We start from the raw sequence: 57,671 nt of genomic DNA on the forward strand, positions 1-57,671 counted from the left end.
GGTCTTCGGGCTTACCAGCCCTTTAAATAAGTGTAATTGGATACAATTCCAGTAAAAATACAATTTTTACTGGAATTTAGATGCGAAATCTCTGTTTTTTTTGAAATACTATTTAAAAAATCAGAAAGATGTTTTATAATAATAGTGGGACAACGATTAAAGCACTGGGACGCTAACAGACCAGGAGGTGCCATTGTGGAAGAAGTACTTAAATTACAAAAAAGGATAGTACCTGAATTAGTTGAACTGCTGGAAAAAAGATATAATATTTTAAGAACTATTTATTACAATGAACCTGTTGGTAGGAGAGTACTTGCCAGTAATTTAGGCATTGGTGAAAGAATAGTAAGAACAGAAATAAACTTTTTAAAAGCACAGGGTTTTATTGAAATAAATACCCCTGGAATGACTATAACTAAGGATGGAGAAGAAATTATAGATAAGTTAAAGGATTCCATACATGAATTAAGAGGCTTGTCTGAAATTGAAGATTTTATAAAAGATAGCTTTAAACTTAGAAGAGTTATAGTTGTACCAGGTGACTGCGATGATGACAGAACTATAATGAGTGAAATAGGAAGGGCTGCAGCTAATTATCTTAAAGAAGTTTTAAAAGATAATAGTATAGTTGCAATTACTGGAGGATCTACTATAAAACAAGTAGTGGATAATATGTCAAGGGTAACAAGTTTCAAAAATATACTTGTTGTACCTGCAAGAGGCGGTATGGGAGCAAATGTGGAAACTCAGGCAAATACTCTTTCAGCCAGACTTGCGAAAAAATTAGAAGGTAATTATAAGTTGTTTCATGTTCCAGATAATTTAAGCGATACTGCAATTAATGCTATAAAAAAGGAAAAGTCCATACAAGATGTATTAAAGTATATATATAATGCAGATATACTTATATATGGTGTGGGCAGAGCTTGCAAAATGGCAAGAAGAAGAGGACTTACCGAAGAAAAAATAAATAGCATAAAGACGGACGGTGGAGTTGGAGAAGCTTTTGGCTATTACTTTGATAAAAAAGGTGATGTAGTGTATTCTACTCCAAGCGTAGGAATAAAAAATGATGAAATAGGTAAAATAAATACGTTAATAGCAGTAGCTGGAGGCTCTAGTAAAGCTGAGGCAATACTTTCGACTGAGATAAATAATTACAATGGTGTACTTATTACAGATGAAGGTGCTGCAAAAAAAATTGTAGAACTTATAAACAGTCAATAAATTTTTTATTTATTATAAATATTTAATTATTTAGGAGGAGTTAAAATGGCAAAAATAGCTATTAATGGTTTTGGAAGAATAGGGAGATTAGCTTTAAGAAGAATTCTTGAAGTTCCTGGATTAGAAGTTGTTGCAATCAATGACTTAACTGATTCAAAAATGTTAGCTCATTTATTTAAATATGATTCATCACAGGGAAGATTCAATGGTAAAATTGAAGTTAAAGAAGGAGCTTTTGTAGTTAACGGAAAAGAAATCAAAGTTTTTGCTGAAGCAGATCCTGAAAAATTACCTTGGGGTAAACTTGGAATAGATGTAGTACTTGAATGTACTGGTTTCTTTACTAAAAAAGAAAAAGCTGAAGCTCATATAAGAGCCGGCGCTAAAAAAGTTGTTATTTCAGCACCTGCTGGAAATGATTTAAAGACAGTTGTTTACAATGTAAACAATGATGTTCTTGATGGTACTGAAACAGTTATATCCGGAGCATCATGTACAACTAACTGCTTAGCTCCAATGGCTAAAGTATTAAATGATAAATTTGGAATAGAAAAAGGATTTATGACTACAATCCATGCATATACTAATGATCAGAATACATTAGATGGACCACACAGAAAAGGTGATTTAAGAAGAGCTAGAGCTGCTGCTGTCAGCATAATCCCTAACTCAACTGGTGCTGCCAAAGCAATCAGCCAGGTTATTCCTGATTTAACTGGTAAATTAGACGGAAATGCTCAGAGAGTTCCAGTTCCAACAGGTTCAATAACTGAACTCGTTTCAGTTCTTAAAAAGAATGTTACAGTTGAAGAAGTTAACGCTGCTATGAAAGAAGCTGCTAATGAATCATTTGGATATACTGAAGATCCAATAGTTTCAGCTGATGTTGTTGGAATCAACTATGGTTCATTATTTGATGCAACTTTAACTAAAATTGTAGATGTTAATGGATCACAATTAGTTAAGACTGCTGCATGGTATGATAATGAAATGTCATATACTTCACAGTTAGTTAGAACTTTAGCTTATTTTGCAAAGATTGCTAAATAGTTAAAAATTACAGCTAATTATTTGATATATAATATATTAAGCTTATAACATAGTAAAGGTCTGGTTTTGTAGTTTTGGCTATGAGGCCAGACCTTTAATAATAGGAAGAATTGATATACTACTAAATAAAATATTTTAACTAAATAGAAAATTTAAAAGGAGTGTAGATAATCATGGCTTTTAATAAAAAGACAATTGAAGATATAGATGTTAAGGGTAAAAAAGTTTTGGCTAGATGCGATTTTAATGTTCCACTACAGGATGGAAAAATAACAGATGAAAACAGATTGGTAGGTGCACTTCCTACAATAAAATATTTAATAGAAAAAGGAGCTAAGGTTATACTTTGTTCACATCTTGGAAAACCAAAGGGAGAACCAAAACCTGAACTTTCACTTGCACCAGTTGCAAAGAGACTTTCAGAAATGCTTGGAAAAGAAGTAGTATTTGCAGCAGACAATAATGTAGTAGGAGAAAATGCTAAGGCTGCAGTTGCAAAGATGAAAGACGGAGATGTGGTATTACTTGAAAATACCAGATATAGAATCGAAGAAACTAAGAATAAAGAAAACTTTTCAAAGGAATTGGCATCTCTTGCAGATGTATTTGTAAATGATGCTTTTGGTACAGCTCATAGAGCACACTGCTCTACAGTTGGAGTTACTGAGTTCCTGGATACAGCCGTATGTGGATATTTAATTCAAAAGGAACTTAAATTCCTTGGAAATGCAGTAGAAAATCCAAATAGACCATTTATTGCCATACTTGGAGGAGCAAAGGTTTCAGATAAAATAAATGTTATAAATAATTTACTTGAAAAAGTAGACACACTTATAATAGGTGGAGGAATGAGTTATACCTTTGAAAAAGCCATGGGATTCAGTATAGGAACTTCATTAGTAGAAGAAGACAAGATTGACTATGCAAAAGAAATGATTGAAAAAGCAAAGGCTAAGGGAGTTAAACTTCTTCTTCCTGTAGATAATGTAGCAGCGGATAAATTTGATGCAGCAGCAGCACCTGTTGTAACAGATGATGAAAACATAAAGGATGGATATATGGGACTTGATATTGGGCCAAAGACTTCTAAATTATATGCAGATGCTATAAAAGATGCAAAGACTGTTGTATGGAACGGACCTATGGGAGTATTTGAATTTGCAAACTTTGCAAAAGGAACTATTGCAGTAGCTAAAGCTATGGCAGAATCAGGTGCAACTACTATAATCGGTGGTGGAGATAGTGCTGCAGCTGTCAATCAGTTAGGATTTGGAGATAAGATGACTCATATTTCAACTGGTGGTGGAGCTTCACTTGAATTCTTAGAAGGAAAGGAACTTCCAGGAATAGCAGCTTTGAATGATAAATAATATTTATAAATTATATAAAAGGGGTAGGTATATATGAGAAAAGCAATAATTGCAGGAAACTGGAAAATGAATAAGACTGTTGATGAGGCAGCAAAATTAATTGAAGAATTAAAACCACTTGTAAAAGATGCTAAGTGTGATGTAGTTGTATGTCCACCATTTGTATGTCTTGATACGGTACTTAAGGCAGCAAAGGGAAGTAATATAAAAGTTGGCGCACAAAATATGCATTTTGAAGAAAGTGGAGCATATACAGGAGAAGTTTCACCAGCTATGCTTGAAACTTTGGGAGTAGAATATGTAATACTTGGACACAGTGAGAGAAGACAGTATTTTAATGAAACAGATGAAGCTATAAATAAGAAGGTAAAGAAAGCATTTGAGCACAATTTGATTCCTATAATCTGTTGCGGAGAAACTTTAGAGGAAAGAGAAGCAGACGTAACTGAAGAGGTTCTTGGAAAACAAATAAAATTAGATCTTGCTGGACTTGAAAAATCACAGGTTGAGAAATTAGTAGTAGCATATGAGCCTATCTGGGCTATAGGAACAGGAAAAACTGCTACAGATGAGCAGGCAAATGCTACAATAGCGTATATCAGAAGCGTAATTGCAAAACTTTATGGAAAAGATACAGCAGAAAAAACAAGAATCCAATATGGTGGTTCTGTAAAACCTGCTACAATAAAAGCTCAAATGGCACAATCAGATATAGATGGTGGTTTGATTGGAGGAGCTAGCTTGAAAGCACAGGACTTCTCAAAGATAGTAAATTATTAATTTGCAATACAATTGGAGGTAAATATGAAAAAAACACCAGTAATGCTTATGATACTTGACGGTTTTGGTATTTCTGACAAAACAGAAGGAAATGCAGTCAAAGCAGCAAACAAACCAAATTTTGATAAATTTTATAAAAGTTATCCTCATACTAAACTTGGAGCTAGTGGATTAAGTGTTGGTTTGCCTGAAGGACAGATGGGAAATTCAGAAGTTGGACATTTAAATATAGGAGCAGGAAGAATAATATATCAGGCATTAACTAAAATAACAAAGTCCATAGAAGATGGAGATTTCTTTCAGAATGAGGCACTTAATAAAGCAGCAGATAATGCACTTAAGAATAATTCAGCTTTTCATTTATTAGGTCTTGTATCACCGGGAGGAGTTCATTCTCATACAGACCATCTAAAAGGAATTATTAAATTTGCAAAACAAAAGGGACTTAAAAAAGTATATGTTCATGCATTTACAGATGGAAGAGATGTACCGCCTTCTTCTGCAAAAGAGTATATAAAAGACTTAGAAGATTATATGAAAGAAATTGGAGTAGGAGAAATAGCATCAGTATCAGGTAGATACTATGCTATGGATAGAGATAAGAGATGGGAAAGAGTAGAACTTGCATATAATGCTATAGTACTTGGAAAAGGTGTTGAAGCAGAAAGTGCAATAGAAGCTGTAGATAATTCTTATAATAATGGTAAAACAGATGAATTTATACTCCCAACAGTAATTAAAAAAGGTGGCAGTGCTGTAGGAACTATAAAAGATGGAGATTCAGTTATATTCTTTAATTTTAGACCAGATAGAGCAAGACAGCTTACAAGGGCTATTAATGATAGAGTATTCGATGGATTTAAAAGGGAAACTTTAAATCTTGAATTTGTAACCATGACAGAATATGACGCCGAAATTAAAGGAGTAGATGTAGCTTTTAAAAACGATCACTATAAAAATACTTTAGGTGAATATGTTAGCAGCCTGGGTAAGAATCAGCTCAGAATAGCTGAAACTGAAAAATATGCCCATGTAACTTTCTTTTTCAATGGAGGAGTAGAAGTACCAAATAAAAATGAGGACAGAGCTCTTATACCATCACCAAAAGTTGCGACTTATGATTTGCAGCCTGAAATGAGTGCATACAAAGTTACAGATGAACTTTTAAAAAGGCTTGATGAAGATAAATATGACATGATTATATTGAATTTTGCTAATCCAGATATGGTTGGGCATACAGGAATCTTTGAAGCTGCTAAAAAAGCAATTGAAACTGTAGATGTATGCCTTGGCAAAATTGCGGGCAAGATATTAGAGAAAGATGGTACTTTATTCATAACAGCAGATCATGGTAATTCTGAGCAGGAAATAGATTATTCTACAGGAAAGCCTATGACAGCGCATACAACAAATCCTGTACCATTTGTTTATGTTGCAAAGGATGCTAAAGAACTCAGAGATGGAGGAGTGCTTGCAGATATCGCACCAACTATTCTTGAAGCTATGAAACTTGAAAAACCTATTGAGATGACTGGAAAGAGTCTTATTAAAAAATAGTAAAACATTTATTAACTATTTACTTTTTAATTTACACAATTTATAAGTTTACATGATTTAATAATTAATTTAAACAAAATGGTAAAAATTAGAAAGGAATGTGATATTATGAAAGACTATGTAGAAATTGTAGATGTAAGTGCAAGACAGATTTTAGATTCAAGAGCAAACCCAACAGTTGAGGTAGAAGTTGCACTGGAAGATGGAACTGTAGGAAGAGCTGGTGTACCATCAGGAGCTTCTACAGGAGCTTTTGAAGCTGTAGAGCTTAGAGATGAAGATAAGATGAAATATCAGGGAAAAGGTGTCTCAAAAGCTGTAGATAATGTAAATAATGCTATAGCTGAAGAACTAATAGGGATGAATATATTCGATCAGGTTTTAATAGATAAAACTATGATAGATATTGATGGTACGGATAATAAGGCAAAATTAGGTGCTAATGCAACTCTTGGAGTTTCACTTGCATGTGCAAGGGCAGCAGCAGCACATTTGGGAATAAGTTTATATCAGTATATAGGAGGAGTTAATGCAAAGGTTCTTCCTGTTCCAATGATGAACATATTAAATGGTGGAAAACATGCTGACAATAATGTAGATCTTCAGGAATTTATGATAATGCCGGCAGGTGCTCCAAGCTTTAGCGAAGCTATGAGAATGAGTACGGAAGTTTATCATACTTTGAAATCAATATTGAAGTCCAAGGGATATGACACGGGTGTCGGAGATGAAGGCGGATTTGCTCCAAACCTTAAGTCAAATGAAGAAGCCATACAGGTGATAGTTGAAGCTATAGAAAAGGCTGGATACAAACCTGGAAAAGATATATATATAGCACTTGATCCAGCTTCATCTGAATTCTATGAAGATGGTAAATACAATCTAAAAGGGGAAGGAAAAGTTCTAACTCCTGAGCAGATGGTAGATTTCTATGTAGATCTTGCAAATAAATATCCAATAATCTCTCTTGAAGATGGTATGGCAGAAGAAGATTGGGATGGATGGAAAGTCTTAACTCAAAAATTAGGAAATAAGATTCAGTTAGTAGGGGATGATCTTTTTGTTACAAATACTAACAGACTTAAAAAAGGCATTGAGCTTGGCGTAGCAAATTCTATTCTTATAAAATTAAATCAAATAGGAACTCTTACTGAAACTTTAAATGCCATAGAAATGGCAGAGAGAGCCGGTTATACTGCTGTAGTTTCACACAGATCAGGTGAAACAGAAGATACGACTATAGCAGATTTAGTTGTAGCTGTAAATGCAGGACAGATAAAGACAGGTGCACCGGCAAGAACTGAAAGAGTTGCTAAATACAATCAACTTCTCAGGATAGAAGAAGAACTTGGAGAAGTAGCTGAATATAGGGGAATTGATGCATTTTATAATTTAAAAAGAAAGTAATTAATTGACTAAAAAAGGTTATCTATATGTTGGATAACCTTTTTTTATGATATTTAAAAAGGTATTTTATCATAATATAAATAATAAATAAATATTTTGTAATAAATTATTTATTATGAAAATATTATATATTATTACTTTTTAAGTAATTAAATGTTATAATTATATAAAAGATGCATTATTAAATAATTTTTATGACAGACAATGAACTTTTATAATAAAATGTAGATTTAATTCATGAAAGGCAAATAATTCATGCTAAAAATATCTTTATTAACGTTATTATTAATAGGTGCACCGGAATCATTTTTATTTGTTTTTTCTGGTTATTTATTTTATCATAAAAAATTTGATAAAAAACGCATTGTTATAAGTACTGTTATTTTAACCCTTGGAATATATATTGTAAGACTGCTGCCTATACAATTTGGAATTCATACTATTTTAAGCATGGTATTGTATTCATTTTTATTAGTTAATATAAATCATATTCCACTTATAAAGGGAATGCAATATTCTTTTATATTAGTATATATCCTTTTTTCAAGTGAAATCTTAAACATTTTTATTATAGATGATATATATGGAAGTAATGCAAAAACAATATTAAGTAATGATTTGCTAAATAATTTATATTTTCTTCCATCAATAATTTTATTTTGTCTGGGAATATTTATATGCCATATGTTATTATACAAAAGAAAAGGGGAGAAGGTTTAAATGTCCTTAATAGAAAGACTTTCAAATAGGATAGGGTTTAAAATAACTTCAACTTTAAATTTAGATAATGATGAAAAAGATATAGTTTCTTATGGAGCATTTTGTGTATTACAAAAAATTGTAAGCATATTTTGGGTTCTCTTATTTGGATTTATATTTAAAGTTTTAATTGAAGCTATTATAGTACTTTTTACTATTGCTTCACTTAGAAAGTATTCTGGAGGTGTACATGCTACATCTCCTGCTAGATGTATAATAATTGGGACATCAGTTTGTATTGCTCTTAGTTTACTTATAAAGAAAATATTTATAAATTTTAACATTGAATTGATAGTTACTTTAGGAATACTTATATTTATAATATGCTTTTATTTGATTTATAAATTAGCGCCAGCTGATACTGAATCAAAACCAATTGTAGACAAAAGTATGATAATTAGGCTAAAAAGAAGTTCTGTCCTATTTATATTTATAATATTGATAATTGATTTTATATGTTTGATACTTTATTTTAATACGTATAATATATTATTCCTAAATATAATAGTATGCACTTGCGCTGGAGTCATGTGGCAGTCATTTACGCTTACAAATATGGCATATAAGTTTATATCAAGGATAGATTTAATGATAAAAAAATTATTTTTTGTGAAGTAATAGTATATTTTAATATATGAAAGGTAAATGGATATATGATAAAAATATCATTATTGGATGTATTATTAAGAGGAATTCCAGAAGCGTTTTTGTTTGTTTTTGCGAGCTATTTGTTTTGTAATAAAAAATTTGATGAAAAATATATAATTTTAAGTACTATTATTTTTGATATAGGTATTTATTGCATAAGAATACTTCCTATACAGTTTGGTGTTCATATAATTTTAAATACTATATTATATGTATTTATATCTGTTAAAATAAACAAAATATCATATATGCAAAGCATACAATATTGTATTATATTGCAAGTTATACTTTCATTAAGTGAAACAGTAAATCTTTTTATTTTAAATAGTATATCTACTTATGATTCACATACGCTATTAAATAGTTCTATACTGAAAAATATATGTTTTCTTCCATCTATAGTAATGTTTTTATTAGGAATATTAATTTGTTATAAATTTTTATATAAAAAAAACAATGTAGGCAGTAATTTTTTAAGTAAATAAAATAGACAATGTATAATTTTATTATAAACAATAGATTTATATTTTGTGCATAAAATTAATATACTAATTAATCTAGGAGGTGAGAATATGAAAAATTCAGCTAAAAAGGTTGTTGCTAAATTTGCAAAAAAATTGTTTACACGTAAGGCTTTTTCAACTCATGATTCAGCATGTTATGAATTACTTTATCAACCTAAGGAACCAGAATGCTTGAAAAAAAACTAAAACATAAGAAGTATAGGAAAGATTCCTATACTTCTAATAAATTTAGTAAAGTATAGGTGTGAAATTGTATGAAATATTTACGGAGTGAAAGACAGAAAAAAATTTATGATATTATATCCATTGTAAAATTAGTTTCATTATTATTTTGTTTTATCATAATATACAGTACACTTTACATAAAAGATAAGCATTTGCATTTAGATGATGGAATTAATAGATTACTTATCATTGAACTTTTAATTTGTTCAATGCTTTTTATATATTTATTGGGACATATTTTTTCTCAAAGAATATTTAGGTCAGCATATTTTAAGCAGGAACAAATTATTGAGGATCTGATTTTCCTGGCATTATTTTCAATAGTTAATATTTTGTATAAGGGTAATGTACCCGAATATAAATTCATGTTTTTATTTATAATTATTGTTTCAACTATTGAACTTGGTTTAAAATATGGTATAGTTACAGCCTTAATATCTTCATTTTCTATATTGACAATAGATTTGATATATTTTCCTGTTTCACAAAATGGAGTGAATTTCCAATTCCAGAATGATTTGATTGTAGCAGCTGTATATATACTTACAGCATGGCCACTAGGACACTATGTAGAAATAGAAAATTATAATTTAAAGAAAAAAGATAAAGAATTGAAAAATTTAAATAAAGAACTTACTATCAAGGAATTTCAACATAGGGATATGGAACAAATGCTTTTAAATAATGAGATTTGTTATAATTTACTTATTGAAAATTCAAGAGATGCTATTTTTGTACATAGATATGGCAGGTTTATCTTTATAAATGATAGTGCTGCAAAATTTGTTGGAATTTCTGATTACAATAAGTTAAGTGATATGTGTATATATGATTTTGTACCGGAAAAGGGAAAGAAATTTGTAAGTGATGAAATGTATAAAATATATAATGAAAAACAATCAAGATATACATTTTATCAAAAAATCTTGAATGGTAATGGTCAGATTGTAGATGTACAGAATATTTCTACATATTTTATATATGATGGAAAACCAACTATACTAAGTATTATCCATGACATAACTACTGAAAAGCAAGTTGAAAGATTGCAAAAAGATGTAAAAAAGAATATTGATTTGTTAAATAAAAGCAGGCAGTTAAATAAATTGATTACAGAATTTCTTGCTAATATTTCACATGAATTAAAGACACCTCTAAATGTCATTTTTTCTGCGATACAAGTTTTAGACTTAAATAGAAATTTCAATTCAAAAGAGTTTAAAAATAAACAAAACAAATATTTAAGGATAATGAAACAGAATTGTTACAGGCTTATGAGACTTATAAGTAATTTACTGGATATTACTAAAATAAATTCCGGGTTTCTTAAATTAAATTTACATAATAGGGATATTGTCAGTTTAGTTGAAGATATTACGTTATCCATAGTCCCATATTTTGAAAGTAGAAAGATAGAATTAACTTTTGACACAGATGTGGAAGAAAAAATAATGGCAGTTGATTCAGATAAAATGGAAAGAATAATTTTAAATCTTTTATCAAATTCCATAAAATTTACAAAACCTGGTGGAAGAATATTTGTAAATATAAATGACAAGGAAAATGTTGTATTAATAAAAGTCAGAGATACTGGAATAGGTATACCAGAGGATAAAATGAGTATAATATTTGAAAGATTTGGACAGGTAAACAAAAGCTTTAGAAGGGAAAGGGAAGGAAGTGGCATAGGACTCTATCTGGTTAAATCTTTTGTAGAATTGCACGGCGGAAAAATATATGTTAAAAGTAAATTGGGAATCGGAAGTGAATTTATAATAAAAATTCCTGTAAAAGTGTTGGATGAAAAATATAATCAAGATGATTTCCTATATGAAAATAATGATGAAAAAATTAACATGGAGTTTTCGGATATATATTGATACTAAAATTGAAATTAATATGTATATGTGATAGAATATAAACTATGTAAAACACTAGGAGGTTGATTTGGTGCATACTTTTCTTTTAATATTACAGGTTATAATATCAATACTTTTGATAGCAATTGTACTAGTACAGCCAGGAAAAACTAATGGATTGAGCGGGTTTATATCCGGTGGATCTGCTGAAAGTTTTTATTCAAGAAATAAATCCAGAACTTCAGAAGCAATGTTGTCTAAATTAACTATAATATTTGCTATAATATTTGCGTTACTATGTATAGCTCAAAATTTGATAAAATAATTATTTATATAGATACAGAGGAGTGTTTTCCTGCTGTATTTATTTTTTATAAAAATTTACTTTATGGTATACTATGATTAAATAACTGAATATTTTTACCTTATTTATATCAATATAATAAAAGGTGGTGAAATGCATGAATGTAACAGAAGCAATTTTAAATTTCATGGAAGAAAAGGCGTATAAACCTACTAATATAAAAGAGCTTGAAAAAATTTTCGGAGTGAGGAAAGAAGAAAGAAAGGATTTTAAAAAAGTACTTAGAAGTATGGAAAAGCAGGGACAGATAATAAAGACCAGAACCGATAGATATGGGGTACCTGACAAAATGGGGCTTGTAACAGGAAAATATCAAGGCCATCAAAAAGGATACGGCTTTGTCATACCTGAAGAAGGTGTAGATGTTTTTGTTCCTATTTCAGGTGTAAATGGTGCCATGAATGGTGACAAGGTTATAGTTAAAATTTTAAAACAAGAAAATAAAGGCAAAAAATGTGAAGGTGAAATAATAAGGATAATTGAAAGAGCTAACAAAACAATTATAGGAACCTTCGAAGATAGCAAAAACTTTGGATTTGTGGTTCCAGAGGAAAAAAGAATAAGCCACGATATATTTATACCTAAAGATTGTAAAAAAGGTGCAAAAACTGGAGATGTAGTAATAGCTGAGATAACAAATTGGTCAGATGGCAGAAGAAATCATGAAGGAAAAGTAGTGAGTATTCTTGGAAAGAAGACTGAAAAAGGTATAGATATTTTAACTATAATCAAAAAAAATAATCTGCCGGAGGAATTCCCTGGAAAAGTTGAAAGCTATGCAGAAAGCATTCCAGATGAGATTCCAGAAAAAGAATATAAGAATAGAGAAGATTTAAGGGATCTTACTATAGTTACAATAGACGGTGATGATGCAAAAGATTTGGATGATGCGGTATCTATTGAGAAACTTCCAAATGGCAATTTCTATCTTGGAGTTCATATAGCAGATGTATCTAACTATGTGAAAGATGGCAGCGTTCTTGATAAAGAAGCTTTAAGAAGAGGTACATCTGTTTATTTGCTTGATAGAGTCATACCAATGCTGCCTAAAAAATTATCAAATGGAATATGCAGCCTGAACCCCAAAGTTGACAGGCTTACCCTGAGCTGCTTTATGGAAATAGATAATACTGGTAAGGTTGTAGATCATAAAATAGTAGAAAGTATAATAAAAACGACCGAAAGAATGACTTATAATAATGTAAGCAAGATATTGAAGGGTGAAGACAGGGAAGTAATGGACAGATATGGATATCTGACGGATAATTTTAAATTAATGGGGAAACTGGCAGAGATACTATATAAAAAGAGAATTTCGAGGGGAGCTGTAGACTTTGATTTCCAGGAGTGCAGTATAATATTAGATGAGCTTGGAAAACCAGTTGAGATAAAACCTTATGACAGGGGAGTTTCCAACCGTATAATAGAGGAATTTATGCTGGTATGCAATGAAACTATAGCAGAGCATATGTTCTGGAGCAATATGCCTTTTGTATACAGGATACATGAGGATCCTGATGAGGAAAAACTCATGCATTTCAATGAATTTGTACACAACTTAGGATATACTATAAAGTGGGGGCAGGAAGTACATCCAAAGGCTCTTCAAGAAATTATAGAAAAAGTAAAAGGTAAGAAAGAAGAAACTGTAGTAAGCACTTTGCTTCTCCGTTCCATGAAGCAGGCCCGATATTCTCCTACGTGTACTGGACATTTTGGCCTGGCAGCTAAATATTATTGCCATTTTACTTCTCCTATAAGAAGATATCCGGATCTAATTATCCACAGGATAATTAAAGAATTTATAAATGGGCAGCTAGATGAAAATGAAGTAAAGAAATTGGATAAGAAGGTTGAATATGCCGCAAGGCAATCTTCAGAAATGGAGAGAGTTGCACAGGATGCTGAAAGAGAAGCAGATGATTTGAAAAAAGCTGAATATATGAGCAAACGAATAGGTGAGGAATACGATGGCATTGTATCTTCTGTTACTAGCTTCGGGATGTTTGTAGAACTTAAAAATACAGTAGAAGGTTTAGTACATTTAAGTTCTATGACTGATGATTATTATATATATGATGACAGGCATCTTTCACTTGTAGGAGAAAAAACCAAGAACACTTATAAATTGGGAGACGAAGTTAGAATCAGGGTGTTAAAGGTGGATATGTCAGCTCATGAAATATATTTTGAATTGATTAAGGAAGATATAAAAAAAGATGATTCTAATGAGTTAGAAAGTTAGTTCATAAGAAGGTGAATTTTATGATTAAAAAAAAGACTAATAATACTCTTGCTGAAAATAGAAAGGCAAGGCACGATTATTTTATTGAGGAATCCATGGAAGCAGGTATAGAACTTGTAGGAACTGAAGTAAAGTCAATAAGACAGGGAAAAGCTAATTTGAAGGATAGCTATGCGGATATAATAAATGGAGAGGTATTTGTAAGAAATATGCATATAAGTCCTTATGAAAATGGAAATATTTTTAATAGAGATCCTCTTAGAGCTAGAAAATTACTTCTTCATAAAACAGAAATATCAAAACTTGTAGGATATACCGCGCAAAAAGGATATACTATAATACCACTTTCACTTTATTTAAAGCATGGAAGAGTTAAGGTTAATTTGGCAGTTGCGAAAGGCAAAAAAGATTACGACAAGAGAGATGCTCTTCTTGAAAAGGCTGCAAAGAGAGATATAGATAGACAGATGAAAGAAAGATATAGATAATAATGAATTATTTATGAATATTATGAATATAATATTAAACTGTAGAAAAGTTGAGCTATATTATATATTAACTTTTCTACAGTTTTTTATGTTTAAAATATTAATCAGAATCATCATTTTTTAAGGCTAAACTGAATTCATTCAAATTGTTTATAATCTTATCAACTTCTTTTGGTTCCATATCTTTTATAGTGTTAGAAATAAAATCTGATAAGAAATGCTGTTTCATAATTGCTATATCATTATCTTTTTTAAATTCCTCTGAGATTGATAGTCTCACAATTCTGCGATTATCTTCCGGTATTTCTCGAGTTACAACACCACGTTTAGCCAGTCGATCTATTATGCCGGAGACTGTACTTTTTGTTAACATCATATGATTGCTTAATTCATTAAGAGTTATTGATGGCATTTTATATAGATGGAATATAACTGCAAGTTGTGGGGATGTAAATCCATATTTTTTTGCACATTTTTCAAATTTAGTTCTGATGATTTTTTGAATATTTTTTAATAATTGAATTATTTCAAAAGCTTGATCTGATACTAATTCATCATTTTTAATTGGCAAGTTCTTTTTTAGTGACATTTTTATCACCTTTCTTGTGTTGTTTTGAAGTACTTTTTTTACCACTGAAAAATAAGATTAAAACCGCAGCAGCAAATGCCATAGCAGCAGTGACAGCCATAGCATATCCCATAGCATCTATTGATGCTTGACCTTCAAGCATCTGTGAAATAGTGCTAAGAGCAGAAGCACTGGCAGTTCCTTTAGATTGCCCTGAATAAATATATGCATTTGTCAATGTGCTTATAGTATTTTGTGCAGTATGATTATATACACTTATCTGTTCAGATAATTTCAGATAATTATAATTTGTTTTACTTGTCATAATTGTTGATACTATTGTTACGGCTATAGAGCTTGCTATCTGTCTTATTGTACTTGAAAGGGCAGAACCTTTACCAACAAATTTCTGAGGCAGGGCGTTCATTCCAATAGTATTTATAGGCATCATCGCAAGTCCAAGTCCTACAGATCTCAAACAACTTATAAGTATTATATAATCCTTGCTTGAATTCATATTTGTGGCAGCCGCAAGCTGATATGAACTTATACCAAGTATTAAAATACCTGGTATAGCGAGTGGCTTTACTCCGACCTTGTCAAATAAAGTTCCACTTATAGGCATTAAAATACCAACTACAAGTGCAGGTGGAAGCATAATCAGTCCGGTTTCCATAGCAGTATATCCTCTCACATTTTCCAGAAATAGCGGAAGTATATATGTACCTCCCATTAAAGCTATGCATAATACAGAAACTGCAATTAAACTTATGCTAAAATCTCTTAATTTAAGAATTCTTAAATCAATTAGTGGATTTGGATGTGTGAGTTCATTTACAACAAACAATACCATACTTAAAAGACCTAGAACAAGCAGCAATGGATATTCCATCTTACTCCAGTCGATAGAAGTCCATTCTCCAAGCACATAAAGCAGAGATACTATACCAATTGTAGATGATAAAAAGCCTATAATATCAAAAGATTTAAATTTTCTGTCTCCTGAATCTTTCAATAGAAAAGTAGACATAAATACTCCAATAATTCCTATTGGAATATTTAAATAAAATATGATTCTCCAGTCAAGTGTCTCTACGATATAACCACCTACTGTTGGACCTACAGCAGGAGCCGCCATAGAAGCTATTCCCCAGATTCCAATTGCAAGTCCTATTTTATTTTTTGGAAATATACTGTATACTATAGTCATTCCAACAGGTATTATCATTCCTCCGCCTATAGCTTGAAATGTACGAAAAGCTATCATGGAGTTTATATTCCATGATAGTCCACATAATAGAGAACCTATTGTAAACGTGGTAAGTGCAAATATATAAACTTTTTTACTACCTACAACTTCTTCCAAATATCCTGTCAGTGGTATGATTGCACCTTCTGCCAGTGTATATGCTGTAATTATCCACTTGGCATCATCTGTAGAAGCACCAAAAACATTCATTATTTTTGGAAGGGCTACATTAACTATACTACCATCAAGTACAGCCATAAATGTACCAATTACAATTACAATTAATGCTAGCCAGCTGGTAAAAAATGAATTATTGTTCTTTTCTTCCATTATATCACTCCTACTACTTTATGTGAATTTTTACAACAGCATTAGTTCCCGGTAATATCTTATTGTTAAATTTATTAAGTTGAATTTTTACAGGTACTCTCTGTACTACTTTTGTAAATGTTCCACTAGTTGATGATTGGATAAGTGAAAAGGTTGAATTTGTTGCTTCTCCTACGGATTTGACTTTCCCGGTAAATTTTTGGGAACCAAATTGGTCTATGGTAATATCAACTGCCTGTCCAACTCTTATTTTGCCAAGTTTTGTCTCTTCTATGTCAGCTGTTATGTACAGTTTATTTGGATCTATAAGTGTTGCTATGGTTTGACCAGGAGACCAGATTTCACCTATAGTACCCTGTTTTTTAATAACTATACCATCTATAGGAGACCTTATTAGAGATTGGTCTATATTTGTATCAGGAAGGTTTGTTGTTTCCTGACGGGCAAGTATCTGATCTTTTATAACTTTATCTCCATCTTCTATATTAAGCTCCAGCAATTTACCACTAATTTGTGGTGTTACATTGACAAGATCAGCACTAACTCTGGCATCATCTGTTGAAACGTAATGGGTGTTTTGATATAAATAATAAAAAACTATTCCACCTAAAGCTGCTACAATTACTATCAGAATTCCTATAATTAAAGCTTTACGATTATTTTTCATATTTTAAAATGCCCTCTTTCTCTAATTTTTTAATCCTACTTCTGCAAACATTCCAGGTTTTAATGAAGAATCTTTATCTGTTAAGGTTACTTTGACCAAAATATCTCTGTTGCCAGGATTTAGTGATGAATTTATTACAGCTATCTTACCATTGAATTCTTTGTCAGGTATTTCAGATACTTTAACGCTTACCTCCTGACCTACGGTAAGTTTATTTACTATTTCAAGCGGCGCATAGGCATTTACGTATAGATTGCTCGAATTAACTATTGAAAGAATTGCAGTACCTGGAGCAGCCATATCTCCTACATTGATGTTCCTTGAATTTACTGTTCCTGAAATTGGTGCTGTAATGGTTGCATTACTTAGGGCAGTCTGGGCAGTTTTTAAAGCAGCCTGAGATTGCGTAACTTGAGCTTGATATACATCTATAGCTGATTTCGTAGGACCATTATTTAACATGGAAAGCTGTTCCTGGGCAGTTTTATATTGGGCATCTGCACTTGACAATTGCTGCTGTGCCGAGTCCAGTTCCTGCTGGGCTGCTGCACCTGAATTAACGAGAGCTTGTACACGATTATAATTTTTTTTAACAGTTTGATAACTTTGAGAGGCATTATCCACAGCAGTTTGAGCTTGTGCCACTTGCTCCGGACGTGTACTGTTTTGTGCATTTGTCAAATTTGCCTGTGCGGTATTTACAGCAGCTTCAGCTTGATCAACCTGACCTTGTAAGTCTTTTGTATCAAGTTTTATGATGACATCTCCCTGATTTACCTTTGAACCTAAATCAACTGATATCTGAGAAACTCTTGCTGAAACTTTTGAACTTACATCAGCTTGTTCATTTGTTGAAATCTTACCACCCATTAAAAATTGGTCACTGGCAGTTTCTTGAATATTTTTAACATTTTTGTTTGCAGTCTTGGATGAGCCGCAGCCACTCAAACATAGTACTACTGCCAAACATAATAAAGCAGTTTTTTTCATTGTTAATCCTCCTTGCACGAATTATTAGTATGTATAATGTTCGCATAATAACAATACTTATTATATAATGATTAATTTTAATATGCAAGAATATTATTCCATTAGATGTGTCTGGATAGCTGCTACTTTTCATATAATAAGCAAATTTGCTAACTTAATGAGAAATAATTTATGTTTTAGAATAAACAGTGCACTTTTAGTTAAAATAAATGTATGCTAAAATATAAATTATAATCGTTTAATTTGGAGGAAAATATGATTAAAAAAGAGAATTTTTTAAGTGATATAAAAAGTGATGAAAATATAAAAATATCGTTGATGGCAATGAAAATATTATTTAGAGATCCTGCCAGAATTGTATGCATATTGGCAGATAAAAGTGGAGAAATAAAGGCTAACATACCACATAAAAAGGATGGTATTGATATTAAAGAAGGAGCAGTTCTGGAGATTGAAGGAACTAAAGATAGAAATCTGGATGTAAAAAACTATGAACTTATTTCCGATTATAATCTCTCAGATTATCTTCCAACAGTAAAGAGGCCTATTGAGGAGATTATGGACGAGATTGAATTATATACAAAGAAATATATTATTTCAAGGGAAGGCAGAGCTTTGAATGATTATTTCTTTAAGGATGAAACATTTCTGGATAAGTTTAAAAGAGGCATAGGTGGAGTTTCTATGCACCATAACTATATAGGCGGACTTGCAGAACATACACTAAACGTTATGTATTTAACTATTATGCTTTGTGAAAGATATGGATGCAGAAGAACGGAAACCGCTGTACTTGCAGCAAAATTACATGATATTGGTAAAATTTATGAACTATACTATGATGGCCCTTTTAAATACACACTTAGAGGAGAAATGGAAGGACATATTGTTATTGGAGTAGAATTAATAGATAAAGCTGTAGGAGAAAATCCTGAATTTTATTCAGAAGATTTTGTTAACAGGATAAAAGGCTGTATTGTTCAACATCATGGAAAGCTTGAATATGGTTCTCCAAGAGAAATGAGAATGGAAGAATCATTTATAGTTAATTATGCCGATTCCATAGATGCTACCATGAATAAGATCTCTCAAGCAAAGGATAAAACAGAACCTGGCAGTTGGTCGGAATTTGACAGAAGAATTGGAACAAGACTATATTTGTAGTAAAATCTGTTTTTACACAAATTTTACTACATTTTAATATAGAGCACTACATTAATTTTTCTAAATCCATTATTGAATTATAAATCATTTCTCTTGTTATTTTATAAGGAACATGTTTTATATCGCCTGTTTCCATTGCCTTGTCAAGCACTTTGTCAAGGTCTTTTTCTTCTACTTCAATATCGGCTAAGCAGGTTGGAAGTCCGAGATTTTTGTTGAAACTATAAACTCTGTCACGTTCTTTAAATTGCTTGTCACATGTAAGCATAACCAGTACACCATAGGAAACTACTTCACCGTGCAAATGATTTTTTTCTATCTTTTCCAGTGTAGTGCATCCATAATATACTGAATGAGCGAGGCAGCTATTGTAATCATTTATTACAAGAACTGATACAAGTCCTGCGGTAATTATTATGTTAAGAATTACTTGTTCTAATTCCTCTGATACTCTGTGAGCTTTGGCATCTTCATAGGCTTTTTTACCATACTTTAAAAGAGGTTCTACACAATTACGACTTATATCAACACCTAAAAGATTGGTGTGGTCAAGTTCATCACCTCTTGATGAAAATGTGCATTCATATTCTTTTGACAATGCATCACCTATACCTGCCCAGATAAAATTGCTTGGTGCTTCTGCTATTATTTTTGTATTTATAAAACAATGTGTTGCCGGTTTTTTAGGAAAATATAATTCTTTAAATACATGATTGGAATCATAAATTACTGTTGTTTCTGTTATGGCAGCACAATTTGAAGCTATTGTCGGAAATACGAATATTGGCTGACCAGTCTGATCACACATGGTTTTGCTTGTGTCAACACTTCTTCCACCACCAACTGCAAATATCATATCAGCATTTGCAACTACTGGATTTTTCTTAAGCATTTCAACATTTTCGTAGGTCGAGTCCCCACCAAACCATACGAAATCCGATATTTCTATATTTGAACCTTTGACACTTTCCAATAGTGCTTCTCTGGCTTTTGCCATTGCTGTTTTGCCCCCAACTACTACAGCCTTCCTTCCATATGCTTCGCAGATTTTAGGAATTTCTTTATAAACGTCATCTCCTATACTATAGCTTGGTAAAAATACACTGTAATTACTCATTTTTTTTGCCCCCAATTTATTTGTATAATTTTTTATAAAATAAAAAGAACCTGTCTCAATTAATTTAGAGACAGGTTCTAAAACCTGCGGTACCACTCTACTTGTAAACTTAAAAAGCAACCCCTCGTAAAATATCTCCAGGAAAACCTGTTCAATATTTGACAATATAACGGTTGCTACCGGTCGTGCCTACACAATAAAGTATACCTTCAGCTAACTACTCATGAGTGATTTTCAATTCTTTTGTAAATCTTATCTCCCAGCAAATGATAAGTTCTCTTACTAAATACTATAGAATTTACTTTTCTCAATCAACATATTTATTATTGACTTTTTCATAATTATATGCCGCATTTTTTATAATGTCAAGAGCTTTAAATTAAATTTTAATATTTTCTCTTGTTCATTATATAACATAATAGTATAATAATAGCATTAATATATATTAAAATTGTAGAGCTATATAATTATTTGGGCACTTTATATATAGTGAGCTAGTAGTGCAACCGACCAACTTTTAGCTAGTTGGCTTATTTTTTTGTATTTTTTAAAGTTAAATTAAATATATATAACTTTAAGGGGGGGGAATTCTATGGTGAGTATAATAATCCCTACATTTAATGAAAAGATAAATGTTATAAAAATTGTAGATAGAATAAAAACTGCAATTGATAATATTTATGACTACGAAATCATATTTGTAGATGACAGTTCAGACAATACTATTGAATATTTAGAAAAATTAAAAAATATGTATAAAAATATTAAATATTCACACAGGACAGGTGAGAGAGGTCTGGCAACAGCTGTAGTTTCAGGAATAGATATGAGTAGAGGAGATATCATTGTAGTTATGGATTCAGATCTGCAGCATCCTCCTGAATTATTACCTGAGATGATCAAGAATATAGAAGAATATGACATAGTAATTCCTAGTAGACATTTGACTGGTGGAGATGAAGATGGATTAAACATTTTTAGAAAAATAATTTCACACACTGCATCGGCTATTGGAAAGCTATTTTTAAAAAAACTGAGGAATATAAGTGATCCTACTGGAGGATTTTTTGCATTTAAGAAGAAGATATTGGATGGAATTGTTTTAAGTCCTGTAGGATGGAAGATACTTATGGAAATTTTAGTCCGTGGAAAATACAGCAAGGTAAAAGAGATACCATATAAATTTGAAAAAAGAGATTATGGAAATTCAAAAATGTCTTTTATTGAGCAGATAAATTATTTAAAACATATATTTAGATTAGTAAAAGATAGTGTGGATGATAGAAGGATATTTGTATTTGCTATTGTGGGCTGTTTAGGCGTAATTGTAAATATGATATTTTATAATATTTTTGTATTTTGTGGATTTAATATAAGTATTTCAGGAACGTTTTCGGCCGTAATTGCTATGATTGGAAACTTTATTTTAAATAGAAATATCACATGGAAAGATAAAAAAACTGAGAAATTTTTTGCAGAGGCTTTCAAATTTTTAACTATATCATCCTGTGGTATAATTATCAACATAATTATATTAAGTTCTTTGCATTACAAATTAAAAGTCAATTATAATGTTGCAAATTTAATTGGCATTTGTGGAGCAGTACTATGGAATTATAATTTAAATAGACTATGGACATGGAAAAATAATTTAAGGAGCTTTTAAACAATTATGGCAAAGAGTTATAACAAAAGTATATTTTCAAAATTACCAATGAGGGATTCATTAATAATGTTTTTAGCAGTATTTATTGCAGAACTTATTGGTGGTATTTATTTTAGTTATTTCAAAGGTATATTATTAAATGATGCTTTTAGCAGAACTGCCAATGCATTCTATGTTCTTTATGTAAAACCTTTTAGACTTGCATCTATAGGTTTTGTATGGAATCCACTGCCAAGTATATTTCAATTGCCATTTGTGGAATTATCTAAAATTTGGAGACCTATAGTTTCATCTGGTATTTCAGCTGTAATAGTAACAGCAGCTTCATCAGCTTTTAGTGCTTTATTATTGTTTCGGGTTTTTACCAGATTCAATATATCAAAAAAATATTCAATATGTATAATTCTTTTATATGTTACAAATCCTTTTATATTTTTTTATGGAATGAATGGAATGAGTGAGGAAACTTTTTTCGCAGCTGTTATTTATATTGTAGCAAATATGACTTTATGGATGAGAGAAGGAAGTCCTGAGTATATTATAAAAATTGCATTTGGTTTAACTTTTGCTTTTTTTTGCAGATATGAGGCAATGCCATTTGCAGCAGCAGTTGGTATTGGAGTTTTAATAAATATATTCTTCAGTGAAAAAGAGAAAAAATTCATTCCATCTAATATAAAAAGAGAAAAATATCATTATGCAGAGGGTACGGCTATTGTCCTGTATGCACCTATGATTTATGGAATATTGTTGTGGATATTCTTAAATTGGACAATTACTGGAAACCCATTGTACTTTCTAAATTCAGTTTATTCTAATACATCACAGAGCCAGCTTACTACTTCAATTGAATCACCTATAAAAGCTATAGAATACGTTATTCAAAGAGCTATACCATTTTTACCGCTATTTTTTGCATTTATACTAATTAGATCAGCAAATAAAAAAATATTTAAAAGTGATTTTTTTATACTTTGTATACTTGTGGTAACTATGTTGGTTTTTCATTTTCTAATGCTTGTTAAAGGAAGTTCTTATGGCTGGTTTAGATTTTTTTCTTATTCACTGCCTATATGTATTGCATGGCTTCCATATGAACTGTCAGGAGTTAAAAAAATATTTAGACCGACAGTTTTTAAAATACTATGTGCAGCATTGATTATTTCGTCAATATTAACTGGAAGAGCACTTTCAGATCCAGTTATTGCTGTAGAAGAGCACTATGTTTTAGCTAATCAGGAAGGAAAAGAAATTTCTGAATATATAAATGAAGAACTTCCGGATGAAAAGATAATGATGGATTCATTTTTAACTTCCGCAATTATTTTAAATGTGAAAAATATTGATAATCTTGTTGTAAGCAGCAGCTTAAACTTTAATCAGTATTTGGACAACCCTGCAAAATACGGAATTAATTATATAATAGTACCGGATCCGGATGATGGCATTGGGTCATTAGATGCATTTAATAGGAGATACCATTACTTATATAAAGATGGTGCTGACTGGTGTACTTTAAAAAAAGAATTTGAAGGGTACAAAATATTCCAAATTAAAGACTAAGAGGTGATATATGGTGCCAAAGAATATTGATAAAATTGGCGATAGGCTTCTAAATAGGGGGTATATAAGTGAGGAGGAACTGAAATTTGCCGTTGAATATCAAAAAAAACACGGTGGACTCATGGGTGAGATACTGATTAAGAATAAATTTATAACATCAGAAGACCTGGAGAGCTTTATAAATACAAGTAAGTTTTCAAGACTTGGAGAGAGATTGCTTCAGGCAAAGTTTATTAATCAACAACAATTAAATAATGCTATTAGTTATCAAAAGGATAATGGTGGACGTATAGGCGATATTCTTGTATATCTTAAATATATTACAGAAAAGCAATTAGAGGATTTTTTAAAAACAGATAACAAACAAAGAATACCTATAGGTCAAATGCTTGTGGATAAAGGCAGGATAACAAAGGAACAACTTGATGAAGCGATAAAACTTCAGAGAAAAAGCGGAGGTAAATTAGGAGACGTACTTTTATTTTTAAAATATATAACACCGGAAGATTTATATAGAGATTTAGCCACCCAGAATAATATAGGAAGAATAGGCAAAAACATTGATTTTAGAAGTTCAAAAAAAATTCCCTATGAAGTTGCACTTAAGTATAATGCAATAATTATAAATGAACGAGAAAATTCGTATTTGCTTGCAGTGAGGGAGATACTATCTGAAGATGATATTAAAGAAATTGAATCCTATTTAGATAAACCTGTAGAGCAAGTTTTGGCCACAATGATTGAAATAGATAACTTTTGGGATCAAGTTTATAGCTATACTCAAACAGAGAAGAGTGTATTTGAATTATATGATGAACAACCAGAGAATTCTGCTATAGTAACTTTTTCTAAAAGTCAGCAAATAGTTATGGTAATTATTATATTGACACTTATTATAATGATGATTTCAAATTATAAAGCTGCACTTTTTTCGATAAATCTCTTTTTTCAGGCTCTTTATGCTATTATGACCGTATTAAAACTCTTAATTGTCATAAAAGGAGCAAACAGAGATGCACAACTTAGATTTACACAGGAAGAATTAGACGAAATTGATGAAAAGGAACTTCCTATATATACTATACTTGTTCCAGTTTATAAGGAAAAAGAAGTTATAAAAGGTTTGATTAAAAATATACAGAATATTGATTATCCACAATATAAATTAGATGTTTGTATACTTCTTGAAAAAGATGATACTGAAACCATTGAGGTTGTAAACAACATGGATTTGCCAAGCAATTATAGAGCTATTATTGTTCCAACTTGTAAGCCGAAAACTAAACCTAAGGCGTGTAATTATGGATTGATAAGGGCAAAGGGAGAATATGTTGTTATATATGATGCTGAGGATAGACCTGAACCAGACCAACTTAAAAAAGTCTATTTATGTTATAAAAAATTACCAGATGAATTTGTGTGTATACAAGCTAAACTTAATTATTTTAACAGTAACCAGAATATACTCACAAAATGGTTTACTCAGGAGTATAGTATGTGGTTTGAGCTCCTTTTGGTTGGCATTATGCAGTTGAAGACACCTATACCACTTGGTGGAACATCTAATCATTTTAAAATAGATTTTTTGAGGGAAGTTGGTGCATGGGATCCCTTTAATGTAACAGAAGATGCTGATTTAGGTGTTAGGCTTTTTAAAAAAGGATATAAAACTGCGGTTGTAGATTCCCGTACCTGGGAAGAAGCAAATTCACGTTTAGGAAATTGGATCAGGCAAAGATCTAGATGGATAAAGGGGTATATGCAGACATGGCTTGTACATATGAGACATCCAATCAAGCTTTATAAATCATTGGGACTTGAAGGTTTTATAGGATATCAAGCTATGGTATTGGGTACACCACTTTTACCTATTATAAATCCATTTTTCTGGTTAATGCTTATATGGTGGTATGTTACAAAGGATTTGTGGATAAGGTCACTATTTCCTGGAATATTTTATTATATTGCAGCCTTGCAACTTTTCTTTGGAAATTTTATGTTTACATACACAAATACAGTTGGTATGTACTGGGTAATAAGAGATTGTGCACTTAAGAAAAAACAACCATTTTCTTATGGATTGATTAAGTATGCACTTTTGACTCCTATATACTGGATATTGATGAGTGCTGCTGCATATAAGGCATTATTTCAGCTCATTAAAAATCCTTTTTATTGGGAGAAGACTGATCACGGATTGACATCAAAGAGAAATGACACATCTTTAAATAGGAATATTAATACTTAAGGAGGATAAAAGTGAATAAAAAGTGTTTTTTCATAATTCTTGCAAGTCTAATAATTTCTTTTATGTTTTTAAATAAAAATGTATCAGCTGCAGCAAGTAATAGTGCTGCAGCACACAGTTATGACATACAGCTTTTTAGTGAAAACCAAAATTTCAATATGCCTAAAAGTGCAGCGTCATATTTTTTAAATATCCCGAAAGATGCTGTACTAAACAATGATTGCTATGTCACCATACATTATGCTATTTCCAATACTTTAATAAGTAATCTTTCAAACATATCATTGAGTGTTAATGGAGTTCCTATTGATACGGAATGGATATGTAATATACAAAAGACATCTCCAAATTACTGGAAGGTAAGTATACCTATTGATAAATTAAAAGTAGGAGCAATAAATGAAATTAGAATTGAAAGTGATCACCGTTCTATAATAGGAGATTGTGCAGATATTGATAATCCAGGCAACTGGGTTACTATATATAATGATTCTAAAATACATATATCGGATAAGAGCTTATATTCACCAACACTTTCAGATTTCTATTCTTCTTATTTTGAGGATTTTGGGAGCAAACAATATCTAACATCTAATTTTGTATTACCTAAAGTGAAAAATAATGATTTGATTTCAGATCTCTTGAAATTAAGTTCTTCAATTGGCAGTTTGTATTCAGATAGAAACTTGATAAATTATAATGTTGGAGATAATTTGAATCAACAGTCTACTGCAAATTCTATATTAATTGCACCAATTGATAAATTGAAGGAAAATAAAAATTTAAACCAAAATCAGGGATTTTTATCAATTTCAAATAAATCACAGGAAAATCCCTATTATAATACTGTTATAAGTGGAGAAAATCAGGAGGGGATTAATAAAGCTGCAAACTTTATTTGCAATAATTCACTTTTAAAACAAATAAAAGATAATTCATTAACTGTGGATTCCAAAGTAAGCAGCAAATATAATAAATTTATCCAGAATAAAAAAGGATTATATAGATTTTCTGATTGGGGATATTCTGACGTAAACCTGGCAGGAGCCTTTCATCAGAGAACTAGTTTTTCATTTGTACAGCCTAATGGTGTACAAGCTGGAAGTGGTTCTTATATAAATTTAAAGTTCAAGCATTCCAAAATACTGCTTTCGGATAGATCACTGCTAACTATATATATAGATGGAAAAGTTATAAATAATTCAAAGTTATCAGATTCTAATGCGGAAGACGGCAGTTTGAAAGTTCAAATTCCAGATAGTGCTTTAAAGAAACCTGTAATAAAGGTAGATATTGAAGTATACAATTATATAGGAAAAATAGATTGTTCTAAAGATTATTATGATAGTGCGTGGACATATATAAATTCAAATTCCGAGGTATGTTTAGTCCCTGGAAGATTAATTATTCAGCCATCACTTGACAACTTCCCATATTTTAATACGTATAATGAAAATAAACAACCTAAAATTTTAATGTCGTTTTCAAAAAATATTAATAATGATGACTTAGATACAGCAGCAATTATTGCCAGTCGTGCGGGACAAAATTCTAAAGAAGTATTTGATTTTGATGTATTAAATGGGGATAGTGAACCGACTAGGAAACAGAAAGATGAAGATATGATTTTTATAGGTTCATTTAATAATATCAAGCTTCCAGATAAAATTAAAAATTCAATTCCTATAGTGCCTTTAGGAAATAACAAATTTAGAATTAAAGATGGAATTCAGGTGGTGCCGGAAACTTTGAAAAATAAGACAGTAGTACAGGTAGTTAGATCACCCTGGAATTTTTATAAAAGAGTATATGTAATAACTTATGACAATAGTTCTAATTTGAAAGCTTTAAAATCAGTTTTAAGTGATACAGACAACCTAAAAAAAATAGAAGGACAGGTATCTGTTATTGATAATAAAAAAGGAGTTAATAATATATCAGTAAGTGATTCAGAGGATAATAAAGTGCCGGTTACATTTAGCTCTGCTATACAGGTAATTGAAGATAAATCAGGTTTCCCATGGTGGGCACTTTTAATAGCCTTAATTTTGGCAGGAATATGTATAGCTGCTGTTATCAAATTGAGAAAGAAAAGTAATCAATTTGAGGATGCAGGTGATAAAATGAAAAAATCTCAAGGGTTTGATAAGAAAAACTAAATTCTCAAATATTTTAAAAATTAATTTTGACTTATATGATTTTAGATGATATAATAAGTTACTGCATTAGAGTTATCTAACTCAGTACTTGTCTTATCATGGGGGCGTATTGGCTTCGACGGGGGCAAGTTGGGTTTGAGAAGCGAGTCGAGGGAACCTGTGGACCCGCGTTAAAAAACTATGGGGTTTAAATATAAACGCAAACAATAACGAAAATTTAGCTTTAGCAGCATAGTCTGCTAGCCGTCAGCCTGGACTTCCCGCGATCCAGGGTCTGGCGTCGATAGCGGGGTCCCGAGTCCAGGAAAGCTTTGACCTGGAAACGGAATTTATGAAGCTACTGAAGTCAGAAGCCTGTCCTTAGGCGTCTGATGGAGGGAATGTTAAAATAAGGACTGCACTCGGAGATGCTCAAGCGTTTCTGCTTTCGGACAGGGGTTCGACTCCCCTCGCCTCCACCATACATACCAACGGTTTAGGAATATTTGACATTCATTTTGACATCCGGCTTTTTTAGATACAAAGTTTATTGAATAAAAATAAATGTTTATTTTGTTTTAGGGCTATTGGATGAATTTAAATTAATATTTGGTTTTAGAGAAAGTCACTATTCTTGGTTGGATGGGTGCTTTTTCTCTTTGCTATTAATTTCTATGTGAATACCAAGAAATTTTATCTCAATAATTAACTTAGAAATAAAAAGATATTGAATTTTTATTTGTTGTATTGTGAAATTAAATATGATATAATTTGGATAATATATTGATTGGAGTTGAAAAGATGATTAAATTTTCTTGCTAATTTATTAAAGTGCGATGTAACAGAAAGATAAGCAGATATGATCTGTTTTTTATTGTACTTATGCAAGAAAGTTGTTCTTTTTTCTCTTAATGTTATACGATTATGTTATAAAGATTAGCGTAACTATGTATATTTATGAGCTGTAAGAATAATAATTTCTTGCAGCTTTTATTTTTTATAAATAATAGGAATAAGGAGGATCAATGATATTATGAGTAATAAGGATACATGGTTAACACATGATAATCTTCATATAAAGCCGGATAATTCAGGTGACATTTATATGGAGTAATAATAAAGTTGCCTATCTTTCCGACTTTGTTATTTGTACTTTTAATTGCAAAGGAGGATAAAAATATGTCTTTAATAAATGTAACAAATCTGACCTTCGCTTATGAAGGCAGTTATGATAATATATTTGAAAATGTAAGCTTTCAAATTGATACCGATTGGAAATTGGGCTTTATCGGAAGAAATGGAAGAGGAAAAACTACATTTCTGAATCTTTTACTTGGAAGATATAAATATGCTGGAAATATTTCAGCTAATGTAATTTTTGAATATTTTCCATATGAAGTACAGGAACAAGAAGATTTTACCGTAGATATCATAAAGAAAATCAGTCCAAATTTAATGGATTGGGAAATAATGAAAGAATTATCATTGTTATCTATAGATGATAATATTTTATACAGACAATTTTATACACTATCAAAAGGAGAACAAATCAAAGTACTGTTAGTAGCTATGTTTTTGAAGGAGAATTCATTCCTGCTTATTGATGAACCTACAAATCATTTGGATATTGAAGCTAGAAAAAATCTCAGCAATTACTTGAGAAAAAAGAAAGGATTTATTTTAATTTCACATGATAGAGCTTTTTTGGACAATTGTATTGATCATATTCTATCAATAAATAAGACAAATATAGAAATACAAAAAGGTGATTTCTCTAGCTGGTGGGAAAATAAAAAAAATCAGGATGGATTTGAATTATCAGAAAATGAAAAGCTTAAAAAAGATATTATTCATTTATCGGAGTCTGTCAAACGATCAAGTAATTGGTCAAATGAAGTGGAAAAATCAAAAAAAGGAATAACAAACTCTGGTTCCAAGCTTGATAAAGGTTATGTTGGACATAAGGCTGCTAAAATGATGAAACGTTCTAAGTCGATCAAAAACAGACAGCAGGCTGCTATTGATGAAAAGTCTAAGCTTCTCAAAAATATTGAAAGCTCTGACAGCTTAAAGATTTCCCAACTTGCTTATCATAAAAATAAACTTGTAGAACTTGAGAATGTTTCAATTTTCTATGGTGATACCATAGTTTGCGAAGATGTTGGTTTTAGTATAGAGCAAGGTGACCGAATTTCACTCAAAGGTAAAAATGGCTCAGGAAAATCAAGTATTATCAAACTTATTTGTGGCGAGGATATAAAATATACAGGTACTTTTAGAAAAGGAAGTAAACTAAAAATATCCTATGTATCACAGGATACCTCGCATCTTAAGGGCAACTTAACTGACTATGCTTTAGAAAAGAATATTGATGAAAGTCTTTTTAAGGCAATTTTAAGAAAACTTGATTTTTCAAGAATTCAATTTGAAAAGGATATGTCATCTTTTAGCGGAGGCCAAAAGAAAAAAGCATTGATTGCAAGAAGTCTTTGTGAGAAAGCTCATTTGCATATTTGGGATGAACCACTCAATTTTATTGATATTATCTCACGGATGCAGATAGAACAGTTACTGCTTGAATATTCACCAACAATATTATTTGTGGAGCATGACAGCAAATTTTGCAAAAATGTTGCAACAAAGTTTTTTGAGCTTTAGCTAAATGAATAAGGGTATATTAAAAAGGGAGTGATAAGACTTCCCTTTTTTTGCCTAAAAATAAACAGTAATAAATGATGAAATTACTCAAAAATTAAAAAAATTACGACAAAAATTAAAAAAAATCCTAAAGTTATGATAACATATTATTTGTACAATAATAAACAAGTGTCTTTAGAAAAGAACTAATCTATTAATTAATAGGCATTTTTGAAAGGAGATATTTTACGTGGAAGAAAAAGAATTAACACGTGGCCTAAAAGCACGTCATATTGAATTGATTGCTTTAGGCGGCACAATTGGCGTAGGCTTGTTCATGGGATCGGCTAGCACGATCAAATGGGCAGGACCATCGGTACTATTGGCTTATGCAGTAGCCGGCATTGCCATGTACATAGTTATGAGAATCATGGGAGAAATGCTTTACCTCGAACCATTGACAGGTTCATTTGCAAATTATGCAAATAAATACATATCTCATTGGGCTGGATATATGACAGCATGGTGTTACTGGTTTATGTGGATAGCTATCGGTATGTCGGAAGTTACCGCTCTCGGTATTTATATGCATTACTGGTTTCCAGCTTTACCGGCCTGGATTCCGGCTTTAATTGGTGTGGCTATTCTAGCTGCTGCTAATTTGACTTCAGTTAAGTTCTACGGCGAGTTTGAGTTTTGGTTTTCTTTAATTAAAATTGTCACAATTGTAGTTATGATCATAATAGGATTTGGTTTGATTTTCTTTGGTATTGGTAACCACGGCGTAGCCATTGGCTTAAAAAATCTTACGGCGAATGGCGGTTTCTTTGCCGGTGGTTGGAAAGGCTGGTTATTTGCCTTGTGCCTGGTAACAGCATCTTATCAGGGTGTAGAACTCGTCGGCATCACAGCTGGAGAAGCACAGAACCCACAAAACACATTAAGAAAAGCAATAAAAAATATTATTTGGCGTGTATTGATTTTTTACATTGGTGCTATATTCGTAATCGTAACTATTTATCCATGGAATAAAATCAGTACTCTTGGCAGTCCGTTTGTCCTAACTTTTGCTAAGATTGGAATTTCTGCTGCTGCTGGTATTGTCAATTTTGTAGTGCTGACAGCTGCAATGTCTGGCTGCAACAGCGGAATTTATAGCTGCGGTCGTATGCTTTATACCTTGTCAAAAAATGGCCAAGCTCCTAAATTCCTTGGTAAAGTAACCAAAGACGGTGTACCAGCAAACGCTATTAAAACAACTTTGGTTTGCTTGCTCATCGGTGTAGGTTTAAACTATATATGTCCAAATTCTAAACTATTTGTTTATATATACAGTGCCAGCGTTCTTCCAGGTATGGTTCCCTGGATTGTTTTGTGCATAAGTCAAATAAAATTCCGAAAAGAACATGCAGCTGAAATGGCAGATCATCCTTTTAAATCAAAGTTTTTCCCATATGCTAACTATATTGTAGTGGGATATCTTTTCTTAGTTTTAATTGGTATGTGCTTTAATTCCGAAACACAGATGTCCTTGCTGGTTGGTGCTGCGTTCTGTATCATAGTTACTATCGGCTATTTTGTCTTTGGCATCAACAAACACACTGCTTCAAAAGTAGAAAAATTTAAAGATGAAGGATTAGAAAACAAATAAACAAAATGATGAAAGCACCATCACGCACCTTATCACTCATGATGGTGCTTTTGTTATGCGATTTTTAATTTAGGATACTATCATTAAAATATAATAAAACTCACTACAAATTTAACTATTGATGGATTATTTTTGTACTTGTCTCCTATATTCATTTGGTGTCATAGTAAAGTTTTTCTTAAAAATATGATAAAAATGACTTGATTCTGAATATCCAACCTTTTCAATAATTTCCTGTACAGAAAGATTTGTTTTAGATAAATAGAAACATGCTTGCTTAAGTTTAATGTTTTGCAAAATTTCTGAATATGTTTTATTAGTATGCTTTTTAACTTCTTTTGATAGATAATTTGGATGATAATGAAAGTGTATAGCAGTTTCTTGCAGATTTGTTGTAGCGAAGTTTTCTTCAATGTAATTCATGATTTCATTAAATTTAGCAGCTTTTTCGTTAGTTTTAAGAAGATTATTAGATTTTTTTGAGCTATTTCTAGAAATTTCGATAAAGAGAATAACATATAAACTTTCTAATACACTTCTAAAGCCAGGACGTTCATCTATAAATTCATTAATTATTAAAAATATTATTTTTTTTAATGAATCGGATTGAGCAGTATCAAATACTAAATAAGTATCTCTACTATTTTCATCAAATAAATAATTAATTAAAAATGATGATAAAGCATTATTTTCTCCAATTAAGTTTAGAAAATAACGAGAAAAAAAGGATTTTTTAAACATAAAATTAAATAAAATATTATCCTCGTCATTTTCTGTAATAATAGCGTGATACGCTTTCGAATTAACTAAGCATAGTTCTCCTTTAGATAAAATCATTTCTTTATTATCAATTTTTTGAATACATTTTCCAGAATAAATATATATCATTTCAAAAAAATCATGCCTATGAAATAGATTATTACCATGACTATTATGTAAGTTTACTGCAATATCTCCAGGTGGATTAAAGTCAAAAACTGATTCATCAAAAGCATTGAAGGTTTTAGAATTCAGAAAAACAGAATTAAAGCGAGCTGATACTTTATTCATGTAATCTTGTATTTTTTTATCAAGTAATGGCTTATTATTAATCATTATTAATCTCCTAGTATACTACATTAATACCTTATATTAATTATATAGGATATTTAAACAAATGAGAAGAAGAGTATGTATATAAGTGGTTAAATAAAAACAATAAAAAATTACAAAAAAACACTTACTTGAGTGAAGATAATTAATATAATTACATCGTAAAAAAAATAAAAAATTTAAATCATGATTATACAAAATAAATATTTAAAGGAGGAAATTTAAGTGAATAAAAAGATATATCAAATTATTAAAAAAGAAATTATGGATGCTGCATCTGTAATGAACAATTCAAACAAAATGATTTATATTAAGGGTAAAAGGGTAACCATACTATGCAGATGAAAACACTTAACGGGAAAATATTTACGAGACAGTTAGTAATGTTTTTCGGGGGACTTAATATAATACAGTTTGGGGTAGCAATGTTTTTATGTTTAGGTATTGGATCAGATCCTTTTACTGTTTTTTCACAGGGGATTTCGAGACTCTTAAATATCAATATCGGCAATGCAAATAGGGTGTTAACTTTTTGTTTACTTCTGCTTTTGTTTTTTATAAATAGAAAAAAGATAAATATTGGAATGATTTTATCAATTGTGTTCACAGGAATGTTTCTTAATATGTATATAAAATTTGTTAAGTTGATTATGCCCGGCAATATTACCTTAATAGGCAGCATAGTATTGTTTTTTTTAGCAAGTATTCCAGTATCAATTGGTTTTGCAATTATGAAATCAGCCAGATTAGGGGTTGCACCAAATGATTATTTGTATTTGCTAATTACAAGTTATGTTAAAAAACCTTATAGTGTAGTTAGAATAATTACAGATACTATATATATTATATTTGGAGTCTTATTTGGAGGAATTGCAGGAATTGGCACTATTATATGTATAATTACTCAAGGACCATTAATACAATTGTTTATGGCAAGGGTAGAACCTACTTTAGAAGGATTTTTAGTTGAAAAAAATAATTGACACGTAACCATAAAACCCATAAAATTCAGGTATCAGATTTTATGGGATGTTTTTTATTTATAAGCGGTTGTTCTTTTAAATTTTCCAATAGGTATAGATAATTTTAAGATAGATTTAAGGTGAGTAAAATATAGTTAATATAAATGCTTGTCGCTGAAATTGAAAAGGGGGGTATACAATGAAAGGTATGAAAAATATAATTAAAAAGTTTCAAGTTGTAGTACTTGTAGTATTAATTGGGCTGGGAACTATGTCTATTACAAATATAAATCAATTTCAGAATAACAACAGTAATCTATATATGTCTTCTGAACATTTTTCCAATCAATATTCGATTCATTCACTTAAGAACATAAGATTGCGCAATACAGCTGTAGCTGCGGCAAATCTTCCTGCCAATACTCAGACATCTTCAAACTGGAGTGGATATATAACTACGCCTGCGTCTAGTATCTATACCAGTATTTCAGGCAGCTGGACAATCCCTAGTATTTCGTCAAACAAAGGAGAGTCAATAGGTGCCCAATGGATTGGCTTGGGTGGTGTATCATCTTCAGACCTTCTCCAAATGGGAACTATGGAGGAAATAGAAAATGGACAAACTACAGTAGAAGTATTTTGGGAAAAGCTTCCTGATGCCTCTCAAAATATAATGAGCCTTCCAGTAGGTTCAACTATTAATGTAAGTATATACAAATCATCGAATTCAGACTCTACGTGGAATTTGACATTTACTGCTAATGAACCAAATGGTACAGTTCAAACAAAGACAATAACTACAACATTGGATTCTTCATATGCTCAAGGAATAGGAACATCTGCTGAATGGATCAGCGAAGATCCTTCAAATGAAAATAGTGAGCTTCTTCCTTTAGCAAATATGGGCACAATAAAATATAAATCGGCCAAAGTTAATGGTCAGGCATTAAATGCTTCTGGCAATACTGTTGAACCTGTTGCCATGGTATCTAATGGGAATATAGCAATTTATCCTTCTGAACTTGGATCGGATGGAGAATCATTTACAACAACAAGTACAAACTTAAGTACTAATTCAAATACAAATGTTAATCCATATTCACGTAACAATCCTGGTTTTAGACATAGAGTTAGTAAAGCACCAATGCCTTTGCAAATACGTGAAAGAATACATTATGGTTTTTAGTATGTAAATTTTATAATAAGAAAAGATATAGTACAAGTTTATTTTCTACTATATCTTTTCTTATTTTATATATTGAAATTTTTATTGATTATATCTATAACATCAAGCAAACTACCGGCTTTAGCAAAAATTTTTGACATAAGCTCATCGGGTATTCTTATGAGGTCAGGTACCCATATAGGTTTTATACCTGCATTTAATGATGCGTTTATCCCATTTGTAGAATCCTCTAAAACAATTGCATTATTAGTATCAACATCTAATTTTTCGCATGGAGTTAAAAATATTTCAGGGTTGGGTTTGCTTTCTTTTATATCCTCTCCGCTTATTATAAAATCAAAGCCTGTAATTCCTGTCATAGTCAAATAATAATTTATTACTTCAGCTCTACTTGAAGAAGCCACAGCCATTTTAATCTTATTTTCCTTAAGAAATTTTATAAGTTCTAAAAGTCCTGGTTTTATAGGAACTCTATCTTTTTTGATTATATCACGAAATATTTTATTCTTATAAGAAAGTGCGGCTTCTAATGGAAAATTTTCACCAAAGGTTTCTATAAATGTTTTATTTCTTGATTTGCAGCTTGCACCTGTAATTTTTTGAAATATACAATCATTAAAAGTATAACCGTATTTTTCACCGGTTTCTTTATAGGCTATTCTAGCAATTCTTTCTGTGTCGAACATCAATCCATCCATATCAAATATTACTAATTTTAAATCCATCATACTTGAGTAAACAGTCCTTTCATTTTATAATTAAAAATTTTGATTACAGGGCTACAATACCCCAAATTAATATAAAACTTAATATTATAGTTATATTACATAATGTACCTACCATTTTTTTGTCATAATTAAATTCTACCGCATAGGGGATGACAGCCATACCAATAGGCAATGTAAGTCCGATAAGCAGAGTATGGCGAAATAATGAATTAAATGGCATAAAAATAAAAAGTATAATCCCTATAGTCAATCCGATAGAATATCTTATAAATAAAATTTTCAATATATTTTTCCTATAAATTCTATCAATATTAAAGTTCAGGCATATTCCAAGAAGTAAAAGGGACAGAGGTCCATTTGCTTTAGATAGTATTCCTGAGATATTTATAAAAAAAACAGGGTAGTGAAGTCCGAATAAATTCAATATTAAAGTTATTATGTAAGACATAAGTGGAATGGAAGTAACCAATTTTTTTAATATATTTTTGGAATTTATGTATTCACCATTTGAAGAAAAATGGCTTGCCAGTAAATAGCAAATTACAAATATGGTTATGGAATTTCCCATATCAAACATACCAAAATATTTTAAACCCTCTCTGCCCCATATAGCTTCAACAACTGGATAAGCAAACAAGCCAACGTTGAAGCCAGGAACCAGCATGGATAAAGTACCTCTCATTTTTCTGTTTTCTTTTTTAAAAGCGATGATACTTACTATACACATTAATATTCCAAAAAGAAGGCTTGTCATAGCTATGAATATAAGCGAAATATCGAGCTTCATATTATTAAATGTAACTATTATTAATGCGGGAAGTGTTATATTGAATATAATTCTGGAAACCCCGTCAGCATCTTCTTCCTTAATGATATTGAGTTCTTTAAAAATATATCCTAATGCTATAATTAGTATAAATAAAATAAATTGATTATTTACATTTTCTATTTTAACACACGTCCTATCTAATTTATTTTAAGCAATTAATAAGAATTTTATATTGTCCATAAAAAGCAACTTGATTATTATTATAAATACATGACTGTTATATATCAAGAACGAAATAAGGTAAGTTTGCAAATTAAAAAATAAAGCCCCTAAAATTAGAGGCTTTATTTTTTAAACATCATTATTTTTTACAGAATGTTTTTTTGAATTAGGGTTATGATTTTTAGCTTCTTCACTAATAGTTGTATTATTTTTACTTTTTCTTTTTCGTACTTCTTTTTTATCTATCTGACTGTCTTTTGCCATTTTATCATCTCCCTTGAATAATTTGATAGATGTATGGTGTTACATTGGAGCAGCTCTTTTATTTCCAGTTTTAGCTTTCCCCTGAATTTCTGGTACGGGATTTACTGTATTTTTTTTAATTTTCATCTTTTTATTACTTTCCGTACCGTGTGGATCACCGGGATTTGGTCTCCTCATACCTGCTTTAGCCATAAATTTAAGACCCCCTTCTAGCTTTAACATTTTATTTTTCATAAATATATTAACCTTACTTATAACATTTATTCATAAATATATTTCTTCTAATTGTGTTTTTTTACAAATAAAATATATAAAATTTAGGATTTTTGTAAATGGAAAATTAAAAACTGTAATGTTAAAATAATCATATAAATACTTTTATAGGGGGAATTGTAAATGGCAAACGTATCTTTAAAACATATAGGGAAAGTGTATTCTGGTAACGTGGAGGCAGTTAAAGATTTTAATCTTGAAATAAAGGATAAAGAATTTATAGTATTTGTAGGGCCATCGGGATGCGGTAAATCTACTGTGCTTAGAATGATTGCTGGGCTTGAAGAAATAACAAAAGGTGAACTCTACATAGGGGACAAGCTTATGAATGATGTATCGCCTAAAAATAGGGATATAGCTATGGTTTTCCAAAACTATGCATTGTATCCGCATATGACTGTTTATAATAATATGGCTTTTGCACTTAAACTTAGAAAAGTACCTAAAGATGAAATAGATAAAAAAGTAAAAGAGGCAGCTGAAATTCTTGATTTAACTAAATTGTTAGATAGAAAACCAAAAGCATTATCAGGAGGGCAGAGGCAAAGAGTTGCTATGGGAAGGTCAATAGTTAGAAATCCAAGGGTATTTTTGATGGATGAGCCATTATCAAATCTGGATGCTAAATTGAGAGTGCAAATGAGAACAGAAATATCAAAATTGCATAAAAGATTACAAACAACATTTATATATGTTACACATGACCAAACAGAAGCTATGACACTTGGTACTAGAATTGTAGTTATAAAAGATGGAATTATTCAGCAGGTTGATACACCTCAAAATATATATAATAATCCTGTAAACGTATTTGTAGCTGGATTTATAGGAAGTCCTCAAATGAATTTTATTAATGTAGAACTTGAAGATGTAGATGGAAAGATTAAAGCTGTATTTGAAGAAAATGAAATACTTTTAGAAGAGAATATATCTAAAATTTTAAAAGAAAAAGGATATATTGGAAAAGAAGTAATACTTGGAATAAGACCTGAAAATATAAGTAATACGGAAGAAAGTATTAATAAGTTTAAAAATTCCGTAGTAAAATTAAATGTTGATTTAACTGAACTTATGGGTGCAGAAACTTATATATATTTATCTAAAAATAACATTAAAGTAACAGCAAGAGTAAATGGAACATCTAATGTTAAAATGGGGGATAGTATAGATGTAGCACTTGATTCAACTAAAATTTACGCATTTGATAAAGAAAGTAAACTGGCAATTTTATAATGTATTTTGGGAGAAATGAAAATGGATAGTTTCACTAATTTTTTAAAACAATTATCTAAAACTACGGGAAGTAAATTTAATCTAGTTGAAAGTAATGGCTGCGAAATATTTAAAGGATTTAACATGAAAAATTGTGAAGTTATATCCTTGAATTTATCATTAAATAATAAGAAGGTAAGACTTTATATACCTAAACAATATGAGAATAATTCAAAACTTTTAGAATATATTATTACAGATAAATATAAGAACATGGTAAGTAGCAATCAAAAGATGATAATTAATATATTAGATGGAGAGAAAGTTGATAGTAATATTATTAAAAATTCATTAACATTTATATCACAAAAGTGCAATCTTTTTATTATTAATGTGGATGGAAATAAAATTGAAGCTCTAGATGTAATAAATAAATTATATGAAGATTTTGAAATGATGAGTGTTATATACAAAGATGATATTGTAATAATAGGTTCTTTTGATGAGTTAGAGGAACACGTAAAGGGCATTAGAGAATCTATAATATGTGATTTATATTGCAAGTGCTATATTAGTATATCAAATCCTATAAGTGATTATAAAAATATAAGAAAATCATATTTTGAAGCTTTAGAAAGTATGGCTCTTGGTAAAAAATTTTGTATAAAAGGTGAAATATATTATTATAAGAATACCTTGCTTGCAAGAATAATCCATAACTTAAAAAGTGATGTAAAAGATGAATTGATGTGTAAATTTGAAGACAAGCTATCCGGATTTGATAAGGATATGATATTTACTATACAGGAGTTTTTTAGATGTGAACTTAATATAAGCAATACAGCAAAAAAACTGTATATTCATAGAAATACTTTGATATATAGGCTTAATAAGCTTAAGAAAGATACTGGATTTGATATAAGAAACTTTCATGAATCAGTAATATTTATAGTAATATTTTATCTTTGGAAGGAGAAAAATAGTAAATATTTTTAAAAAGATATTTCAAAATTTGAAAAATGTGGTATAATATAACTATACATTTTGGTAACGTTACCAGTAACGTTACCAAATATAAGCTGTCAATTAATAATTAAAGTCAAAAGTTTAAGCTAAGAATAGAGGTTTCAAATGGGAAATTTAACAATAAAAGATATATCTAGAATGGCAGGGGTTGGAGTTAGTACTGTATCCAGGGTTTTAAACAATCATCCTGATGTAAAGGAAGAAACAAGACAGAAAATTTTAGATGTAATGGGTAAAGTAAATTATATACCAAATAACAGTGCTAGAAATTTAAAAAGAAATACATCAAATAATATAGGAGTCTTAATTAAGGGAATTCACAATCCATTTTTTTCTGCAATGACAAAAATTATAGAAGAAAAAATAGCTGAAAAGGAATATTCAATGATACTTCATTACAATGATACAAATCCAAATGATTTTGAAACTGCCGTTGAATTTATAAAGGAGAAAAGATTAAAAGGACTTATATGTTTAGGAGGTTATTTTAATAACTTGAGTAAAAACCAGCTTAAAGATTTAAATACTCCAATAGTTTTTACATCTATAGATAGTATAAAAAATTTGGACAATAACTTTTTTTCAAGTGTAACTATAGAAAATGAAAGAGCAGCATTTGATGCAGTAAATTACATATGTAGTTTAGGACATAAAAATATTGGAGTCATAACCAGCGGTGAAAAAAATACTAGTGTAGGCATGCTTAGACTTGAGGGATATAAAAGAGCTCTTCTTCAAAACAACATTGAATATAATAAGGACTTTTCAGAAAAAGGCGAGTATACTTTTGAGGCTGGTTTTAATGCAGCAAATAAGCTTTTAGATAAGAATTTAAATATTACTGCTATATTTGCATCAAGTGATATTATGGCAATCGGAGCATCTAAGGCAATATTAAAAAGGGGACTTAGAATTCCAGAAGATATTTCTATAATAGGCTTTGATGATATAGAATATGCAAAATATTTTCACCCATCTATAACTACAATTAGACAACCAGTTGAAGATATGGGAGAAAAAAGCGTAGATATTTTATTTAATATTATTAAAGAGAAAAGTGGAAATAAGCATATAGTGATAAATACAGAGTTAATAAAAAGAGATTCTTGTAAAAGATTAATATAATTTATTAGCTCTGTTTTTTATAAAAAAATCATGAGGGGGAAATTGTTGTGAAAATTAAAAAACTTGCAGTAATGGCCATGTCTTCTGTGATGATTATGTCATCTCTAACATTAGCTGGCTGTGGAGGATCAGAATCAAGTAGTTTAAATTCTAAAAGTAGTGGTAAACAGGTAAGTATTGATATGTTTCAATTTAAAGTTGAAAATGCAAAGGAACTTGAAGCTGCTGCTAAGGAATATGAAAATGAAAACAAAAATGTAAAGATAAACATACAAACTGTAGGTGGTGGAAATGATTATGGCGCTGCCCTCAAGGCAAAAGTTCAATCTGGTGAAGAACCAACAATATTTAATATAGGTGGACCACAGGATGTTAAGGATTGGCAGGCAAGAGTTACAGATTTATCAGGAGAATCATGGGTAAAAGATTGTGTAGATGGTGTACTTGGGGGAGTTACAGAAGATAATAAGGTATATGGAATGCCAATGTCAATTGAAGGATATGGATTTGTATATAATAAAGAAATCTTTAAAACAGCTGGAATAGATGTAAACGCTATTAAAGATTATGCAAGTCTTGAAAGTGCAGTTAAGACACTGGATTCTAAGATAAAATCAGGAGCATTAAAATCTAAATATCCTAAATTAGAAGCAGTATTTGAAATGCCAGCCAAAGAAACTTGGGTAACAGGACTTCATGCTTCAAATGCAGCTCTATCACCTGAATTTGGAAGTGCTACAAATGCATACAAAGCTAAAAAAGTTGATTTTAAATATAAAGATGGACTTAAAAACATAATAGATCTTGAAGCTAACTATTCACCAAATGCTGCTTCAAAGGGAAAATTAAATGCAGTTGATTATGCAACTCAAGTTGGACAAGGAATCGCTATTCAGCGTGTTGCTATGATTCAACAGGGAAACTGGATAATAAATGATGTTAAAAAAGTTGATGAAAAAGTTGCTAGCAATCTTGGGATAATACCAATACCAATTAAAGGCGCAAAAGAAGATGTAATTCCAGTAGGTGTTCCTATGTACTGGGCAGTTAATGGTAAATCTTCAAAGGATCAGCAGGATGCAGCTAAGAAATTCTTAAATTGGCTATATACTTCAGATAAAGGTAAGGACATTATAGCAAATAAATTCTCTTTTATAGGACCATTAAAATCATATAGTAATATGCAGCCAAAGGATACTCTTGGACAAGATGTACAGAAATATGTTAAAGAAGGAAAGACAACACCATGGGTATTCATGGGATATCCTAGTGGTTGGGGTCAGGATGTTTTAGGAAAAGAAATTCAAAAGTATTTATCCGGACAGGAAAGCTTTGATCAAGTTATAAGTAATTCTCAAGCACAATGGCAGCAAATGAGAAAATAAGGATGTTAAGGAGAGACTATTCTCTCCTTAAATTATAATTAATTTCATCTTAAATACAGTAAAATATTGGGGAGAGGGGTAAGAACAATATGAAAAAATCTAAGGTAATGTATTTTTTCATGGTACCTGTATTATTTGCATTTTTCGTAGTTGTTATTATACCAGCAGTTCTTGGAATATATTATTCTTTTACTGACTGGAATGGTATAGATAATAGTGCAAAATTTGTAGGAATATCAAATTATGTAGCAATTTTTAAGGGTAATAGTGATTTTGTAACAGCGTTTATATTTACAGCTAAGTTTTCTATAGTATCTGTTGTTTTAATAAATTTAATAGGATTTGGACTTGCACTTTTAGTTACAAGAGGTATGAAAACAAGCTCTCTTTTAAGGAGCATATTTTTTATGCCTAATATGATAGGCGGTCTTATACTAGGATTCATATGGCAATTTATTTTTACTAAGGCTTTTGATTCTATAGGTACGGCTTTGGGATGTAACTTTTTTAAAGGATGGTTGTCAACTACAAGTACAGGATTTTGGGGACTGGTTATACTTATGTCCTGGCAGATGTCAGGTTATATGATGGTAGTTTATATAGCAGCTATTGAAGGCATTCCTGAAAATTTAATAGAGGCAGCTGAAATAGATGGAGCAAATAGTTTTCAGAAGCTTACAAAAGTAATTATTCCAATGGTAGCTCCAGCTTTTACAGTAGGTTTTTTCTTAACGCTTTCAAATTCTTTTAAATTATATGATCAAAACTTATCTCTTACAGCTGGAGGACCTTATGCATCTACTGAAATGCTGGCACTTAATATATACAATTCAGCTTTTGTATATAATAAATTTAGTATAGCCCAGGCAAAAGCAGTAGTATTCTTAATTACAGTTGCAGTTATAACTTTAACTCAACTTAGCTTTAGTAAGAAAAGGGAGGTAGAGATGTAATGAAGAAGAAGACTTTTAGTAAAATATTTTGGTATGTATTTTCTAGTATCATAGCTATTATATTTTTACTTCCTATTTATATAGCGGTTACGGATTCTTTTAAAACTCAAAAAGGATTATATCTAGATACTATTGGACTACCAACAAAAGCAGTATTTACTCTAGAAAATTATGTACAGGCATTTATAGATTTAGATTTTTTTAAATCCTTTTTAAATTCACTTATTATAACAGTTATAAGTACAGTTCTTATAATAATTTTCACATCTATGGCGGCCTGGGTTCTTGTGAGACATAAGACAAAGATGAGCAAATTTATATTTTTTTTATTTGCACTTGCAATGCTTGTACCATTTCAAGCTGTAATGCTTCCACTTGTACATATAATGGGTAAGCTGCACTTATTAAATCCTGGAGGGCTTATATTTATGTATATTGGATTTGGTTCAAGCTTATCTATAATCCTCTATCATGGCTTTATTAAAGGTATACCTGTGGAATTAGAAGAAGCTGCGACTATAGATGGATGCAATAAATTTCAGGTATTTTGGCTTATTGTATTTCCACTTTTAAAGCCAATAACAGTTACAGTAAGTATTCTAAATTCAATGTGGATATGGAATGACTTTTTGCTGCCGCAGCTTGTAATAAACAAACCTCAATGGCAAACCATACCACTTAAAATGTTTTATTTCTTCGGACAGTATGCTAAAAAATGGAATTTGGCTTTGGCAGGACTTGTTATATCTATAATTCCAATGATTGTATTTTACTTTTTAGCTCAAAAGCATATTGTTAAGGGCATAACTCAGGGATCTATAAAATAAGGTGGTGTTAAATATGAAAGCTTTCGTGCTAGATGAAAACATAACTAAGTATACTTTTGGAAAGCCGTTTGATACAGAAACTGTATTTTTAAAGGGTACTGAAATTACAAGAGAAAATATAGAATTTTTTAAAATAAATAAAGAAGAAAAATTTAATTTAACATATAATATGGACATTTCTCAAATTGTATTTGGACTTGGTGAAAATCAAAGAGGAATAAATAAAAGAGGAGGAATATATGAATCTTTTTGCAAAGATGAACCCAATCATACTCCAAATAAGAAATCGTTATATGGTGCTCACAATTTTATAGTTTTAGATGGTAACGAAAAATTTGGGGTATTTGTTGATTTCCCGGGAAAAGTTGTATTTGATGTAGGATTTTCAAATAACAATGAGTTAAAAATATCATTAGGCGAAGAAAACTTTGATATTTATATAATAAATGGTAAAAATGCTAGATCTATTGTAAGAAAGTTTTTAAGTTTGATAGGTGAGAGTTATGTTCCACCAAAATGGGCTTTTGGATATCAACAATCAAGGTGGAGCTATAAAAATGAGAATACAGTTTTAAATATTGCAGATAGTTTTATAAAAAATGATATTCCTTGTGATGCAATTTATTTAGATATTGATTATATGGATAAGTTTAAAGATTTTACGATTGACAGTGATAATTTTCCGTATTTTGAGAGCTTTATAAAGAGAATGAAAAATAAAGGCTTTAGGCTTGTACCAATAATTGATGCAGGAGTGAAAATAGAAAAAGGCTACAATGTTTATGAGGAAGGAGTTGAAAAAGGATATTTTTGCACTGATACTGAAGGCAAAAATTTTACTGCAGCAGTGTGGCCAGGGTTATGTCATTTCCCGGATTTTTTAAACAAGGAAGCAAGAAGATGGTTCGGACTTAAGTATAAGATACTTGCGAATATTGGTATTGAAGGTTTCTGGAATGACATGAATGAACCAGCCTTATTTTATACCAAAAGAGGATTAAAAGAAGCTTTAAATGAAGTAAAAGAATGTGAAGGAAAAAATTTAGATGTATATTCTTTCTTCAATTTAAGAAGTAAATTTTCAAATATATCAAGTGCTGATGAAGATTATAAATCTATATATCATAATGTGGATGGAAATAAGGTAAATCATTATAAAGTGCATAATATGTATGGATATAATATGCTAAAGAGTGCATCTGAGGGACTTAAGGAAGTATATAATAATAAAAGATTTTTACTTTTCTCAAGAGCTTCATACATTGGAATGCATAAATATGGCGGAATATGGACTGGAGATAACCATTCCTGGTGGGAGCATATACTTTTAAACATAAAAATGATGGCCTCTTTAAATATGTGTGGATTTCTATATATTGGAGCAGATACAGGTGGATTTAGCACAGATGCTAATTCGCAGCTTGTTATAAGATGGACACAATTTAGTATATTTACACCACTTTTTAGAAATCATTCTTCTATGGGGACAAGGAATCAGGAACCATTTTCATTTGATGATAAAACTACGGATGTATTGAGAAATGTAATAAAATTTAGATATGCGTTAATACCATATATATATTCAGAATATATGAAGGCGGTTATAAATAATGATATGTACTTTATACCTATTTGTTTTGAATATGATGATAAAACATCTAGAAGGATAGAAAATCAACTTTTAGTGGGTGGATCTATTATGATAGCTCCAGTATATGAGGAAAATTCTGCAGGAAGATATGTATATTGTCCTGAAGATATGCTTTTATGGAAGGTGTCAGATTTTAAAAACAGAAAATTTAATGTAGTTAAAAAAGGACATATGTATTTAGATGTTGAACTTGATGAGATACCTATTTTTATAAGAAAAGATAATATACTTGTTATAGGAAATACTGCGAGCAATGTAGATAGTTTGGATAACAGAGAGTTAAATGTAATAGCTTTTGTAGAAAATAAAGCTGAGTATATTTATTATGATGATGATGGAATAAGTTTTGATTATAAAAAAGGAAATTATTCCAAGATAACAATTAAAATTGAAAAAACAAAAAATGACTATAATATAGATGTTAAGAACAGTAAAAACAGTTTTTTGAATAAACTGAATTTTGAAATAGTAGATCAAGAAGGAACTTTGAGTAAGAAAACAATATATATTTAAAATTAATTGCACAAGGAGAATTTTAGCTATGATTAAAAGAAGCAGTGGGATATTAATGCATATTACGTCTTTACCAGGAACCTATGGAATTGGAACTTTTGGAAAAGAAGCATATAATTTTATAGATTTTTTAATAAAGGCCGGGCAAAAATATTGGCAAATTCTACCCTTGGGACCAACAGGGGAAGGCGATTCTCCTTATCAATCTTTTTCGTCTTTTGCTGGAAATCCTTATTTTATAGATTTAGATATTTTAAATTCAGATGGAATTCTGGATAAATCAGTATATGAAAATATAGATTTTGGCAGTAATGCTGAAAAAGTAGATTATAATAAGATATTTAAAAATAAGATGAGAGTTTTGAGAATTGCCTATGAAAATTCTATAGAAAAATATGATATTTTTATAAATAAATTTAGAGAAGAAAATAAATTATGGTTGGAAGACTATGCACTTTATATGGCTTTAAAAGCAAAATTTAATTTAAAGCCATGGCAAATGTGGAAAAGTGATATTAAGCTTAGAAAAAAGTCTGCTATTTCTCATTATAAAATAGAACTTAAGCATGAAATAGAATATTGGATATTTCTGCAATATGAATTTTTTAAGCAGTGGGCTGCTGTGAAAAATTATGCTAATAGAAATGGAATAAAAATTATAGGCGATATTCCTATTTATGCAGCTACAGATAGTGTGGATACCTGGGCAAATAGTGATGTATTTTTATTGGATAAAAACAAAGATCCTATTTTAGTTTCAGGCTGTCCGCCGGATGCTTTTTCAAAAACGGGACAACTATGGGGTAATCCTATATATAACTGGGATTACCTGGAGAGTACCGGGTATAGATGGTGGATAGAAAGAATTAGAAAGAATGCTACTTTATATGATGTAACTAGAATAGATCATTTTAGGGGTTTTGAATCTTTCTGGGAAATTCCTTATGGTAATGATACAGCTATAGATGGTAAATGGGTAAAAGGACCTGGAATGAAATTATTTAATGCAGTTAAAAAGGAACTAGGAAAAGTAAATATAATAGCGGAAGATCTTGGATACCTGACTAAAGATGTGATAAATTTTAGGATTGCTACAGGATACCCTGGTATGAAGGTACTGGAATTTGCTTTTGATACTAGAGAAGAGAGCAATTATCTTCCTCATAATTATGATAAGAATTGTGTAGTATATATAGGTACTCATGATAATGATCCTATTATGGGGTGGTTTGAAAATGCTAGCAAAAAAGATGTACAATTTTCTAAAAAATATTTAAAACTAAATAAAAGGGAGGGATATAATTGGGGATTTATAAGGGCGGCACTGAGTTCTGTTGCTAAACTATCTGTTATACAAATTCAAGATTATCTGGGGCTTGGTAGTGAAGCCAGAATGAATATACCTTCGACAATAGGTGGAAACTGGCAGTGGAGGCTTAAAAAAGAAGATATTAACCTTAAACTGACGAGAAAAATTAATAGAATTACAAAATTGTATGGGAGGTAACTAATGTGATAGATGTAAATGAATTTAAACAGGATGTACAGAGGTTTCTTAAGATAGATTATGCAGTAAATTTAGATATTGCAAAAACTTATCAAAAGTATAATGCAATTTCTAAAGCTGTTATGATACGCATAATTGATAATTGGAATAAAACCTGTGAAGTTTATTCCAAAAATAAACAATCTCATTATTTTTCTGCTGAATTTTTAATGGGTAGAGCACTTGGAAATAATTTAATGAATCTAGGAATTTATGAAGACATAAAAAAAGCTTTGGATGATATGAATATAGATATAAACGATGTTGAGGAAATAGAAGAAGATGCAGGAATTGGAAATGGAGGTCTCGGAAGATTAGCAGCTTGTTCTATGGATTCAGCAGCTACAAAAAATTTACCTGTTACAGGATATGGAATCAGGTATAGTTATGGACTTTTCAAACAGAGTTTTAAAGATGGATTTCAAGTTGAAAGTGCAGATAATTGGCTTAAATATGGAGATCCCTGGTCTATAAGATGTGATGAGGATATTGTAACTGTAGATTTTTCAGATTACAGTGTAAAAGCAGTGCCTTATGATACTCCAATCATTGGTTATGGTACAAAGAACATCAATAAACTAAGACTTTTTAAGGCAGAGCCTATAAATGAATTTGATTTTAATGCATTTAATAATCAAAAATATAAAAAATCAGTTGAAGAAAAAAATAATGCAGATAATATATCAAGAGTATTGTATCCAAATGATTCTACGGATACTGGGAAAATACTAAGGCTTAGACAACAGTATTTTTTTACCTGTGCAGCTTTAAAAGATATAATTAAGAAATTCAAAAAATATCATGGTAGTGATTTTAAATTGTTCTCAAAATATAATGCAATTCAACTGAATGATACTCATCCGGTTTCAGCTATACCGGAATTTATAAGAATACTTACAAATGAAGAGGGTATAGATTTTGAAGATGCATGGAATGTAACTGTAAATACATTTTCATATACAAATCATACTATAATGAGAGAAGCTCTTGAAGAATGGGACACTAAATTATATAAAAATTTATTGCCAGAAGTGTACAGTATAATTAAAAAAATAGATAGTAGATTAATTAAGAAACTTCAATCAGCACAATATGGATACGATAAAATAAATTCCATGAGAATAATATATAATGGAAAGATAAAAATGGCATATCTTGCAATCTACGGTTCTCATAATACAAATGGTGTGGCAGAGATACACACAAGTATTCTTAAAAATAGAGAACTTAAGGATTGGAATGAATTATATAGTAAAAGATTTTTAAACATAACTAATGGAATCGCACCTAGAAGGTGGATTGTACTTTGTAATAGGGAGTTATCATCATTTATAACGGAACTGTTGAAGAGTGATAGCTGGATTACAAACCTTCCATTATTAAAAAATCTTGAAAAATATGCAGATGATGAGCAGGTATTAAATAGATTTTTAAACATAAAAAGAATCAAAAAAGTTCAGTTATCACAGTACATCAAAATTCATGAGAATATCGACATAAATCCGGATTCTATATTTGATATTCAAGCTAAGAGATTACATGAATATAAGAGGCAGCTTTTAAATGCATTTGCTATTTTAGACTTATACTATAGAATAAAAGAAAATCCTGAAATAAATATTGTACCAAGAACCTTTATTTTTGGAGCAAAAGCAGCACCGGGATATGTTAGAGCTAAAGCTATAATAAAATATATTAATGAAATAGCTAAACTTATAAATAACGATTCTTCAATTAATGGAAAAATTAAAGTGGTGTTTATTCAAAATTATGGTGTATCCTATGGAGAAAAATTATTTCCAGCTGCAGATATTTCTGAACAAATTTCAACAGCAGGCAAGGAAGCATCAGGTACTGGAAATATGAAACTTATGTTAAATGGAAGCCCAACTATTGGTACCTATGATGGGGCTAATGTAGAAATAGCACAGGAAGCAGGTATGGAAAATAATTTTATATTTGGTGCCCGTTTTGAAGAGCTTGAGAAAATAAAGAAAAGTTATGATTCTAAAGAATATTATAACACTGTGCCGGGGCTTAAAAGAGTAGTAAATACATTAATAGATGGAACTTTTGATGATGATGATACTGGAATATTTGAAGATCTCTATAATTCTTTACTTGAAAGTACAAAAACAGATAAAGCAGACAATTATTTTGTGCTTAAAGATTTTGAAGATTATAGAAATACTCAGTGTAGGGTAAATAAAGCATATAAAGACAGAATGTCTTGGGCAAGAAAATGCTGGATTAATATTGCGAATTCAGGTAAATTCAGCAGTGACAGAAGCATAAAAGAATATGCAGATGAAATCTGGCATATACATCCACATAAATGGTAAAAAAGAATAACCTCCTAGGTAAATATATAATGCAATTACCCCTGGAGTAATTTAAACCACCTCAGGGGTAAGCATGTGAATTTTACCATTCTATTTTAATATTATATTCTTTAAGCCATACATTTACTTGAATTAGATAAGCTAGAAGCTGCGGCCCTCTCATGAGCTGACCGAACCATGGTGCCTTGAATGAAGAACCTCCCGTTTCTATTAAAGTATTGACAGCCTTTTTATCTATAAGTGGGAGAATAGGTGAAGTTTTATCATCCATTATAGCCCTCATCCATTTTTGAACTCTTCTAGTATACTCCGGATTATGGGTTTTAGGGTATGGACTCTTTTTTCTCTCAATGATGTCCTTAGGCAAAACTCCATAAAGTGACTTCCTCAAAAGACCTTTTTCCCTTCCCTTGTAGAATTTTAACTCTGAAGGTATATTGAAAGCATATTCTACAAGCCTGTAGTCTGCAAAAGGAACCCTCACCTCAAGACTGTTTGACATACTCATTCTATCCTTCCTGTTTAAAAGTGTAATCATAAACCATTTTATATTGAGGTAGAACAGTTCTCTCATCCTGTAATCCAATTTGGATTCTCCATCTATGTGGGGCACCTGTTTTAAACTGCTTTCATACTGGTTGTTCAAATAACCCTCCAAATCCAATACTTTTAAATCGTCTGACAGAATTTCCTTCCTTGAATTAATTGACTTGGACCAGGGAAAAGTATGCGCATTTATATCCTCGGGTCTTCTGTACCATGGGTATCCTCCAAAAATCTCATCGGCACATTCACCGGATAAGGCAACTGTATTATCCTTTCTTATTTCCTTGCAGAAAAGGTAAAGTGAGGAATCAATATCGGCCATTCCCGGAAGATCACTTGCTTTAACTGAATTGTACAGTGCATTGCATAAATCCTCGCTTGTATTTATAATCCCATGATGTTTGCTTTTTATATATTTTGACATTTTCAAAGCCCAAACCCTGTCAGGCGTAGGTTCAAAAGAATTTGCCTTAAAGTATTTTTCTTCATCCTTGTAGTCAATGGAATAAGTGTTTAAAGTCTCACCATGTTTTTTAAATTCTGAAGCTGCTACGGTTGATATAACACTTGAATCGAGTCCGCCTGAAAGAAGGGTACAGACAGGTACGTCGGCAACAAGCTGTCTTTTTATGGCATCTACCAAAAGAAATTTAACATGCTCGCAGGTTTCATCTATATTTTCAGTGTGAACCTTGCATTGAGGCTTCCAGTATTCTCTCAATTTAACTCCATATCTTGAATAAAGCAGATAATTGGCAGGTGCAATCTCATGAATGTCCTTAAAAACTCCTCCTCCTAAAGACCTTGCAGGACCGAGGGCGAAAACTTCAGTTAGACCTTCCCTTGTAACTATAGGTTCTACATAAGGGTGGGCAAGCAATGTCTTTATCTCAGAACCGAATATTATAGAATCATCCTTTATTGTATAAAACAGTGGTTTTACACCTAGAGGATCTCTTGCCATAAATAAACTTTCTTCATTTTCGTTCCATATTGCAAAAGCATATATACCATTTATATGTTTCAGACATTCTATTCCCCAGTGAATATAACTTGTTAAAAGAACCTCGGTATCAGAATAGGAATTAAAAGAATATCCGGCATCTAAAAGGGATTTCCTTAAATTTTCAGTGTTATAAAGCTCTCCATTATATACAATTATATATTTTTTGCCATTCACACTCTTGGACATTGGTTGTGAGCCGCCGGAAGGATCTACTACTATCAGTCTTCTATGGCCTAAAAGTGCATTTTTAGATAAATAATAACCTTCGTCATCAGGTCCCCTGTCTTTTAAAGTATCAGTCATTTTTAAAAGAATATCCCTGTTCATGGAAATATCCTGCTTTAAATTAATCCATCCTGTAATTCCACACATATTAAAGTTAACCTCCAAATATATAAAGCTAATTATAATTTATGATTTTAGAATATATATGTGCATGATTTGCTATCATTAGAATATAAAAAGTGTTATAATACCATGATAGAATATAGAAAATGAAAGGAAAATGAAAGTGACTTTAATTCGACAGGATGTATTTAAATTAGCTGTTCCAATTCTTGCAGAACAGCTATTTGTAGCCTCTCTTGGAATGGTTAATACCATGATGGCAGGACACATAAGCAAAGAAGCGGTGTCAGCCATTGGAATGGTAGATTCTTTTAACAATATACTTATTGCATTTTTTTCATCTCTTGCAGTAGGAGGTACAGTAGTTGTAGCACAATACATTGGTCAAAAGAACAAAAAAATGGCAAATAATGCGATGAAGCAGTCTCTATATTCAGGGGTATTCATAGCGCTTGTCATAACTCTGCTTATATTTTTATTCAAACAACAGCTCATATACGTGCTTTATGGTTCGGCAGACAAGATTGTAATAAATTATGCAAAGATTTATTTTGGCATAACTATTATTACATACCCTATGATAGCCCTTGACTTAATTGCAAATGGAGTTTTAAGGGGCAGCGGAGATTCAAAAACGCCTATGAAGATAACCATGTTTATGAATATTGTAAATGTAATTTTAAGTTACAGCCTTATATATGGTATAAACCTTAAAATTGCAGGATTTCATCTATACACGTCAGGCATGGGAGTGCGTGGAGCCGCTCTTGGAATTGCTATTGCAAGAACTATAGGGGGACTTTTGGCACTTTTAATATTAATTCGCGGCACAAGAATTTTAAAATTGACTAAATTATTCAGTTTTAGATTTAACAAAAATTTACTGAGACCTATATTTGGAGTTGGAATTCCAGCTGGTGTTGAATCTCTCATGTTCAACGGTGGAAAACTTATTACACAGGTATTTATTGTAGGGATGGGAACAATATCAATAGCATCAAATACTATAGGAAATTCAATTGCAAATATGCTGAACATACCGGGTACTGCGTTTAGTATTGCTGCTACAGCTTTGGTTGGACAGTATATGGGAAAGGGAGACAGTGATGAAGCTGAAAAATGTCTGTCATATCTTTTCAAAATGACTACGGTATGTCTTGTAGTAATCTGCGTTTTTTCAGTGCCTACAGCTAGAATATGGACAAGCCTGTATACTACTAATGTAGAAACAATTGATCTTACTACAAAGTTATTGAAAATAAATGCACTGTGCATACCTATCTGGTCTATCTCATTTGTAATCCCGGCAGGACTTAAAGGTGCAGGAGATGCAAAATACACTATGGTAACCACGATCATAGGAATGTGGGTATTTAGAATTGTAATGGGATATATACTTGGAATAAACCTTGGATTCGGACTTATAGGAGTATGGATGGGAATGTATATAGATTGGCTTGTACGTGGAATTCTGTATTATATAAGATTTAGAAAAGGAAAATGGAAAAAGCTTGTTTTAATAAAAACTAAATAATAATTTTGTTATATAATTTTAAAAAAAACAAATGATAGATATGTGTGGATTAAATTTAGCGAGGTGTTTTGATAACATGAAGAAAAAATTAAGTCTTTGCATATTTATCGTTTTTTTTATGTCTCTTGTTGGAAATTCAAGCGCATACGCCAAAAATTTGTATGGCTTCAACAGTGAAGGAAATATTATTTCAATGGATTCAAAAAGAGACGGCGAACTTCCAAAAAGATTTAGAAAAAGTACGGATAAAATAGAAAGCAATTTTAAAAAATTTGACTTAAAGGGAATGTCTGAATTAAATATTTCTGGAAGTGCACAGTTTACCGGGGACAACATCAAACTCATAAAGGAAGCTATTCCGGGAAAAAAGATAGCTGTAGTCGATTTGAGGGAGGAACCGCATGGATTTATAAATAATTTGGCTGTAAGCTGGAAGTCTGATGTGGATGATTCAGATGGAAATTTAAGTGTGAAAAAAACTATGGAAAATGAAAAAAACAAATTAAAATCAATAAAGCTTAACGAACCTGTAACTATAAAAGGTAAAAAAATAATTCCTAAAGAAGTGGAAAGTGAGAAGGATCTAGTTGAGGATTTAAATATGACCTATATAAGGATACCTGTTATGGATCATGGCATTCCAGATGATGAAATGGTGGATTATTTCATTAATACTGTAAAGAATCTACCTGAGGGAACCTGGCTACATTTTCACTGCAGGGGAGGTATTGGTAGAACTACAACTTTTATGATAATGTATGACATGATGAAAAATGGCAAACGAGTAGGAATGCAGGATATAGTGGATAGGCAGGTTGCAATAGGCGGCAAGAATATTTTAAATATAAAAAATAAAAAATCACAAAAGAGGGCGGAATTTATAAAAAAATTTTATAAATATGCATCTGAAAACAAGGATAATTTTCAGACCTCCTGGTCCAGCTGGGTAAAACAGAATAATTAATTAAAGACAATAACAAAACCAGAATTTATAAAAATAAACTCTGGTTTTGCTAAAAAGTATTGAATTTACAAAATGTAAGGTTTACAATTAATATAATATTGAATTATTTACTGAGATTATCTACTTTCTTTTCTAATTCAGCCACCTTTTTATAAAGAGTTATCTCTCTTTTTATAAGGTTCTTTTCAGAAAGAGCAGTCATCAGCTGATCTTGTGCATGAATTACAAGAAAGTTAGGAGTTTCATTTTCCATCTGTCCTTGAATAAGTAGATTTTGATAATTATGACCTTTATAAAATTCATCATCTGCTTCCTCAAGGCATTTTTTTGCTGCTTCAAAATCTCCTATTTCAGCAGCATCTAATGCATCATAAGCTTTTCCCCTTGCATTTCCTCCATGAAGTACTAAATTAAATATTATTTTTTCTAAAGTTAGTTTTTCTTTATCTATGCTGTTATCTGACATAATACATATGCCTCCTCGTAATAAGTTTAATTTGCAGAACCATTTAACTGTGCTTCTTTTTCAGCATTTTTTTCATTTTCAACTAAATCTTTTTCATAACCCTTAAAGAATGGATAGTAAATTGCAGCTGCAATTAATAAATTAACAAGTTGTAGTGCTGCACCTTGCCAGTAACCACCTGTTGCTATTATGCCTCCGAAGAAAACTGGAAGTGTAAATGGCGGCTGAAAAACAACTTTAGGTACTAAGTTGAAGAAGAAGGCTGCATAGTTAACAGTGACAGTAACTGCAGGAGCTAATATAAATGGTATAAACATTCTTGGATTAAGTACTAATGGAGCACCAAAAATTAAAGGCTCATTTATATTGAATATAGCAGGTATCAATTCTACTTTTCCAATGCTCTTAAGTTGTTTTGATGCTGAAAATAAGAACATTATAGTAAGAGGCCATGTTATACCGGAACCACCTATATGAGTGAACATATGGAAGAATGGTTCACAAACTATTCCAGGTAATGATTGTCCAGCTTTTAATGCAGCATCATTTGCAGCAAGTTGAGCGGTCCAGAAGGGATATGCAACAGAAGAAACTACATTCATTCCATGGATACCAAGTGACCATAGGAGCATCATGAGTATTATTTCAGCAAGAGCTGCAGGATAAGTGTCTGAAACAGCAACTAAAGGTTTGAATATTTCAAGTACTAATTGTGGAAGAGTAATTTGTAGGTTAGCCCATACTATCCATTCAACAGCCCAGGATAAAGTAATCATGACAAAGAAAGGAACTAGAGCACTGAAAGTTCTAACAACATAAGGCGGTACGCCTGCTGGCATTTTAATTACTAATCCTTTTTTAGTGAACAGTTTTGTAACTGTTGTACAAATAATACCTAAGAGTATTGCTATAAATAATCCCTGACCACCTAAATAGTCAAGTACTTTACCAAATTGTACTTTGGTAATATCTGTTGCAGGAAAACATACAATGAAGAAACAAACTAGTGATAAAAGGCCACATAGTGCTTCATCCATGTCCCATCTTGAAGCTAGGCTGTAGGCTGTACCAAAAGCAACAGCGGTAGCCATAATTCCAAAACTTAGATTAAATGCTATTAGAATTTGGTTTTGAATTGGAGCAATAGCTTTGCTCCATGCGGTTATTATTCCCCAACCTAATGAAACTGGAGGGTTTGCAATAATTAAGAAAATTGATCCACTTATTATAAGTGGGAGAGCGAAAATACAGAATGCATCACGAATTGACTGCAAATAGATGTTTTGAGCGGCTTTAGCGAGTATAGGCATCAAGCGTTCTTCCATCCACTTCATAAATTTGTTTTCTTTCATAATCTAACCTCCTCATAATATTTTATTATATTTTTTATTTAAAACCAGTCTTCAAAATAGATTGAAGGCCGGTTTTTAATCTATAGTTTTCCAGACTTTTTTGCGAGGTCTATTATTTGATCAAGAACTTTTCCGCCGTTCATAAGTGCAAAAGCCTGCATATTTACAATTTCTACAGGTATGTCATATTTACTGGCAGCTTCTTCTACTTCTCTTTTTAGATGCCTTACCTGTGGTTCCAGAAGTGCTACAGAATAATCCTGTGCTTTCTTTTTAAATTCACCAGTGCCACCTGCATCTACAGTTATATCCAAGTTTCTTTTTTTTGCCTCATCGTTGACTGACTTTGCAAGAGAACTGGATGTAGCTCCCCAACTGCATAATATAATTGCTTTCATTTTGATAACCTCCTATTTTTTAAATATTTTTGACCTTTTGACTTTTTAATTGATTTATCTAAATTTTTTTGATAAAGTATAAGCATTCTTTTAAAAAATGTTTGTGCTATAAATAAAGCAATAAGGTAAGCACAACCAAATAGAAAAAGTTTTATAGATGATGATATTTGACCATGTATCATTAAATTTATAGCAGGTACAATCCAAGCTAGTGATAATAAAATGAAAAATACTATGATGGGTTTTTTTGAAATATAAAGTAAGTTTTTACTGTGATCTGACATTGCCATACCTCCATTTACAAATTTGAATTTATTTTACTATCTGTAATATTTTTAAATATAATTTCTTGAATAACACTTCTTTTATAAGTTTTTTACATTCTTCTAAAGTATTACTTGTGTTTAAATTTTTTATGAAATATGGTTCGCTTATAATTGAGCTGGATATATCGCCTATTACATCTAAGCTTTCTTTGTTTTTTCTTGGT

At 30.9% G+C, this 57,671-nt stretch carries 49 protein-coding genes, 1 other RNA gene, 1 riboswitch and 1 other annotated feature (1 of these 52 running past the window's edge); of the genes, 34 read left to right on the forward strand and 16 right to left on the reverse strand.

Going from position 1 to position 57,671, the window contains the following annotated elements:
- Positions 1 to 195: 195 nt before the first annotated feature.
- The 13 genes from J2Z42_RS10805 to smpB all read left to right on the forward strand — a co-directional run bounded on the left by J2Z42_RS10805 (position 196) and on the right by smpB (position 14,503).
- A complete protein-coding gene (locus tag J2Z42_RS10805; protein ID WP_209702760.1) occupies positions 196 to 1,227 on the forward strand; it encodes a sugar-binding transcriptional regulator in 1,032 nt (343 codons plus the stop codon).
- A 45-nt stretch (positions 1,228 to 1,272) separates the two neighbouring features.
- Positions 1,273 to 2,277 carry a type I glyceraldehyde-3-phosphate dehydrogenase gene (gene gap / locus J2Z42_RS10810; protein WP_209702762.1) on the forward strand — a complete coding sequence of 335 codons (1,005 nt, stop codon included), beginning with the start codon at positions 1,273 to 1,275 and terminating at the stop codon, positions 2,275 to 2,277.
- Between the two features lie 173 nt (positions 2,278 to 2,450).
- A complete protein-coding gene (locus J2Z42_RS10815) occupies positions 2,451 to 3,647 on the forward strand; it encodes a phosphoglycerate kinase (protein WP_209702764.1) in 1,197 nt (398 codons plus the stop codon).
- Positions 3,648 to 3,680: 33 nt separating this feature from the next.
- Positions 3,681 to 4,427 carry a triose-phosphate isomerase gene (tpiA, locus tag J2Z42_RS10820; RefSeq protein ID WP_209702766.1) on the forward strand — a complete coding sequence of 249 codons (747 nt, stop codon included), beginning with the start codon at positions 3,681 to 3,683 and terminating at the stop codon, positions 4,425 to 4,427.
- A 24-nt stretch (positions 4,428 to 4,451) separates the two neighbouring features.
- On the forward strand, positions 4,452 to 5,984 hold the full coding sequence (gpmI, locus tag J2Z42_RS10825) for a 2,3-bisphosphoglycerate-independent phosphoglycerate mutase (protein ID WP_209702768.1): 1,533 nt from the start codon (positions 4,452 to 4,454) through the stop codon (positions 5,982 to 5,984).
- 108 nt (positions 5,985 to 6,092) lie between these two features.
- Positions 6,093 to 7,391, forward strand: a complete 1,299-nt coding sequence (eno, locus tag J2Z42_RS10830; RefSeq protein WP_209702770.1) for a phosphopyruvate hydratase — start codon at positions 6,093 to 6,095, stop codon at positions 7,389 to 7,391.
- A gap of 720 nt (positions 7,392 to 8,111) precedes the next feature.
- Positions 8,112 to 8,768 carry an accessory gene regulator ArgB-like protein gene (locus tag J2Z42_RS10835; protein ID WP_209702772.1) on the forward strand — a complete coding sequence of 219 codons (657 nt, stop codon included), beginning with the start codon at positions 8,112 to 8,114 and terminating at the stop codon, positions 8,766 to 8,768.
- A gap of 35 nt (positions 8,769 to 8,803) precedes the next feature.
- Entirely contained in the window at positions 8,804 to 9,283 is a 480-nt protein-coding gene (locus J2Z42_RS10840; RefSeq protein WP_209702774.1) for a hypothetical protein, read from the forward strand.
- Positions 9,284 to 9,370: 87 nt separating this feature from the next.
- Complete coding sequence (locus J2Z42_RS10845) at positions 9,371 to 9,508, forward strand: cyclic lactone autoinducer peptide (protein ID WP_209702776.1); 138 nt, start codon at positions 9,371 to 9,373, stop codon at positions 9,506 to 9,508.
- A gap of 68 nt (positions 9,509 to 9,576) precedes the next feature.
- On the forward strand, positions 9,577 to 11,427 hold the full coding sequence (locus J2Z42_RS10850; protein ID WP_209702778.1) for a sensor histidine kinase: 1,851 nt from the start codon (positions 9,577 to 9,579) through the stop codon (positions 11,425 to 11,427).
- A 70-nt stretch (positions 11,428 to 11,497) separates the two neighbouring features.
- Positions 11,498 to 11,731: a preprotein translocase subunit SecG gene (secG, locus tag J2Z42_RS10855; RefSeq protein WP_209702780.1), complete on the forward strand. Its 234-nt coding sequence runs from the start codon at positions 11,498 to 11,500 to the stop codon at positions 11,729 to 11,731.
- A gap of 136 nt (positions 11,732 to 11,867) precedes the next feature.
- Positions 11,868 to 14,015 carry a ribonuclease R gene (rnr, locus tag J2Z42_RS10860; protein WP_209702782.1) on the forward strand — a complete coding sequence of 716 codons (2,148 nt, stop codon included), beginning with the start codon at positions 11,868 to 11,870 and terminating at the stop codon, positions 14,013 to 14,015.
- Positions 14,016 to 14,035: 20 nt separating this feature from the next.
- The gene (gene smpB / locus J2Z42_RS10865) at positions 14,036 to 14,503 is read left to right on the forward strand and encodes an SsrA-binding protein SmpB (RefSeq protein ID WP_209702784.1); all 468 of its coding nucleotides are present in this window, start codon (positions 14,036 to 14,038) and stop codon (positions 14,501 to 14,503) included.
- A gap of 100 nt (positions 14,504 to 14,603) precedes the next feature.
- Here smpB and J2Z42_RS10870 read toward each other — a convergent pair whose 3' ends face one another.
- The 4 genes from J2Z42_RS10870 to J2Z42_RS10885 are packed head-to-tail and all read right to left on the reverse strand — an operon-like array spanning position 14,604 to position 18,307.
- Positions 14,604 to 15,092 (reverse strand): MarR family winged helix-turn-helix transcriptional regulator, encoded by a 489-nt coding sequence (locus tag J2Z42_RS10870; RefSeq protein WP_209702787.1) that lies wholly within the window; start codon positions 15,090 to 15,092, stop codon positions 14,604 to 14,606.
- Positions 15,064 to 16,650 (reverse strand): DHA2 family efflux MFS transporter permease subunit, encoded by a 1,587-nt coding sequence (locus J2Z42_RS10875; protein ID WP_209702788.1) that lies wholly within the window; start codon positions 16,648 to 16,650, stop codon positions 15,064 to 15,066. Before J2Z42_RS10875 ends, J2Z42_RS10870 begins: the two co-directional genes overlap by 29 nt.
- Before the next feature lie 13 nt (positions 16,651 to 16,663).
- On the reverse strand, positions 16,664 to 17,317 hold the full coding sequence (locus tag J2Z42_RS10880) for an HlyD family secretion protein (protein WP_209702791.1): 654 nt from the start codon (positions 17,315 to 17,317) through the stop codon (positions 16,664 to 16,666).
- 21 nt (positions 17,318 to 17,338) lie between these two features.
- A complete protein-coding gene (locus J2Z42_RS10885; protein ID WP_209702793.1) occupies positions 17,339 to 18,307 on the reverse strand; it encodes an HlyD family secretion protein in 969 nt (322 codons plus the stop codon).
- 255 nt (positions 18,308 to 18,562) lie between these two features.
- Between J2Z42_RS10885 and J2Z42_RS10890 the strand changes: the two genes are divergently transcribed.
- A complete protein-coding gene (locus tag J2Z42_RS10890; protein ID WP_209702795.1) occupies positions 18,563 to 19,471 on the forward strand; it encodes a 3'-5' exoribonuclease YhaM family protein in 909 nt (302 codons plus the stop codon).
- Between the two features lie 46 nt (positions 19,472 to 19,517).
- Here J2Z42_RS10890 and J2Z42_RS10895 read toward each other — a convergent pair whose 3' ends face one another.
- Positions 19,518 to 20,588 (reverse strand): iron-containing alcohol dehydrogenase family protein, encoded by a 1,071-nt coding sequence (locus tag J2Z42_RS10895; RefSeq protein ID WP_209702797.1) that lies wholly within the window; start codon positions 20,586 to 20,588, stop codon positions 19,518 to 19,520.
- Between the two features lie 63 nt (positions 20,589 to 20,651).
- Positions 20,652 to 20,912, reverse strand: a binding site (T-box leader).
- Between the two features lie 114 nt (positions 20,913 to 21,026).
- Positions 21,027 to 21,109, forward strand: a riboswitch (cyclic di-GMP riboswitch).
- Positions 21,110 to 21,180: 71 nt separating this feature from the next.
- Between J2Z42_RS10895 and J2Z42_RS10900 the strand changes: the two genes are divergently transcribed.
- The 7 genes from J2Z42_RS10900 to J2Z42_RS10930 all read left to right on the forward strand — a co-directional run bounded on the left by J2Z42_RS10900 (position 21,181) and on the right by J2Z42_RS10930 (position 32,491).
- Positions 21,181 to 22,254 (forward strand): glycosyltransferase, encoded by a 1,074-nt coding sequence (locus J2Z42_RS10900; RefSeq protein ID WP_209702799.1) that lies wholly within the window; start codon positions 21,181 to 21,183, stop codon positions 22,252 to 22,254.
- 6 nt (positions 22,255 to 22,260) lie between these two features.
- Positions 22,261 to 23,817, forward strand: a complete 1,557-nt coding sequence (locus J2Z42_RS10905) for a hypothetical protein (protein WP_245331587.1) — start codon at positions 22,261 to 22,263, stop codon at positions 23,815 to 23,817.
- Positions 23,818 to 23,827: 10 nt separating this feature from the next.
- Complete coding sequence (locus J2Z42_RS10910; protein ID WP_209702801.1) at positions 23,828 to 26,065, forward strand: cyclic di-GMP-binding domain-containing protein, MshE-related; 2,238 nt, start codon at positions 23,828 to 23,830, stop codon at positions 26,063 to 26,065.
- Between the two features lie 11 nt (positions 26,066 to 26,076).
- The gene (locus tag J2Z42_RS10915) at positions 26,077 to 28,224 is read left to right on the forward strand and encodes a cellulose biosynthesis cyclic di-GMP-binding regulatory protein BcsB (protein ID WP_209702803.1); all 2,148 of its coding nucleotides are present in this window, start codon (positions 26,077 to 26,079) and stop codon (positions 28,222 to 28,224) included.
- 100 nt (positions 28,225 to 28,324) lie between these two features.
- Positions 28,325 to 28,685, forward strand: a transfer-messenger RNA (tmRNA) gene (ssrA, locus tag J2Z42_RS10920).
- Positions 28,686 to 29,382: 697 nt separating this feature from the next.
- Positions 29,383 to 30,861, forward strand: coding sequence for an Lsa family ABC-F type ribosomal protection protein (locus J2Z42_RS10925; protein WP_209702805.1), 1,479 nt, complete (start codon positions 29,383 to 29,385; stop codon positions 30,859 to 30,861).
- Positions 30,862 to 31,090: 229 nt separating this feature from the next.
- The gene (locus J2Z42_RS10930) at positions 31,091 to 32,491 is read left to right on the forward strand and encodes an amino acid permease (protein ID WP_209702807.1); all 1,401 of its coding nucleotides are present in this window, start codon (positions 31,091 to 31,093) and stop codon (positions 32,489 to 32,491) included.
- 126 nt (positions 32,492 to 32,617) lie between these two features.
- On the opposite strand, the gene J2Z42_RS10935 is transcribed toward J2Z42_RS10930, so the two are convergent.
- Positions 32,618 to 33,586 carry an AraC family transcriptional regulator gene (locus J2Z42_RS10935; protein ID WP_209702809.1) on the reverse strand — a complete coding sequence of 323 codons (969 nt, stop codon included), beginning with the start codon at positions 33,584 to 33,586 and terminating at the stop codon, positions 32,618 to 32,620.
- 332 nt (positions 33,587 to 33,918) lie between these two features.
- Between J2Z42_RS10935 and J2Z42_RS10940 the strand changes: the two genes are divergently transcribed.
- Together J2Z42_RS10940 and J2Z42_RS10945 are read left to right on the forward strand one after the other, a co-directional pair.
- A complete protein-coding gene (locus J2Z42_RS10940; RefSeq protein WP_209702810.1) occupies positions 33,919 to 34,566 on the forward strand; it encodes a YczE/YyaS/YitT family protein in 648 nt (215 codons plus the stop codon).
- Between the two features lie 178 nt (positions 34,567 to 34,744).
- On the forward strand, positions 34,745 to 35,731 hold the full coding sequence (locus tag J2Z42_RS10945) for a G1 family glutamic endopeptidase (protein ID WP_245331588.1): 987 nt from the start codon (positions 34,745 to 34,747) through the stop codon (positions 35,729 to 35,731).
- 65 nt (positions 35,732 to 35,796) lie between these two features.
- Here the strand turns inward: J2Z42_RS10945 and J2Z42_RS10950 are convergent, their stop codons facing one another.
- The 4 genes from J2Z42_RS10950 to J2Z42_RS10960 all read right to left on the reverse strand — a co-directional run bounded on the left by J2Z42_RS10950 (position 35,797) and on the right by J2Z42_RS10960 (position 37,906).
- On the reverse strand, positions 35,797 to 36,459 hold the full coding sequence (locus J2Z42_RS10950; RefSeq protein WP_209702812.1) for an HAD family hydrolase: 663 nt from the start codon (positions 36,457 to 36,459) through the stop codon (positions 35,797 to 35,799).
- 43 nt (positions 36,460 to 36,502) lie between these two features.
- The gene (locus tag J2Z42_RS10955; protein WP_209702839.1) at positions 36,503 to 37,408 is read right to left on the reverse strand and encodes an AEC family transporter; all 906 of its coding nucleotides are present in this window, start codon (positions 37,406 to 37,408) and stop codon (positions 36,503 to 36,505) included.
- Between the two features lie 171 nt (positions 37,409 to 37,579).
- Positions 37,580 to 37,714, reverse strand: coding sequence for a hypothetical protein (locus J2Z42_RS14705; RefSeq protein ID WP_281063549.1), 135 nt, complete (start codon positions 37,712 to 37,714; stop codon positions 37,580 to 37,582).
- 39 nt (positions 37,715 to 37,753) lie between these two features.
- Positions 37,754 to 37,906: a hypothetical protein gene (locus J2Z42_RS10960; RefSeq protein WP_209702813.1), complete on the reverse strand. Its 153-nt coding sequence runs from the start codon at positions 37,904 to 37,906 to the stop codon at positions 37,754 to 37,756.
- 204 nt (positions 37,907 to 38,110) lie between these two features.
- Between J2Z42_RS10960 and J2Z42_RS10965 the strand changes: the two genes are divergently transcribed.
- From J2Z42_RS10965 to J2Z42_RS11005, 9 genes are all read left to right on the forward strand, one after another.
- Positions 38,111 to 39,220, forward strand: coding sequence for an ABC transporter ATP-binding protein (locus tag J2Z42_RS10965; RefSeq protein ID WP_209702814.1), 1,110 nt, complete (start codon positions 38,111 to 38,113; stop codon positions 39,218 to 39,220).
- 21 nt (positions 39,221 to 39,241) lie between these two features.
- Entirely contained in the window at positions 39,242 to 40,195 is a 954-nt protein-coding gene (locus J2Z42_RS10970) for a PucR family transcriptional regulator (RefSeq protein WP_209702815.1), read from the forward strand.
- Between the two features lie 135 nt (positions 40,196 to 40,330).
- Complete coding sequence (locus tag J2Z42_RS10975; protein WP_209702816.1) at positions 40,331 to 41,350, forward strand: LacI family DNA-binding transcriptional regulator; 1,020 nt, start codon at positions 40,331 to 40,333, stop codon at positions 41,348 to 41,350.
- A gap of 47 nt (positions 41,351 to 41,397) precedes the next feature.
- Positions 41,398 to 42,735: an ABC transporter substrate-binding protein gene (locus J2Z42_RS10980; RefSeq protein WP_342590023.1), complete on the forward strand. Its 1,338-nt coding sequence runs from the start codon at positions 41,398 to 41,400 to the stop codon at positions 42,733 to 42,735.
- 89 nt (positions 42,736 to 42,824) lie between these two features.
- On the forward strand, positions 42,825 to 43,688 hold the full coding sequence (locus J2Z42_RS10985) for a carbohydrate ABC transporter permease (RefSeq protein WP_209702817.1): 864 nt from the start codon (positions 42,825 to 42,827) through the stop codon (positions 43,686 to 43,688).
- Positions 43,688 to 44,515, forward strand: a complete 828-nt coding sequence (locus J2Z42_RS10990) for a carbohydrate ABC transporter permease (protein WP_209702818.1) — start codon at positions 43,688 to 43,690, stop codon at positions 44,513 to 44,515. The genes J2Z42_RS10985 and J2Z42_RS10990 overlap by 1 nt, the downstream gene beginning before the upstream one ends.
- Positions 44,516 to 44,528: 13 nt before the next feature.
- Positions 44,529 to 46,679 (forward strand): TIM-barrel domain-containing protein, encoded by a 2,151-nt coding sequence (locus J2Z42_RS10995; RefSeq protein WP_209702819.1) that lies wholly within the window; start codon positions 44,529 to 44,531, stop codon positions 46,677 to 46,679.
- 19 nt (positions 46,680 to 46,698) lie between these two features.
- Positions 46,699 to 48,186, forward strand: coding sequence for a 4-alpha-glucanotransferase (gene malQ / locus J2Z42_RS11000; protein ID WP_342590024.1), 1,488 nt, complete (start codon positions 46,699 to 46,701; stop codon positions 48,184 to 48,186).
- A gap of 8 nt (positions 48,187 to 48,194) precedes the next feature.
- On the forward strand, positions 48,195 to 50,567 hold the full coding sequence (locus J2Z42_RS11005; RefSeq protein WP_209702841.1) for a glycogen/starch/alpha-glucan phosphorylase: 2,373 nt from the start codon (positions 48,195 to 48,197) through the stop codon (positions 50,565 to 50,567).
- Between the two features lie 82 nt (positions 50,568 to 50,649).
- Here the strand turns inward: J2Z42_RS11005 and asnB are convergent, their stop codons facing one another.
- Entirely contained in the window at positions 50,650 to 52,491 is a 1,842-nt protein-coding gene (gene asnB / locus J2Z42_RS11010; RefSeq protein WP_209702821.1) for an asparagine synthase (glutamine-hydrolyzing), read from the reverse strand.
- A gap of 133 nt (positions 52,492 to 52,624) precedes the next feature.
- Between asnB and J2Z42_RS11015 the strand changes: the two genes are divergently transcribed.
- Together J2Z42_RS11015 and J2Z42_RS11020 are read left to right on the forward strand one after the other, a co-directional pair.
- Positions 52,625 to 54,001: an MATE family efflux transporter gene (locus J2Z42_RS11015; RefSeq protein WP_209702822.1), complete on the forward strand. Its 1,377-nt coding sequence runs from the start codon at positions 52,625 to 52,627 to the stop codon at positions 53,999 to 54,001.
- Positions 54,002 to 54,077: 76 nt separating this feature from the next.
- Positions 54,078 to 54,965 carry a phosphatase domain-containing protein gene (locus tag J2Z42_RS11020; RefSeq protein WP_209702823.1) on the forward strand — a complete coding sequence of 296 codons (888 nt, stop codon included), beginning with the start codon at positions 54,078 to 54,080 and terminating at the stop codon, positions 54,963 to 54,965.
- Positions 54,966 to 55,068: 103 nt separating this feature from the next.
- On the opposite strand, the gene J2Z42_RS11025 is transcribed toward J2Z42_RS11020, so the two are convergent.
- The 5 genes from J2Z42_RS11025 to J2Z42_RS11045 form a co-directional block, all read right to left on the reverse strand.
- Positions 55,069 to 55,431 (reverse strand): PTS sugar transporter subunit IIA, encoded by a 363-nt coding sequence (locus tag J2Z42_RS11025; protein WP_209702824.1) that lies wholly within the window; start codon positions 55,429 to 55,431, stop codon positions 55,069 to 55,071.
- Between the two features lie 26 nt (positions 55,432 to 55,457).
- Positions 55,458 to 56,783, reverse strand: coding sequence for a PTS sugar transporter subunit IIC (locus tag J2Z42_RS11030; protein ID WP_209702825.1), 1,326 nt, complete (start codon positions 56,781 to 56,783; stop codon positions 55,458 to 55,460).
- An 80-nt stretch (positions 56,784 to 56,863) separates the two neighbouring features.
- A complete protein-coding gene (locus J2Z42_RS11035; protein WP_209702826.1) occupies positions 56,864 to 57,181 on the reverse strand; it encodes a PTS sugar transporter subunit IIB in 318 nt (105 codons plus the stop codon).
- Positions 57,178 to 57,465 carry a hypothetical protein gene (locus tag J2Z42_RS11040; protein ID WP_209702827.1) on the reverse strand — a complete coding sequence of 96 codons (288 nt, stop codon included), beginning with the start codon at positions 57,463 to 57,465 and terminating at the stop codon, positions 57,178 to 57,180. Before J2Z42_RS11040 ends, J2Z42_RS11035 begins: the two co-directional genes overlap by 4 nt.
- A gap of 28 nt (positions 57,466 to 57,493) precedes the next feature.
- Positions 57,494 to 57,671 carry the final stretch of a BglG family transcription antiterminator gene (locus J2Z42_RS11045; RefSeq protein ID WP_209702828.1) on the reverse strand. The gene runs 1,901 nt beyond the window's last position, so only the last 178 of its 2,079 coding nucleotides appear in the window; its start codon lies beyond the right edge, outside the window; its stop codon occupies positions 57,494 to 57,496.

This window comes from Clostridium algifaecis, assembly GCF_017874415.1.
Taxonomy (GTDB): Bacteria; Bacillota; Clostridia; order Clostridiales; family Clostridiaceae; genus Clostridium_B; species Clostridium_B algifaecis.

Bases quoted from the DNA above. Each gene is read 5' to 3' on its own strand.
- gap (WP_209702762.1), top strand. From the start codon at position 1,273: ATGGCAAAAATAGCTATTAATGGTTTTGGAAGAATAGGGAGATTAGCT.
- J2Z42_RS10815 (WP_209702764.1), top strand. From the start codon at position 2,451: ATGGCTTTTAATAAAAAGACAATTGAAGATATAGATGTTAAGGGTAAA.
- tpiA (WP_209702766.1), top strand. From the start codon at position 3,681: ATGAGAAAAGCAATAATTGCAGGAAACTGGAAAATGAATAAGACTGTT.
- gpmI (WP_209702768.1), top strand. From the start codon at position 4,452: ATGAAAAAAACACCAGTAATGCTTATGATACTTGACGGTTTTGGTATT.
- eno (WP_209702770.1), top strand. From the start codon at position 6,093: ATGAAAGACTATGTAGAAATTGTAGATGTAAGTGCAAGACAGATTTTA.
- J2Z42_RS10835 (WP_209702772.1), top strand. From the start codon at position 8,112: ATGTCCTTAATAGAAAGACTTTCAAATAGGATAGGGTTTAAAATAACT.
- J2Z42_RS10840 (WP_209702774.1), top strand. From the start codon at position 8,804: ATGATAAAAATATCATTATTGGATGTATTATTAAGAGGAATTCCAGAA.
- J2Z42_RS10845 (WP_209702776.1), top strand. From the start codon at position 9,371: ATGAAAAATTCAGCTAAAAAGGTTGTTGCTAAATTTGCAAAAAAATTG.
- J2Z42_RS10850 (WP_209702778.1), top strand. From the start codon at position 9,577: ATGAAATATTTACGGAGTGAAAGACAGAAAAAAATTTATGATATTATA.
- rnr (WP_209702782.1), top strand. From the start codon at position 11,868: ATGAATGTAACAGAAGCAATTTTAAATTTCATGGAAGAAAAGGCGTAT.
- smpB (WP_209702784.1), top strand. From the start codon at position 14,036: ATGATTAAAAAAAAGACTAATAATACTCTTGCTGAAAATAGAAAGGCA.
- J2Z42_RS10870 (WP_209702787.1), bottom strand. From the start codon at position 15,092: ATGTCACTAAAAAAGAACTTGCCAATTAAAAATGATGAATTAGTATCA.
- J2Z42_RS10875 (WP_209702788.1), bottom strand. From the start codon at position 16,650: ATGGAAGAAAAGAACAATAATTCATTTTTTACCAGCTGGCTAGCATTA.
- J2Z42_RS10880 (WP_209702791.1), bottom strand. From the start codon at position 17,317: ATGAAAAATAATCGTAAAGCTTTAATTATAGGAATTCTGATAGTAATT.
- J2Z42_RS10885 (WP_209702793.1), bottom strand. From the start codon at position 18,307: ATGAAAAAAACTGCTTTATTATGTTTGGCAGTAGTACTATGTTTGAGT.
- J2Z42_RS10890 (WP_209702795.1), top strand. From the start codon at position 18,563: ATGATTAAAAAAGAGAATTTTTTAAGTGATATAAAAAGTGATGAAAAT.
- J2Z42_RS10895 (WP_209702797.1), bottom strand. From the start codon at position 20,588: ATGAGTAATTACAGTGTATTTTTACCAAGCTATAGTATAGGAGATGAC.
- J2Z42_RS10900 (WP_209702799.1), top strand. From the start codon at position 21,181: ATGGTGAGTATAATAATCCCTACATTTAATGAAAAGATAAATGTTATA.
- J2Z42_RS10905 (WP_245331587.1), top strand. From the start codon at position 22,261: ATGGCAAAGAGTTATAACAAAAGTATATTTTCAAAATTACCAATGAGG.
- J2Z42_RS10910 (WP_209702801.1), top strand. From the start codon at position 23,828: ATGGTGCCAAAGAATATTGATAAAATTGGCGATAGGCTTCTAAATAGG.
- J2Z42_RS10925 (WP_209702805.1), top strand. From the start codon at position 29,383: ATGTCTTTAATAAATGTAACAAATCTGACCTTCGCTTATGAAGGCAGT.
- J2Z42_RS10935 (WP_209702809.1), bottom strand. From the start codon at position 33,586: ATGATTAATAATAAGCCATTACTTGATAAAAAAATACAAGATTACATG.
- J2Z42_RS10940 (WP_209702810.1), top strand. From the start codon at position 33,919: ATGCAGATGAAAACACTTAACGGGAAAATATTTACGAGACAGTTAGTA.
- J2Z42_RS10945 (WP_245331588.1), top strand. From the start codon at position 34,745: ATGAAAGGTATGAAAAATATAATTAAAAAGTTTCAAGTTGTAGTACTT.
- J2Z42_RS10950 (WP_209702812.1), bottom strand. From the start codon at position 36,459: ATGATGGATTTAAAATTAGTAATATTTGATATGGATGGATTGATGTTC.
- J2Z42_RS14705 (WP_281063549.1), bottom strand. From the start codon at position 37,714: ATGGCAAAAGACAGTCAGATAGATAAAAAAGAAGTACGAAAAAGAAAA.
- J2Z42_RS10960 (WP_209702813.1), bottom strand. From the start codon at position 37,906: ATGGCTAAAGCAGGTATGAGGAGACCAAATCCCGGTGATCCACACGGT.
- J2Z42_RS10965 (WP_209702814.1), top strand. From the start codon at position 38,111: ATGGCAAACGTATCTTTAAAACATATAGGGAAAGTGTATTCTGGTAAC.
- J2Z42_RS10970 (WP_209702815.1), top strand. From the start codon at position 39,242: ATGGATAGTTTCACTAATTTTTTAAAACAATTATCTAAAACTACGGGA.
- J2Z42_RS10975 (WP_209702816.1), top strand. From the start codon at position 40,331: ATGGGAAATTTAACAATAAAAGATATATCTAGAATGGCAGGGGTTGGA.
- J2Z42_RS10985 (WP_209702817.1), top strand. From the start codon at position 42,825: ATGAAAAAATCTAAGGTAATGTATTTTTTCATGGTACCTGTATTATTT.
- J2Z42_RS10990 (WP_209702818.1), top strand. From the start codon at position 43,688: ATGAAGAAGAAGACTTTTAGTAAAATATTTTGGTATGTATTTTCTAGT.
- J2Z42_RS10995 (WP_209702819.1), top strand. From the start codon at position 44,529: ATGAAAGCTTTCGTGCTAGATGAAAACATAACTAAGTATACTTTTGGA.
- asnB (WP_209702821.1), bottom strand. From the start codon at position 52,491: ATGTGTGGAATTACAGGATGGATTAATTTAAAGCAGGATATTTCCATG.
- J2Z42_RS11015 (WP_209702822.1), top strand. From the start codon at position 52,625: ATGAAAGTGACTTTAATTCGACAGGATGTATTTAAATTAGCTGTTCCA.
- J2Z42_RS11020 (WP_209702823.1), top strand. From the start codon at position 54,078: ATGAAGAAAAAATTAAGTCTTTGCATATTTATCGTTTTTTTTATGTCT.
- J2Z42_RS11025 (WP_209702824.1), bottom strand. From the start codon at position 55,431: ATGTCAGATAACAGCATAGATAAAGAAAAACTAACTTTAGAAAAAATA.
- J2Z42_RS11030 (WP_209702825.1), bottom strand. From the start codon at position 56,783: ATGAAAGAAAACAAATTTATGAAGTGGATGGAAGAACGCTTGATGCCT.
- J2Z42_RS11035 (WP_209702826.1), bottom strand. From the start codon at position 57,181: ATGAAAGCAATTATATTATGCAGTTGGGGAGCTACATCCAGTTCTCTT.
- J2Z42_RS11040 (WP_209702827.1), bottom strand. From the start codon at position 57,465: ATGTCAGATCACAGTAAAAACTTACTTTATATTTCAAAAAAACCCATC.